Genomic DNA, 55792 nt, shown 5'->3' on the forward strand with positions numbered 1-55792 from the left:
GGCACCTCTGCCTCGCGCGTCCTTGTCCTGGCCCGCACCGGCGGCACCGTGGGTGAGGCGCAGGGCCTGACCCTCTTCGACATCGACGCCGACCGCGCCCGCCTGACCCGCACCGCGAAACGCACCGTGGATGAACGCGACCACGCCCAGCTTGATTTTGACGGGGTCGAGGCCACAGGCGACGACGTGGTCGGGGAAGTCGACGGAGGCATAGCCGCAATCGCCACCGCCCTGAACGCAGGCCGCGCCGCCCTGTCCGCCGAACTGCTCGGCGTCTCGGCAGGCGCCTTCGGCATGACCACCGCCTATCTGAAGGAACGCAAGCAGTTCGGCCGGATCATCGGCACCTTCCAGGCGCTCCAGCACCGCGCGGCGCACCTGTTTGCAGAGATCGAGATCACCGCGTCGGCCATCGCCAATGCGGGCCGCATGATGGACGAAGACCCGGAAAACGCTGACCTCGCCACCTCCATCGCCAAGGCCCGCGCCACGAAGACCGCCAAGCTGGCCGTGTCCGAAGGCGTTCAGATGCACGGCGGCATCGGCATGACCGACGAATTCGACATGGGTTTCTTCATGAAGCGTGCCCGCGTTGGCGCGGAATGGCTGGGCGACTACGGCTACCACGCCAATCGCGTCGCCAAGGCACGGGGCTTCTGATGTCGGACCTCCTCGTCGCGAAACTGTTCGACCTGACGGGCAAAACCGCGCTTGTCACCGGCGGCGCGTCCGGCATCGGCTACATGGCCGCCGAGGCACTGATGGGCGCGGGCTGCAACGTCATGATCGCCTCGCGCAAGGCCCACGCCTGCGAAGGCGCGGCGGATCAGCTGAACGCCATGGGCCTGAAAGGCAGGGCCGAGGGGTTCGCGGGCGATGTCGGAACCGAACAGGGCGTGCTCGACCTTGTGGCTGAGGTCGAGAAGCGCACCGATACCCTGCCCATCCTGCTCAACAACGCTGGCAAGACCTGGGGCGCGCCCACGATCGAGGAATTCCCCTATGAGGCCTGGTCCCGCGTGCTCGATGTCAACGTGACAGGCATGTTCTACCTCACGCAGAAGCTGCTGCCCCTGCTCCGCAAGGCCGGCACGGCAGAGGATCCGGCGCGCGTGGTCAACACCGGCTCCATCGTCGGAATGCAGCCGCGCGGCGGCACGGCCTACAGCTACGGCGTGTCCAAGGGGGCGGTGCATCACATGACGACGCTGCTGTCCTCGGAACTTGCCCCGCAGCACATCACCGTCAACGCAATCGCGCCCGGCCCCTTCCTCTCCAAGATGATGGCCTTTGCCATCGGCACCGAGGAACAGCGCGAACAGGCGGGAAAACGCATTCCCCTTGGCCGCGTCGGATCGCCCGAGGACATCGCGGGCGCGGTGCTTTATCTCTGCTCCCGTGCGGGAGCGTATGTTTCGGGACACACGATCCCGATCGCTGGCGGCCTGAACGCCGCCGTCGCGGTGAAAGCCGCATCCGTAACGGAGGACTGAGGATGGCCAAGACCGTCACGAGGGAAGAGTACGAGGCCATGGTCGGCCAGGAGATCGGAGTCTCCGACTGGTTCGAAATCACGCAGGAGCGGATCAACACCTTCGCCGACTGCACCGAGGACTGGCAGTACATTCACGTCGACCCCGAAGCTGCCGCCAAGACCCCCTTCGGCACCACCATCGCGCACGGCTTCCTGACCATGTCGATGCTCTCGGCCATGGTCTACCAGATGCCCTCGGTAGAGGGCGTCGTGATGGGCGTGAACTACGGCATGAACAAGATGCGCTTCGTCTCGCCGGTCCCGGTCGGATCGAAGATCCGCGGCCGCTTCGTTCTCGACAAGGTCGAGGAGATCCGGCCCGGCGAAATCCAGACGACCACGACCGTCACTGTCGAAATCGACGGCAAGGAAAAACCCGCCCTCGTGGCCGAGTGGCTGGGACGCAGATATTTCGGAGAACAGGCATGAGCATTCGATTTGACGGCCGCGTGGCCATCGTCACCGGCGCGGGCGTCGGGCTGGGACGGTCCCACGCCCTCGGGCTGGCGAAGCTGGGCGCGAAAGTTGTGGTCAACGACCTCGGCGTCGCCACCGACGGCACCGGGTCTTCGACCGCGCAGGCCGATGCCGTGGTGAAAGAGATCGAAGCCATGGGCGGAGAGGCCATGGCCCACGGCGCGAACGTCACCGACGCCGCGCAGGTCAAGGATATGGTCGATCAGGCCATCGCCAAGTGGGGCAAGGTCGACATCCTCGTCTGCAACGCCGGCATCCTGCGCGACAAGACCTTCGCCAAGATGGAACTGGACGACTTCCGCAAGGTCGTCGATGTGCATCTCATGGGCTCGGTCGTGCCGACCAAGGCGCTCTGGGATCATTTCCGGGAAAACGAATACGGGCGGATCGTCTACACCACCTCCGCCTCCGGGCTCTACGGCAACTTCGGCCAGTCGAACTACGGCGCCGCCAAGGCTGCCATGGTCGGGCTGATGAACGTGCTGGTGCAGGAAGGTCAGAAATACAACATCAAGGCGAATATCCTCGCTCCGACCGCGGCTACCCGCATGACCGAAGGGTTACTTCCGGAACAGGTGCTCGACCTCCTGAAGCCCGAGACGATCACGCCGGGCATGCTGACCCTCGTCGCCGAGGATGCGCCGAACCGCATGATCCTTGGCGCGGGCGGCGGCTGTTTCGCCGAATGCCGCATCTACGAAACCGAGGGCGTCGCCTTCGGCGACGATGAACTCGACCCCGACACGATCATGTCCCGCATGGCCGACATCCGTGACGAAGGCAAACAGCAGATCATGCCCGGCGCCTTCGCCCAGACCCGCAAATACGCCCAGATGGCCGCAGAAAAACGCGGCATCGAACTACCCAAATCGTAACCCAGGGAGGAAACCCCAATGCGTGACGCAGTCATCGTCTCCACCGCCCGCACCCCGATCGGCAAGGCCTTTCGCGGTGCCTTCAACAACACCCAGGCCCAGGAGCTGATCGGCCACGCCGTGAAGAACGCGGTCGAACGCGCCGGGCTTGACGGGTCCGAAATCCAGGACTGCGTGATCGGCACCGCGATCCAGCAGGGCTCCACCGGCGGCAACATCGGCCGCCAGGCGGTGATCCGCGCCGGTCTTCCGGTCTCGGTCGCCGGCATGTCGATGGACCGCCAGTGTGCCTCCGGCATGATGGCCATCGCCACCGCGGCCAAGCAGGTCATCCATGACGGTATGCAGGTCGCCATCGGCGGCGGCGTGGAATCCATCTCTCTCGTCCAGAACCAGAACATGCGCACCGACCGCGCACGTGACCCGTGGATCCAGGAACATACCCCCGAACTCTACATGACCATGCTGGAAACGGCGGAGATCGTGGCCGAGCGCTACAATGTCTCCCGCGATGACCAGGACGAATATGCCCTGAAATCGCAGCAGCGCACCGCCGCCGCACAGCAGGCCGGCAAGTTCGATGACGAGATCGTTCCGCTGACCTCGACCATGGGCGTCATGAACAAGGAGACCAAAGAAGTCACCTTCAAGGAAGTGACGCTGGAAAAGGACGAAGGCAACCGCCCCTCGACCCAGCTTGACGACCTCAAGGGCCTTGCCCCGGTGTTCAAGGACGGCCAGCAGATCAAGGAAGGCAAGTACATCACCGCCGGCAACGCCTCCCAGCTCTCCGACGGCGCCTCCGCTTCGGTCATCATGGAGGCCAAGGAGGCCGAGAAGCGCGGTCTCAACCCGCTTGGCCGCTACGTCGGTGTCATGGCCGCAGGGCTCGGGCCGGAGGAAATGGGCATCGGTCCGATCTACGCCGTGCCGAAACTGCTCGAGGCGCACGGCCTCAAGATGGACGACATCGGCCTCTGGGAACTGAACGAGGCGTTTGCCTCCCAGGTGCTCCAGTCGCAGCGCGTTCTCGGCATCCCGGATGAACTGCTGAACGTGAACGGCGGCGCGATCTCCATCGGCCACCCCTACGGCATGTCGGGCGCCCGCATGGTCGGCCACGCCCTGATCGAGGGCAAGCGCCGCGGTGCGAAATATGTCGTCTGCACCATGTGCGTTGGCGGCGGCATGGGCGCTGCGGGCCTTTTCGAAGTCCTCTGAACGACTGAACGACACCGGCCCCCGCCGTCCCGCGGGGGCCACACCATACGGAACCGAATGCCCACCCTCTACCTCATCCGCCACGGTCAGGCCTCCTTCGGGGCCGACAACTACGACAAGCTCTCCGCCATCGGACATGAACAGTCCGAGGTGCTGGGCGCTTGGTTCGCCGCCGAGGGGATCATTCCCGACCTTGTCGCCCATGGCTCCCTGACCCGGCAGAAGGAAACTCTCGCCGGTATTCTCAAGGGCATGGCACACGAGATGATGGCAGAGGAACACCCCGGTCTCGACGAATTCGACTTCGGCAAGCTGCTCAAGGCGAAATATGCTGCGGGCGGTGAGCCGGACGGCATGATGACCGACCACAAGAGCCACTTCCGCACCCTGCGCACCACCGTTGCCGAATGGCAGCGCGACGAAATCCCGAACCCGCCCGAGATGTGGGCCGAATTCACCGGCCGCGTGGATACTGCCTGCCGGGCCCTGATGCGCGAGGGCGTTGAGACGGTCTTCGCGGTGTCCTCCGGCGGAGCGATCGCGCAGGCGGTGTCCGCCCTGCTGGAGACGCCGGGCGTTCACCAGACCAAGATGCAGCTGCAGATGAAGAACACCGCCATCACACGGTTCATCTACACGCCCCGCGCCACCTACTTCCACAGCTTCAACGAAACCCCGCACATCACGGCGGCCAATGCCGACCGGCTGCTGACCTATGCATGAGGCCCGAGACATGACCCAACAGGACCCCACCAAGCTGGACGTCGCCGCCGTCGAAAGCTGGCTCACCGCCAACCTGCCGGGCTTCAAGGGGCCCGTGACGGCCGAGAAGTTCAACGTCGGCCAGTCCAACCCGACTTTCCGGCTGATCACGCCCGACCACCGCTACGTGCTGCGTCGCAAGCCCCCCGGCGTGCTGTTGAAATCCGCCCATGCCGTCGACCGGGAATTCCGCGTGCAGAAGGCGCTGTACGAAACCGACGTGCCCGTGACCAAGGTGCATGTCCTGTGCGAGGACGAGGACGTCATCGGCTCCATGTTCTACATCATGGACGAGGTGGACGGCCGCCATTTCAACCTGCCTTCCCTGCCCGAGCTGCCCGTCGCCGACCGCCACGCCATCCATGACGAGATGTCCCGCGTGCTGGCCGCGATCCATGGCGTCGACCTCGACGCGACCGGCCTGTCCGACTACGGCCCCACGGGCAACTACTACGAACGCCAGATCGGTCGCTGGACCAAGCAGTACCGGGCCAGCGAAACCGACACGATCCCGGCGATGGACGAACTGATTGACTGGCTCAATAACAACATCCCCGGCGATGACGGCCTGCGCACGCTGGCCCACGGGGACTATCGCATCGACAACATGCTGTTCGAAAAGGACCGCCCGCGCATCGCCGCCGTGCTGGACTGGGAACTGTCGACCACCGGCCACCCCTATGCCGACGTCGCCGCCGTCATCATGCAGTGGTCCATGCCGGGCGGACCGGACAGCCGGGGCCTTGCCGGGATCGACCGCAAGGCCGAGGGCCTGATGACCGATGAGGAATTCATCGAAAGCTACTGCCGCCGCGCCGGAATCCCCGGCATCGACAGGTTCGGCTTCTACCTCGCCTTCACCTTCTTCCGCATGGCAGGCATCATTCAGGGCGTCTACAAGCGGGCGCTTGACGGCAATGCCTCCAACCCCGAGCGGGCGAAGAAGATGGGCGCGTCCGTCCCCCGCTTTGCCGAAGCCGGCCTGAACGCCGCCAAAACGGTCTGAGGAACGATGAAGGATCACAATCTGGACCCCGCGCTGGTCGAAGACCCCTATCCGCTGCAGAAACACCTCGGCTTTTACCTGACCGACTGGAGCGAAGGGTTCGCCCGCTTTGAACTGCCCGTGACGGGTTTCCTGATGAACCGCTACGGCATCCTGCACGGCGGCATCCACGGTGTCATGGCCGATACGGTCATGGGGTTCTGCGGGTGCTACACCGGAGACCCGGACAATCGCGAACTGGCGATGACGCTGAACCTGTCGGTCAATTACGTCGGCCCGCTCAAGGGCGACCTGCTGATCGCGGAGGGCCGGGTGACCGGCGGCGGGGCCAAGACCTTCTTCGCCGAAGCCAGTGTCAAGGACGAACTCGACAACATCGCCGCCCGCGCCACCGGCGTATTCCGCCGCCGCGGCCGCTGAGGCGCTCTAGAACAGGCCGAGGAACTTCTTCTTCGGCGCCGGCACCTTCTCCATGATCTCGAGGTAACGGGCGAAATCGTGCCGCCCGTTCACCACACCCTCGGCCACGGCACAGAACAGGTCGAAGGACGCCTTCTTGCGGGATTCGAACAGGTGGAAGAACTCCATGTCCCCGAAGAAGGTGCCGATTCCGTACACCCCTTTGTCCCAGAGCGGCCACTTCGGGTCGATGCAGAAGCCCGGGTAGATCAGCCCCACTGATTTTCCCGCCGCGAGTGTCTCATCCGTGAGGCTCTGCGCCACGTCTCCGACGTCCGTGCGCCGCATCGACGGGGACCCGACCGCCTTGTAATGCGACCGGGTCGTGCCAAGGAACATCGGCGCCGCATAAATCTTGCTGGGGTCCTTGTGATTGGCGACCTGCGCCAGCCCCACCACGTCGTATTGCGTGCACATGTCGAGGAAGCGGTCGAACCCCGCACGGCTGAGCGGAAATGCGTCGATATCGGCGACGATCACCTGCTCTCCCAGGCTGTCGTCCCGGAATATCCGGTTCAGCCACTCGTGATGCGAGGCGGAATCGTCCAGCCACTGCTTCAGCGGAATGCCGAGCGTTTCAAAAACCTTCGCCTGCCAGCTCACCAGTTCGGGCGAGATGTTGGACTTGTAGAAGGTGTGGACCGTGGGAAGGGTCATTTCTGTCTCCTGCCTGCCCAGTTCCGGGCGTTTGTCCGGCCGCGCCAGTTGTCGCGGATCAGGCGCCGCAACCGACGCAGCGTATAGAACCGGCGGGCCGCGGTGCTGCGTTTCGCCCCGGCCTGCGACTTGCCGATGTCGCTGTCCGCGCCGGTCGTGGAAAACAGCGGCGGCAACACGGCGATCCCCGCATCCACCCGCGCAAAGACCCTGCGCAGGTAATTGTCATACGGGCAATCTATGCCCCTGAAGGTCGCCAGGAAATGCTCCGCCCCGGCCCGTGTCCACAGAACCGCTGTTGCCAGCATTGCGATGTAGTGGCTGCGGTAGACACTGTGATTGCCGATCTCGCCGACTTGGGTCGCGTATTTGAGCCGCGGGTTGGCGACCTGCGCAATCATCCAGTCGGGCACGCCGCGCCCCGCCTGCCAGGCGATCAGCCTGTCGCAGACCGCCAGCGCATCGGGTGTCGGCGCGGCATCGTCTTCCAGCACCAGCGCATAATCCGCGCCGCTGTCCAGAAACGCCCTGAGCGCGGCCATGTGACTGAGGAAACAGGCGACTTCGCCGCCGTGCAGCTCACGCCCCATTTCGCTCAGCGACGCGGCGCGGTCATACTCGCGAAAGGATTCCGGAGGCCGCTTGCGGCCGTCGACGGCGGCAATGCGGTGAAAATCGGACCGGCCCAGCCCGGCCAGCGCCTCTGACAGGGCGGCCAGACGATCCGGCGAGTCATCGAGATTGATGAGGTAGATCTCGAAAGACGCCATGCCGGTTCACGAAAAGGGTTGTTCAGAAACAAAAATCCCGGCCCGGAGTCATCCGGGCCGGGACGGGCAGACGGGATTACTCCGCGTCCGCCTCTTCCTTGGTCTGCTCTTCGCCAGTCTCCTGGTTGACCATCTTCATGGCCAGCCGGACCTTGCCGCGATCGTCGAAGCCCAGAAGCTTGACCCAGACCTCCTGACCTTCCTTCAGAACGTCGGAAGGATGGTTCAGGCGGCGGTTCTCGATCTGGGACACATGCACCAGACCGTCGCGCTTGCCGAAGAAGTTCACGAAGGCGCCGAAGTCCACGATCTTGACGACCGTGCCCTTGTAGATCTGGCCCTCTTCCGGCTCTGCCACGATCGACCAGATCATGTCATAGGCCTTCTTGATGGCCTCACCGTTCGGCGATGCGATCTTGATGATGCCGTCGTCGTTGATGTCGACCTTGGCACCCGAAACCTCGACGATTTCGCGGATGACCTTGCCGCCGGACCCGATCACTTCACGGATCTTGTCGGTCGGGATCTGCATCGTCTCGATCCGCGGTGCGTGGGCCGAGAATTCGCCGACGCCGGACTGCGCCTTGTTCATCTCGCCGAGGATGTGCAGACGGCCCTCTTTCGCCTGGGCGAGGGCCTTCTCCATGATCTCCGGCGTGATGCCCGCGACCTTGATGTCCATCTGGAGCGAGGTGATCCCCGCTTCGGTCCCGGCCACCTTGAAGTCCATGTCGCCAAGGTGGTCTTCGTCACCCAGGATGTCGGTCAGAACCGCGTAAGACCCGTCGTCCTCAAGAACCAGACCCATGGCCACACCGGCCACGGCCGCCTTCAGCGGAACGCCCGCGTCCATCATGGACAGGGAGCCGCCGCAGACCGACGCCATGGAGGAGGACCCGTTCGACTCGGTGATCTCCGACACGATACGGATCGTGTAGGGGAAATCCGTCGCCGCCGGCAGAACTGCCTGAAGCGCGCGCCATGCGAGTTTCCCGTGACCGATCTCACGACGGCCGGGGGAACCGACACGACCAACCTCGCCGACCGAGTAGGGCGGGAAGTTGTAGTGCAGCATGAAGTTCGATTTGAAGTTGCCGTGCAGCGCGTCGATGAACTGTTCGTCATCGCCGGTGCCAAGTGTGGTCACGACCAGACCCTGCGTCTCACCACGGGTGAACAGGGCCGAACCATGGGTCCGCGGCAGCAGACCGGTTTCCACGGCGATCGGACGCACCTGATCCAGCGCGCGACCGTCGATCCGCTTGCCGTCCTTCACGACCGAACCGCGCAGAACGACCGATTCCAGCTTCTTGAGCGCGGAACCGAGGTTCGCGTCGGCCAGCTGCTCTTCGCTCAGACCCGCCTTGATGGCGTCCTTCGCGGCGGACACGGCGGCAACCCGCTCCTGCTTGTCGGTGATGGCGTAGGCCTTGCGCATCGCGTCTTCGCCAGCAGCCTTCACCACGTCGTAAAGCGCGGAGTAATCCGGCGGAGTGAAGTCGAACGGCTCTTTCGCGGCAGCTTCGGCCAGGTCGATGATCAGATCGATCACCGGCTGGATCTGCTCATGCGCGAAGGTCACGGCGCCCAGCATCTCGGCTTCGGTCAGCTCATAGGCTTCCGATTCCACCATCATCACGGCGTCCTTGGTGCCGGCGACGACGAGGTCCAGACGCTGCTCCGGGTTCGACCGCAGGTTCTGCATGTCGTCGACGCTCGGGTTCAGCACGTACTCGCCATCGACGAAACCGACGCGGCAGCCGGCGATCGGCCCCATGAAGGGCGCGCCGGAGATCGTCAGCGCGGCAGAGGCGGCGATCATCGCCACCACGTCCGGGTCATTGACCAGATCGTGCGACAGCACGGTGCACATCACCAGCACTTCGTTCTTGAAGCCGGGGACAAACAGCGGGCGGATCGGACGGTCGATCAGGCGCGCGGTCAGCGTTTCCTTCTCCGTCGGACGCGCCTCGCGCTTGAAGAAGCCGCCCGGCACTTTACCGGCGGCGTAGTATTTCTCCTGGTAGTGAACCGTCAGCGGGAAGAAATCCTGACCCGGCTTCGGTTCCTTGGCAAAGGTCACGTTCGCCATCACGCTGGTCTCACCAAGCGTCGCGATCACCGTGCCATCTGCCTGACGGGCAACCTTGCCCGTTTCCAGAGTGAGGGTTTCATCGCCCCACTCCATCGTCTTCGTCGTTACGTTGAACATCATCGTATCCTGTGAGGGAGCACTCGCGGCCCCTGCCGCGTCTCCCGTTTGCATGGCGGCCCCATTGCCGCCGACCCCTGTCCTTCGCACAACGCCGGGGTCCATAGCGTTACGTCTCAGATGCGCGGGCTGTACAGGATTTCGTCCCGGTTGCAAAGAGCGCACGGTCCCCCCGCCCGCCGATTTCTTGCCGACCGGACCGCGGTGGCCGTTACGGGGCCGGAGGTGTCAGAGGGAATGGCCCAACCGTGTCGACCAGCCTTCCCGTGCCATATGTGGCAGGTGGCCTGAATGGCGTTTCAGATCGGCGCATTCAGAGCAGAAGGTTCGTCCGTCCCTCGGAAATGCGCTGGAAAGCGGCCGGTTGCCAGTCGCGATCCACTCATCCCCGATCCGGAACGCTGCACAGATCGTGCATCGCGTCCCATTCGCCGTAGCCACTCCCCGCGGCGCGGTATTCAGGCAGGTCACCGGGTGGTGTGCGATGACGCGGTTCGATATGCGCAGGCCGCCGTGCGCTGCGGGACTGACGCACATCCGCATCGTCATATCTGCGACGGGTCCTCTGCAGGAATAGGTCGTTCTGAACGGCAGCCCCTTGCGGATGACGGCGGAAAAGATCGACTCGAGATAATCCATCGTCTCCATGTCCGAGATGAAGGCCCAGAGGGACCGGCCAAGCACCAGATGGCTCTGCGCGGCTTCACCGTTGTTGTTCAGCGCGAAATGATCCCACGGACCGGAGATCCCGGAAATACGCTGTCTGCGATCCAGTTCGTAACAGATGTCCATGGCCCCCCCCCCGAAACCTGACGTTGACGCAAGAGTGTACACAGGTACTCAGATCAGGAAAGAAAAAATTCCCCCTTCGGAGACATTACCTGATCCGCGGGACCGAACGCGACGCGCATCGCGCAAAGAAAATCGCCCGCTCCCAGCCGGGAACGGGCGCTATGATACAAGGCAGGGCTCCACCCCGCCACGTCTTACCGGCGGATCCCGAGCCGCTTGATCAGGTCCTGGTAGCGCGCTTCGTCCTTGCCCTTCAGGTAGTCGAGCAGCTTGCGGCGCTGTGCCACCATTTTCAGGAGACCACGGCGGCCGTGGTTGTCCTTGGTGTGCTCCTTGAAATGCTCGGTCAGCGTGGCGATGCGCGAGGACAGGATGGCAACCTGAACTTCGGGCGACCCGGTGTCGCCGTCCTTGGTTGCGTATTCCTTCATCAGGCGCTGTTTGTCTTCGACAGTGATCGACATCGGTCTCTCCTTTGGTCAAGGGGTGGCGGGCACAAGCCGGGATGTCGTCCAGCAGGGTCCGAAACGAATCTGCCGCCCAGTACCGGACGGCAATCCAGGCCGCTTAAGGCAAACACCGCCGGAAATAAAGCGGAAACTGGCCCGCCACTGCCCGGCCGCCGGCACACCGCCCGGTGTTACCCGTGGGAAACGGGACATTCGGCTCCACACGCCGCGGCATCTCGAGCCCCTTATCCGGGCCTCAGGAAACCGGCTGCCTCTCCTTCGGGCAGCAGGGCGATATCCGACATTCCGATCTGCGTTCCGCCCGGCAATGTCGCCACCACCACGCCGTCCAGCACGATCCGCGTCACCGTCCCGCTGTCGTCGATCGTCACATCGTGGTCCGACCCGGCATCCTTGTTCAGGACAAGGATCAGCTGATCCTCCCCGGTCAGGAAATCGATAAGTTCCGCCGGATCGTCCGCCGACCCGATCCAGTCGCCCGCCACCGCGAAATCCGCACCCGCACCGAGGGTGAGCGTATCGCCTGCCCCCGCCAGCAGCGTGTCGGACCCGTCCCCGCCGTTCAGGAAATCGCGCGCGCCGTCATCCCCTTCGGACCCGTCCAGCCGTGCCGTGAAACCAGTTATCCAGTCGTCGCCGGAGGAGCCGAACAGCGTGTCGTCCCCTGCCCCGCCTGTCAGAACGTCGTTGTCCAGCCCGCCGTGCAACGCATCTTCGCCCGCCCCGCCGGACAGGCTGTCGTCCCCGGCTCCGCCGTGCATGATATCCGCACCCGCGTCGCCCTGCATCAGGTCCCGCCCCATGTGGCCGAACAGCGCATCGTCACCGGAGCTGCCGTAGATCAGGTCATCGCCATCCCCGCCGTGCATCTCGTCATCGCCGGCGTCCCCGGTCATGCGGTCGGCCCCGTCGTCGCCCCGCATCATGTCGTCGCCAGAGGCCCCAGCCATCACGTCGTCGCCGGAATACCCGCCAAGCTGGTCTGCCCCTTCGGTGCCCGTGATCTCGTCCGCATCGCCGGTACCGGCCCGGATCTCCCCCGCGATCAGATCATACAGGTCGGCGGACGGGCGCGGTGCCTCCTCCTCCGGCGCGGCGGCGGTGTCATCTTCGTCCGTCTCGCCCTCGATCCCGATAATGGCGGTCGCGCCGACCAGCATCAAACCCATCATTCCCGCTAGCATCAGCATGTCATAACTCCACTCCGGCACAGCCGATAAGCAGCGCGCCGGGTCCGGTCAAAGACATACCGCAGCAGTAGTTAATCCTTCACGAAGATGCCCCGGCCAATTGCGCCATGGCCTCCGCATCCCAGGGCTCCGGCGCCTGGGCATAGCTCACGTACAGCGGATGACGCGGGTGCCCGTTCCGGCAGAGTCCCAGGTGATGCGGCGACCGACCCCGCAACTGCGCCGCCACCGCCGCCCCCTGATTCAGATGCGCCCCGTGAATACCCCAGGCCGCCAGCACCATGTCCGACCAGTCCGCACCTTCCGCCAGCGCCCGGGCGTTGTCCGCGCCGACCGGCACCTCCGCCGCCCTCAGGTCGCGCGGATCGGTAGCGCGCCAGGCGAACAGGTTCACCACCCGGAACGCGCCGAAGCCAAGCTGCCGCGCCCGCCGCTCGCAACGCTCTACCGTCGGATCGTTGACCCGCTCGCTCGCCCTGGACGGATTGAGCATGATGTAAAGCAACCGCGCCCCCGCCGCGTCCCAGCACCGGGTCAGGGCGTAACGATAGGCCCCGCAGTCCGAATAGAGCGCGGAGGACTCCGCATCGCCCTTCCGGAAGTGCCGTTCGATCACAGGTTGAACACCCGGCTCGGGTGCAGCTCCCCCGCGCGATAGATGCCCACGGCGACGGGGCGGCCCTGATGGCTGGCCCAGCATTCCTCGCCGTATTCGATGTCCTGCGCGATCACCAGCCCCGGGTTGCCGTTGCGCAGCCGGGCCGCCCCCTCGTCGCTGGCGCGCACCTCGGGCAGGCAGTCGAGCGCGACTTCCATGGGGATCAGCAGGTTGTCGATCTCCGGGCTCTTTGCCAGGTCCTCGATCCGCTCCATCCCCACGCCCTCGCTGGCGACGAAGGGCCCGGACCAGACCCGCCGGAGCCGGACGACATGCCCGTGACATCCAAGCGCCGCCCCGAGATCCCGCGCGACGGAGCGCACGTAGCCGCCCTTGCCGCACACCATCTCGAGCACGGCGGTATCCGCATCGGGACGCTCCGCCAGCGACAGGCTTTCGACCCAGAGCGGACGCGCGGCCAGTTCCATCTCCTCCCCCTCGCGCGCCAGTTTGTAGGCGCGCTGCCCGTCGATCTTGACGGCAGAGAACTGCGGGGGGACCTGCATGATCTCTCCGGTGAACTGCGCCAGCGCCTCCCGGATGTCCTCATCCGTCGGGCGCGCGTCGCTTTCCGCGATCACCTCGCCCTCCGCATCGTCGGTGTTGGTCGCCTGCCCGAAGCGCACGGTGAACAGGTAGGCCTTGAGCGCGTCGGTCACGAAGGGCACGGTCTTGGTCGCCTCGCCAAGCGCCACCGCCAGCACGCCGGTTGCCTCCGGGTCCAGCGTCCCCGCATGTCCGGCCTTCTTCGCGTCGAAAGCCCATTTCACCTTGTTCACCAAGGCGTTGGAGGTGATCCCCGCCGGCTTGTCCACCACCAGCCAGCCCGAGATGTCGCGTCCCTTGCGATTGCGTGCCATGCCCTACCCTTCTGTTCCGGCGCGCGGGCCTAGCCCGCTCCGGCCCTGCGGTCAATCCGCCGGTCGCGGCTCCACCACGCCGACGATCGGTCCCATGCGCAGCCCCAGGTCGCTGCGACCGATCTGCGGGGCATAGAGCCGAGAGATGTTGCCGTCGAAATACAGGGCCTGAGGCAGACCCAGCCCGTCCCGGAAAAGCGAGGCGAATTCATAGAACGTCACCGGCAGGTCGGACATCACGAAGAACGCCCGGCTGCCGTCCGCCGTGACCCCGACCCCGTTTCGGATGTAACGCGAGGTACTGTCCGGCAGGAAACGGGGATGCAGCTCTCCGTCGATCACCAGCATTGGCCCCGACTGCGTGGCCGAGGGGCAGTCCGCCGTGTCGCGGGTCTCGTAGGTGAGTGTCTCGATCACCTCGGCCCGGCCCGCACCGATGCAGAAGACCCCGTTCGGAAGCATCCCGAAGTTGCCCGGCCCGGCCGTGTCGATCACGCCCCGCACCTCCGCACCGTTTTCGCGGTAGTGCCCGACCGGGCTGCGGTCCTCATGATACATGCCCGCATTCATCGCGAAGGCCAGCTGCCCGCCCTCGCCCGCCAGCCGCGCGTCCACGGCAGAGAAGCTGCCGTAGGCCGTGCCGCCCGGGTCGGTCAGGAAAAGGCGCAGATCCTCGGTCGTCGCGTCGACCTCGCAGACGGTGTAGGAGCGCCCATCCCAGGGCTCCGTCCGGCAGTCCACCGCTTGCGCGGGCAGGACCCACAGCGCCAGCAGCGCCGGAAGGGACGCCGCGCTAGTCCTCCACATCGCGCCGCACGTCGTCCTGGCCGAACAGCCGACGGGTTTCGTCCATCCGATCGAAGGTCTCGTCGATGCGGAAACGCAGGTCGGGCGTATACTTCAGTTCCAGCTTCTTCCCGATCAGCCGCCGCAGCTCCGCCTTGTTGCGGGCCAGCAGCTCCACCACCTGATCCTGCCCCTGCCCGCCAAGCGGCAGCACATAGGCTGTTGCGATCTTGAGATCGGGGGAGGCCTGGACCTCGCCAACGGTGATCGACATGCGGTTCAGGTCGGGGTCGTGGATGTCCCCGCGCTGCAGGATTTCCGACAGCGCCCGGCGGATCGTCTCCCCGACACGCAGCTGGCGCTGAGAGGGTCCGGCGCCGTCGTGATGATGGTTTCTGCTCATGTCCCGCAGATAGACCCTCCCCGCCCCTTTGCCAAGCGGCGCGCAGGCCAGTAAGCAGGGCGGACAGGAAAAGGAGCGCCGCGAATGACCCAGCCCCCCGGAATTGTCGTCACCGGAGCCTCCGGACGCATGGGCCGCATGCTGATCGAAACCGTGACCGCCAGCGACCGTGCCCGCCTGACCGGTGCGGTGGAGCGTTCGGGCCACGACTGGATCGGCCGCGACCTCGGCACCTGTCTCGGCGGACCCGAAACCGGCGTGATCGTGACCGACGATGCGGCTGCGGCCTTCGCTGGCGCGCAGGCGGCGCTGGACTTCACCGCCCCCTCCGCGACCGTCGCCTTTGCCCGTGCCGCCGCCGAAACCGGCTGCGCCCATGTCATCGGCACCACCGGCTTCGGCAAGGAGGACCTCTCGGCCATTGCCGGCAGCGCGAAGAAGACCGTCATCGTGCGCGCGGGCAACATGTCGCTCGGCGTGAACCTGCTGACCATGCTGACCCGCAAGGTGGCCGAGGCCCTGGACGAGGACTTCGACATCGAGATCGTGGAATCCCACCACAACCGCAAGGTCGACGCTCCCTCCGGCACCGCGCTGATGCTGGGCGAGGCCGCGGCGGCCGGCCGGGGTGTCGCGCTCGACGACGTTGCCGACCGGGGCCGGGACGGCATCACCGGCGCCCGGAAACGCGGCGACATCGGTTTCGCCGCGATCCGGGGCGGCGGCATCGTCGGGGAGCATGACGTGATCTTCGCCGGGCCGGGCGAACGCATCGTCCTGCGTCACATCGCCGACGATCGGGGGCTCTTTGCACGCGGCGCCCTGCGGGCCGCGCTGTGGGCTCATGGCAAGGCACCCGGCGAATACGACATGCTGGACGTGCTCGGTCTGGGCTGACCCGCCCCGTATGCCACGTCATCCTCGGACTTGATCCGAGGTTCTCTCCCGGCACGAGATCCTCTGATCAAGTCCGAGGATGACACGTCCCTATCCATCCGACGCGACCCAATCCCCCCCCCAACAGGGGGGGAGGGCCAGGGAGGGGGGCCATGCGCACCATTCCCACCCGCGCCATGCAATCCCCTCTCCCCTCGGGGAGAGGGTCTGCGTGAGGGGGCGGCCCCCTCAGAAATCGACCGCGATTCCCTTCTTCTCCCAGTCGCCGAAACGCACCGGCTCCGGACCGTCGCGGCCGCCCAGTTCCACCGGCATCGCCTCCGCCTTCGCCGCCTTCCGGCGCGCCTCCGCCTCGGCCAGCGCGCGCTGTGCCGCAGGGGGCAGGTCTGTCCGGAGGGTGTCGTCGGTCATCTCGGGCTTCCTTCTGATCGCACCCATGATATACGCCCGGACCTGACAGGGGCAAGGAAACAGGGCAGGAAACGCAGTATGCCGGACCGCAGAGACAGCAAACCGGGACGCCCCGGCAAGGGTGGCCCCCGTCGCGACGGTCCTGCCCGCGGCCCCCGCACCGGAGCCCCCGACCGTCCCCGCCTTCCCCCCGATCCCCGCCGCGTCGCGCACCAGATGCTGAGCGCCGTGACGGAGGAACAGCGCATCCTCGCCGACCTCCTCGGCCGCTCCGGTCCCGTGGCCCGGCTTGACCCGCCTGTCCGCGCCCGCGCTCAGCGGCTCACGACCGAAACGCTCCGCCACCTCGGTGCGCTCGACGCCCTGCTCGGCCAGCACCTCGCCCATATGCCGCCGCTTCCGGTGCTCAACGTGTTGCGCATAGCCGCCTATGAACTGCTGGCCGGAGAGGCGGCGCATGGCGTGGTCAACTCTGCCGTCACCCAGATCGCCGCGATGCCACGCCACAACCGCGCCAAGGGCATGGCGAACGCCGTCCTGCGCAAGGTCGCCGGCGCCGGCATGTCCTTGGCCGATCTACCCGCCTCCCGTATCCCCGAATGGCTGCGCGATCCGCTCGTCATGGCGTGGGGCGATGAAATCGTCGCCGCCTGCGAAGCCGTCCAGTCCCGCCCCGCACCGCTGGACCTGACCCCGCGCGAACCTTCGACGACGAAGACCCTGGCCGAAACGCTGAACGCCACCGTCCTGCCGACCGGCACGCTCCGGATCGCCGACAACGTGCAGGTCACCGCCCTGCCCGGCTACGAGACCGGCGAATGGTGGGCGCAGGACGCCGCCGCCGCGATCCCCGTCCGGGTGCTGAACCCGCAGCAGGGCGAAAAGGTGCTCGACCTCTGCGCCGCACCGGGCGGCAAGACGATGCAGCTGGCCGCTGCCGGGGCCCGTGTCACTGCGCTCGACATCTCCGCCCCGCGGAGCGAGCGGATCGCCGCCAACCTCGCCCGCACGGGCCTCTCCGCCCGCACCGTGACCGGCGACGCGCTCGAGTTCACCGAAACCGGCTGGGACGCGATCCTGCTCGACGCACCCTGCTCTGCCACCGGCACACTGCGCCGCCATCCCGACCTGCCGCATGCGCGTGACGGCAGCGAGATCGGAGCCCTGATCGCCCTCCAGTCCCGCATGATCGACCACGCGCTGAGCCTGCTGAAACCCGGCGGACGGCTGGTCTACTGCACCTGTTCCCTGATCCCCGACGAGGGCGAGGTGCAGGCGGAGGAGGCCATCGCCCGCCATCCCGGCCTGACCGCCGACCGCGCCGCGCTGGACCTTCCGGGCCTCGACCCTGACTGGATCACCGAAGAGGGCGGGCTGCGCCTGCGCCCCGACCTCTGGTCCGATCTCGGCGGGATGGACGGCTTCTACGTGGTTGCCCTCCGCCGCCCGCGCTGAGACCCAGAATTTTCGGTGACGTTCCCCGGACCCGGCACTATGGTCCCCCGGGAGACGCCCCAGAAAGCGACCGACAGGCAGGATGACCGAAACATCGACCCGCGCCGCATCCGGGCCCCGGTTCCTTGACCGGGTCTATGCCCGCACGACGGCCCGGACCCGTCCGCCGGGCGGGTTCGTGTCGCAGCCCGAACCGCGCAGCGTCGGCAGCTTTGCCAAGGGCCGCCAGTTGCTCGCCGGGAACTTCATGTTCGCCGGCTATCTGGTGGAGGATCAGGGCGGCGACATCTGGTCCCTGACCCCGCCCGCCCCCGCGTTCGAGGCGGAGCTCCACGGCTTTGGCTGGCTCGACGACCTCGCCGCAGTCGCCGACGGACCGACCCGCGACAAGGCGCAGGCCTGGCTCTGGGACTGGATCGCACGCTACGGCGACGGCTCTGGGCCGGGCTGGACGCCGGACCTGACGGGACGCCGCGTGATCCGCTGGATCAACCACGCGTACTTTCTTCTGCGCGGGCAGGAGAAGCCTGAACAGGACGCCTATTTCAAGGCGCTCGGCCATCAGACCCAGTTCCTGCACCGCCGCTGGAAAAGCGCCCGCCCCGGCCTGCCGCGGTTCGAGGCGCTCTGCGGTCTGATATACGCCGGCCTCTCGCTCAACGGCTTCTCCGACCGCGTCGGCCCGGCACAGAAGGCGCTGGAAAGGGAATGTGCGACCGAAATCGACCCGCAGGGCGGAATCGCCACCCGCAACCCCGAGGAGCTGCTGGAGGTCTTCACCCTCCTGACCTGGGCCGAGGCCGCGCTGACCGACAGCGCACGTCCCCTCGCCGATGCCCATCTCGCCGCGATCGGGCGCGTCGCCCCGACCCTGCGGACCCTGCGCCACGCCGACGGCAGCCTCGCCCGGTTCCACGGCGGCGGACGCGGGATCGAAGGGCGGCTGGATCACGCGCTCGCGTCCTCCGGCATCAAGCACCGCCATCCGGCCGGGCTGTCCATGGGGTTCGCGCGCCTTTCCGCCGGACGCACCAGCGTCATCGTCGATGCCGCCGTGCCGCCGAAGGGCGCGGCCTCTACCGCCGCCCATGCCTCCACCCTCGCCTTCGAACTGACCTCGGGCCGCCGCGCGATGATCGTCAACTGCGGATCCGGTGCCAGCTTCGGACCCGACTGGCAGCGCGCGGGACGTGCCACGCCCAGTCACTCCACGCTCAGCCTTCAGGGACAGTCCAGCGCCCGGCTCGGCAAACCCGGCCGCACGGGCGGAGAGCCCCTCGTCGACGGTCCGAAGAACGTCCCCGTCCGCATGACCCAGGCCGCCGACGGGCTGCGGTTCCAGGCCGGGCACGACGGCTACGTGAAATCCCATGGCCTGACCCACGCCCGCACGCTCGAACTCACCGCAGACGGGCGCGGCATGGCCGGAGAGGATCTGCTGATCGCGGTCGAGGATGCGCACAAGCGCCGCTTCGACTCCGCGCTGGATGCCAGCCTTCAGGGCATTCCCTTCCAGATCCGCTTTCACCTGCATCCGGAAGTCGAGGCGCAGCTCGATCTCGGCGGCCTCGCGGTGTCTCTGGCGCTGAAATCCGGAGAACTCTGGGTCTTCCGTCATGACGGCAGCGGCGAATTGCGCCTTGAACCTTCCGTCTTTCTGGAGAAGAACCGCCTCAAGCCGCGTGCGACCACCCAGATCGTGCTGTCCGCCCTGGCCGTGGAACACGCGACCCGCCTGCGCTGGTCGCTGTCCAAGGCCCAGGATACGCCGATCTCTATCCGCGACCTGAACCGCGACGGGTTGGACGAGGCGTTCTGAGACCTAACGACTGCCGATCCGAGGACCCGCCACAGCATGACCGACCTTCACCCTGTCCGCCGCGCGCTGATTTCCGTTTCCGACAAGACCGGGCTGGTCGATCTGGCGAAGGAGCTTGCGGGCATGGGCGTGACCCTGCTCTCCACCGGCGGCAGCGCGGGTATGCTGCGCGACGCGGGCCTGACCGTGACGGATGTGGCCGATGTGACCGGCTTCCCCGAAATGATGGACGGTCGCGTGAAGACCCTGCACCCCAAGGTGCACGGCGGCCTGCTGGCGCTGCGTGACAACGACGGGCACGTCAAGGCCATGACCGATCACGGGATCGACCCGATCGACCTGCTGATCGTCAACCTCTATCCCTTCGAGGAAACCGTCGCGAAGGGTGCCGACTATGACACCTGCATCGAGAACATCGACATCGGCGGCCCCGCCATGATCCGCGCCGCCGCCAAGAACCACGCCTTCGTCAACGTCGTCGTGGATGTCGAGGACTACGGCCCCCTGATCGACGAACTGAAGGCCAACAACGGCCAGACCACGCTCGCCACCCGCAAGCGGCTGGCCCAGGTCGCCTATGCCCACACCGGGGCCTATGACGCCGCCGTCTCCACATGGATGGCGCAGGCGATCGGAGAGGACACCCCCCGCCGCCGCGTCTTTGCCGGCACGCTCGCGCAAGGGCTCCGCTACGGCGAGAACCCGCACCAGTCAGCCGCCTTCTACCGCGACGGATCGGCCCGCCCCGGCGTGTCCACAGCGCAGCAGCATCAGGGCAAGGAACTGTCCTACAACAATATCAACGACACCGACGCGGCCTTCGAACTGGTGTCGGAGTTCCTGCCCGCGAACGGCCCGGCCTGCGCGATCATCAAGCACGCCAACCCCTGCGGCGTCGCCCGCGGCGGGTCCCTGCGCGAAGCCTACCTGCGGGCCTTCGACTGTGACCGCACCTCGGCCTTCGGCGGGATCATCGCGCTGAACCAGATGCTCGACGGCGAAACAGCCGAGGAGATCGCGCAGATCTTCACCGAGGTCGTGATCGCCCCCGGTGCCGACGATGCGGCGAAGGAGATCTTCGCGAAGAAGAAGAACCTCCGCCTGCTGACGACCGATGCGCTGGCCGACCCCAAGACGGCGATCCTGACCTACCGGCAGGTGGCGGGCGGGATGCTGGTGCAGGACCGCGACAATGGCCGCATCGACATGGACGACTTGAAGGTGGTGACGAAACGCGCGCCTTCGGAGAAGGAGATGGCGGACCTGCTCTTTGCCTGGACCGTCGCAAAGCATGTTAAGTCCAACGCCATCGTCTACGCGAAGGACGGGGCCACGGTCGGCATTGGCGCGGGCCAGATGAGCCGGGTCGACAGCTCCACCATCGCCGCACTCAAGGCGCAGCGCATGGCGGAGGAGACGGGGCTGGGCGAAACGCCCGCCAGGGGCTCCGTCGTCGCCTCCGATGCCTTCTTCCCCTTTGCGGACGGCCTGCTGGCGGCGGCGAACGCGGGCGCGACGGCGGTGATCCAGCCCGGCGGCTCCATGCGCGATGACGAGGTCATCAAGGCCGCGGACGAGGCCGGCCTCGCCATGGTCCTCACCGGCATGCGCCACTTCCGGCACTGAACGGATGCGGACCGTCTTCTGGGCCGCGCTCGCGACCTTCCTCCTCGACCAGATCAGCAAATACGCCGTGGTCCACGGGCTCAACCTGATCGAACGGCAGGAAATCGCGGTCGCCCCGCCCCTGCTGACCCTGCGCATGGCCTGGAACACCGGCATCAACTTCGGCCTGTTTTCCGACGGATCCGGGTCCCGCTGGCTGCTCATCTTCGTCGCCCTCGCGGTGTCCGCCGGGGTGCTGATCTGGGTCCGCCGCGAACGCCCCCGCCGCGCCGGGCTGATCGCCGCCGGTCTGCTTGTCGGCGGCGCGCTTGGCAACGTCGTGGACAGGGTGATCTACGGGGCGGTGGCGGACTTTCTCAACATGTCCTGCTGCGGCATCGACAACCCCTACGCCTTCAACGTCGCCGACATCGCGATCTTCATCGGAGCGGTCGCGCTGGTGCTGACCCCGGCCGAGAAAGGCGCGTGACCTCGGTCACAAGATCAGGTAGAGATTCCGACCATGAGACCTAGGGGGACTGCCATGCCGGCGACCGGACGCGTTGCGTTGCCGCTGATTCTGATAGCCTGCACCGCACTTGCGGGCTGCGGCGGCGTGGACCGTGACATCACCCTGCGCAAGATTCGCAACACCTCCGACGGGCCCGAGGAATTTACCATCGTTCCCGGCAAGCCGCTGGAGGCCCCGCCGAACTTCGTCGAACTGCCCGCACCCACGCCCGGCGGCTCCAACCGCACCGATCAGCAGCCGATCGCCGATGCGGTCGCAGCCCTTGGCGGCCGCCCCGGCGCGCTGAACGACAGCGGTATCTCCGCCGCCGACGGGGCGCTGGTGACAGCAGCTGCCCGCCGCGGTGTCGACCCGTCCATCCGCCCGACTCTCGCGGCAGAGGACGAACAGTTCCGCCGCCGCAAGAGCCGCGCCAACCAGTTCCGCATCTTCGGCGGCGACGAATACTACCGCGCCTACCGGAATGAATCGCTCGATCCGCTGGCGACGCAGCGCATCTGGCGCAGCGCCGGGGCCCCGACCCCCTCCGCGCCTCCGGGCGGCAAGGCTCGCTGAGGCGTTTCCAAGGCTGTAATTCCTGCCACCATTGGTCGGATCCCTTCTTCGATCCGGACCATTCAATGGACCCGCCCGACGCTTACGCCGGGCAGCGCCGACCGTTTGACCCGGAATGCCCGCAGGTAGACCGAGCCGACAGCCCCCTCACGCCCCCCTCAAACTCCCGTCATCACAACCGGGCCGAGTTGCGCGCCGGCCGCGTTGGCCTATGGTACACACCAACCCCAGAGCGGCCCCGTGCCGCCGCACCGCGACATGACAAGAGGATCCCGGATGCGCCTCCCCCTCCCGGCCCTGCTGGCCTCGGCCTTCGCCCTGCTGACCACCGCCGCGCAGGCCGCCAGCGACATGGTCACCGACTTCACGCTCGACAACGGGATGGAGGTCGTGGTGATCGAAGACCACCGTGCCCCCGTGGTCGTGCACATGGTCTGGTATCGCGCCGGCGCGGCGGACGAAACACCGGGTGTCTCCGGCGTGGCGCATTTCCTTGAACACCTGCTGTTCAAGGCGACGGACAAGCTGGCCTCGGGCGAACTGTCCAAGACCGTGGCCGAGAACGGCGGCACCGACAACGCCTTCACCTCCCACGACTACACAGCCTATTTCCAGCGTGTCGCCGCCGACCGGCTTGGCCTGATGATGTCGATGGAGGCCGACCGGATGCGCAACATCCGACTCACCGAAAGCGATATCCTGACCGAACGCGAGGTCATCATAGAGGAGCGCAACCAGCGCACCGAGAACTCCCCCCAGGCACTGTTCGGGGAACAGGCAAGCGCGGCGCAGTATCTCAATCACCGCTACGGCACGCCGATCATCGGCTGGCGGCACGAGATGGAGCAGCTCGATCTCGACGACGTCATGGCCTACTACAACCGCTTCTACGCGCCCAACAACGCCATTCTCGTGGTTGCGGGCGACGTGACGCCGGAGGAGGTAAGGACCCTCGCCGAACAGCACTACGGCCCGATCCCCGCCAATCCCGATCTGACCGAACGCGTGCGCCCCGAAGAACCCAGACAGACCGCGGAGCGCCGCCTGATCTTTCGCGACCCCCGCGTCGCGCAGCCCTATGTCAGCCGCTCCTACCTCGCGCCCGAACGCGACCCCGGCGACCAGAAGACCGCCGCGGCCCTTACCATGCTGTCAGAGGTGCTCGGCGGGGGCCAGACCGGCTACCTGACGGAAAAGCTGACCTTCGAACAGAACAAGGCCGTTTACACCTCTGCCTACTACGGCGGCCAGTCGCTCGACGATACCACCTTCGGCATCTACATCGTCCCGGTCGAGGGGGTGTCGCTGGAGGAGGCTGAGAAGGCGCTCGACGATACGCTGGCACAGTTCCTCAGGGACGGCGTGGACGAGGCCAAGCTGGACCGCATCAAGATGCAGATCCGCGCCAGCACGGTCTACGAACGCGACAACGTGCAAAGCCTTGCCCGCCGCTACGGATCGGCCCTGACCGAAGGCCTGACGGTTGAGGACGTGCAGGCCTGGCCCGACATCCTCCAGTCCGTGACGGAGGAAGACATTCTCGTCGCCGCGCGCGACGTTCTGAACCGCGACCGCGCCGTGACCGGCTACCTGATGGCGCCCGAAGGCCAGCCCTCCGCCCCGACCCCCGCTGCCGCCCCGCCGCAGGCAGAGTCCCAGTCCCAGGAGATCAGCCAGTGATCCGTTTCGTCCTTCCCCTGATCCTCGCCCTCGCTGCTGCCCTCCCCGCCCGTGCGGAGGTGAAGATACAGGAGGTCACCACCCCCGGCGGGCTCAAGGCCTGGCTGGTTGAGGAACACTCGATCCCCTTCACCGCGCTGGAAATCTGGTTCCGCGGCGGCACCTCGCTCGACCGGCCCGGCAAGCGGGGCGCTGTCAACCTGATGACCGCCACGCTGGAGGAAGGCGCCGGCGACATGGACGCGCTTGCCTTCACCCGCGCGAAGGAGATGCTGGCGACCGATTTCGACTATGATGTCAGCGACGACACGCTCACCGTATCCGCCAAGTTCCTGACCGAGAACCGCGACAAGGCCGTCGCCCTGCTGCGCGAGTCCCTCGTCAACACCCGTTTCGACCAGGAGGCGATCGACCGCGTGCGGGGGCAGGTGATCTCCATCATCCGCTCGGACGAAAAGGACCCGAACGACATGGCCGGGCGCGCCTTGTCCGAACAGGCCTTCGGCGACCACCCCTATGGCACCGTGTCCAATGGTACGGAAGAAAGCGTAAACGCCCTCACCCGCGACGACATGCTCACCGCCCGCGACGACACCATCGCCCGCGACCGGGTCTACATCGGCGCGGTCGGCGACATCACGCCCGAAGACCTCGCCACACTCCTCGACGACCTGCTCGGCGACCTGCCCGAAACCGGCGCCCCCCTGCCCGAGGACATCGAACCGGCGCTCACCGGCGGAATTACCGTCATTCCCTACAACACCCCACAGTCCGTCGCACTTTTCGGCCATGCCGGCGTGTCCATGGACAGCGACGACTTCTTCCCCGCCTACCTGCTGAACACGATCCTTGGCGGCGGCGGTTTCGAAAGCCGCCTGATGCACGAGGTCCGCGAGAAACGCGGCCTGACCTACGGCATCGGCAGCTATCTGGTAGACAAGGACCACGCCGATCTCTGGCTCGGCCAGGTGCAGTCCGCCAACAACCGCATCGCCGAGGCCATCGAGGTCACCAAGCAGCAATGGGCCGAAGCCGCCGAGAAAGGCGTGACGGAGGAGGAGCTGGCCGCCGCCAAGAAATATCTGACCGGCGCCTACCCCCTGCGTTTCGACGGCAATGGACCGATCGCCAACATCATCACCGGCATGCAGATCCAGGGCATGCCGATCGACTACCCCGCCACCCGCAACGACAAGGTCAATGCGGTCACGCTGGAACAGGTGAACGACGTGGCCCGCCGCTACCTGAAACCGGACAACCTGCGTTTTGTGGTTGTCGGACAACCCGACGGACTGAGCAGCACGAACTGACGCAGCGTTTCACTGGCCGTGGTACTGGGGCAAACTACCTGAACTTTTCGGCGCTTTAAGGTTACTCGCGGTTGCAATTTTTGAAAAATGCAACCACGTGTATACCGGAATGCGATAACCCGGAACGGGCTGTTTCAACCCCTCTGACCGGACAGGTGACGATGACCAAGATCCATAATCTGCAGACACCGCAGAGCGTGATACCGAAGCAATGGCACCGCAGCTACCCGCCCTCCTCCGTCTCCGGAACGGGGTGGATGCTGGACGCCCTCGACGACCTCGCCGCCTTTGCGCGCGACCGCGAACTGCCAGAGATCGCGGACCGCGTGCAGGAAGCCAGGGCCGAGATCGCACCCTACCTCGAATACCAGGACAGCTGAGCCTCAGGCCAGCGCCGACCCCGGCCGGATCCATCCCGTCGTGGTACCCCGGCAGTTGGTGACAGGCGCGTTCCAGTACTTCGTGACGACCGGATGATCGGGCGACAGCACCCCGGCACGGATCAGCAGCGCGGTGATCGCACATTCCGCCCCCCGCGTGGTCCCGTCGATCACCTTCAGCGCGATACCCAGCCCCAGCTCCGGCAGGATGCCGGTGAACACGGCCTCCGCCCCGGTCTTGACCGTGACCCGCCCGTCCATCGCCCGCATCAACCCGGTGCAGGCGCGCCCCTCACCCGCGACCAGCAGCGGATGCCGTGCCATCGCCGTGGTAATCCGCGCCGCCGCTTCTGCCCGAGCCCCGCTCTTGCGATGCGCATTGGCAAAGAACCCCATGGCCCGCGCCAGCCCGGCGAGCGAGGTCGAGAAGTTCGGCGCCGAACACCCGTCGATCCCGTAGCCCGTGCTGACCTCGCCCGTCACATCCTCGAACGCCGCGCGCACCGCCTTCTGCACCGGATGATCCACCTCGACATATTCCGTTCCGCCGCCAAGCTGCCGGTTGAGCATCAGGAACCCGCAATGCTTGCCGGAACAGTTGTTGTGCAGCTGGCAGGGCTCCTCCGACTGGCGGATGAGCCGGTGCTGCTCGGTCTGGTCCTGCGGCATGTGCGACCCGCAGCGCATGTCCCGCTCCGACAGGCCCAGGTCGGACAGCCAGGCCGCCGCCATCTCCGTATGCACGGACGCGCCGGAATGGGACGCGCAGGCAAAGGCGACCTGCGCCTCGCTCAACTCCGCCCCGCTTTCCACCAGCGGCAGCGCCTGGATCATCTTGCAGGACGACCGGGGCAGCATCACGATCTCGGGATCGCCCCAGGCCTCGACGATCTCTCCCTCGCCGTTGCAGATCACCGCATGCCCGGAATGCACGCTTTCCATGACATCCCCGCGCCAGATCTGCGCCAGTTCCACCGCACTCGACATCGCCCGCCCTTCCTTGCAAAATCTTGCCAATCGCTCTTTCGTCATTGGCAGATTTCCGACTATTGTTGCAATGTCGAGTACGATATTGCTCGCAAAACCGGCCATCAGGGCCGCAGGAGCAGACAGAGGCAAGGACAGCTTGGAGGCTGAATTCATGAATTCCCGTAAGATGCCGGGTCTGACCGCGCTTGCCGTGATCGGAGCCATCGGCGCGACCACCGGCACCGTTTCGGCCCAGCAGGTCAGCGAGAACATCGTCAGCGAACAGCAGGACTGGGCCGTCTACGAGGACGCCGACCCAAAGGAATGCTGGGCCGTCGCGGCCCCGAAGGAAACCGTCAACACCAAGGATGGCCGCGTGGTCACCGTGACCCGGTCGCAGATGCTGCTGATGACCTTCTTCCGCCCCGGCGCGGGCGTGGACGCGCAGGTCACATTCACCGGCGGCTACCCCTTCGCGCCGGGCTCCACCGTCAACCTGAACGTGGACGGCAAGGAATTCGAACTCATCACCCAGGGCGAATGGGCCTGGCCGGAGAACAAGTCGGTCGATGCCCAGATCGTCGCCGCCATGAAGGCCGGTTCTTCCGCCATCGCGACGGCCCGCTCGTCGCGTGGCACGCAGACCAAGGACACCTTCTCCCTCACCGGCTTCACCGCCGCCGTGACCGAGGCGCAGAACCGCTGCAAATAGGACGTCACGACGTCATCGACAGGCTGCGTCCCGGCGTGCATCCTCCTCCCGAACCGCTTCGGGAGGAGTTTTCATGTCAACAATCGCCCTGTTCTGCCTGCTATTCGTCATCCTCTTCCACGCCCTCGCCTTCGTCGGCGAGGCCTTCCTGTGGATGCGCCCCGCCCTGCACCGCGGAATGATCCGAAAGGTGAACCCGGGGCTCGACATGGACCCGGCGGATCAGGCCCGAGTCACCCGGATCCTGATGATCAACCAGGGTGTCTACAACCTGATGATCGCCCTCGGCGGCATTGCGGCCCTGATGTCGCCGGGCGCGACAGGCACCGCGCTCGCCACCTATGTCTTCGCCTTCGCCATCGCCGCCGGCGCGACTCTCGCCTTCACCACCGTCGCCTTTGTCGGCGCCGCGCTTCAGGCCACCCCGGCCCTGATCGGGCTCTGGTTCCTGCTGTCGTGACCGGGCCGGAGGGGGGAGTTCCCAATTCCGCCCGAATCCCGTATAAGCCGGGGCTTGCCGCAGGATCCCACACCATGACCGACGCACCAAACGCCCCGATCACTCAGGACCTTATGACGATCCCCCGGAAACTGCCCGAGGGGAAACCGAACATCGTCGGCCTGACCCGCGACGCCCTCCGCGCCGCGCTGATCGACATGGGCACGCCGGAAAAACAGGCAAAGATGCGGGTCAACCAGCTCTGGGCCTGGGTCTATCACTGGGGCAAGCGCGACTTCGCCGAGATGACGAACCTCGCCAAGGACTTCCGCGCCAAACTGGCCGAGACCTTCGTGATCGAAGTGCCCGAGGTCGTGTCGAAACAGGTCTCTGCCGACGGCACCCGCAAATACCTCGTCCGCATCGCCGGCGGGCATGAGGTAGAGGTCGTCTATATCCCCGAATCCGACCGCGGCACGCTCTGCATCTCCTCCCAGGTCGGCTGCACGCTGACCTGTTCTTTCTGCCACACCGGCACGCAGAAACTGGTGCGCAACCTGACCGCAGGGGAAATCGTCGGTCAGATCATGGTGGCCCGCGACGACCTCGGCGAATGGCCCGTCCCCGGTGCACCAAAGGACGAGACGCGGCTTTTGTCGAATATCGTGCTGATGGGCATGGGCGAACCGCTTTACAACTTCGACAACGTGCGCGACGCGATGAAGATCGCCATGGACCCCGAGGGCATCTCCCTCTCCCGCCGCCGCATCACCCTGTCGACCTCCGGCGTCGTCCCCGAAATCGCCAAGACCGCCGAGGAGATCGGCTGCCTTCTCGCCGTGTCCTTCCACGCCACCACGGACGAGGTGCGCGACCGGCTGGTGCCGATCAACAAGCGCTGGAATATCGAAACGCTTCTGACCGCGCTGCGCGAATACCCCCGCCTGTCGAATTCGGAACGGATCACCTTCGAATACGTGATGCTCAAGGATGTGAACGACAGCGACGCTGACGCGCGTCGGCTGGTCAAGCTGATCTCGGGCATCCCGGCCAAGATCAACCTCATCCCCTTCAACGAATGGCCCGGCGCGCCTTACGAACGGTCCGACTGGTCCCGGATCGAATCCTTCGCCGACATCGTGCACAAGGCCGGCTACGCCTCTCCGATCCGCACGCCGCGGGGAGAGGACATCATGGCCGCCTGCGGGCAGCTCAAGTCCGCGACCGAACGCGCCCGCAAGTCCCGCGCCCAGATCGCACAGGAAGCCGGGCTCTCCTGATTTCCCCGGAAAGGGGCTCTGCCCCTTCGGCCCTCACGGGCCTCATCCCCGGGATATTTCGGACAAGATGAAGCATCTTTCATCTTGCCGAAAGTATCCCGGGGGAGTCCGAAGGACGGGGGCAGCGCCCCCGCGTCGTCCATCACGGGACCGGCACTTGCCATTTCCGCCCGGCCCCGGTCACATGCGCCCATGCCGCACGACCACCACCACCATCCCATCCCCGACGCCGGCGACCGGCGTCTCTGGCTCGCCACGGCGATCAACGTGCTCCTCACCGTCGCGCAGATCGTCGCCGGAATCTTCTCCGGCTCGCTCGCCCTGATCGCCGACGCGATCCACAATCTCTCGGACGCGATCACGCTGGTGCTGGCCCTCGTCGCGCGCCGCATCGCCCGCCGCCCCGCCGACGCCGCCATGACATTCGGCTACGGTCGGGCAGAGGTCGTCGCCGCGCTCATCAACTACACCACGCTCATCACCGTCTCCGTCTGGCTGGCCTTCGAGGGCGTCATGCGCCTGTTCAATCCGGCCGAGGTCGAAGGCTGGACCGTTGTCGTCGTCGCCGGCATTGCCCTTGTCATCGACGCCGCCACCGCCCTGCTCACCCTGCGCATGGCGAAAGACAGCATGAACGTCCGCGCCGCCTTCCTGCACAACCTCGCCGATGCCATGGGATCGGTCGCGGTGATCGTCGCCGGCACGCTGATCCTGCTCTACGACTGGCGGCTGGTGGATCCGGTCGTGACCCTGATGATCTCCGCCTACATCCTGTGGCACGCAGCGTCGGAGATCATGCCGGTCATCCGCATCCTGATGATGGGCAGCCCCGGCGATCCGCATGCCGAAGAGGTCCTGCGTGAACTCCGCGCCCTGCCCGGCGTCGTCGATGTCCACCACCTTCACCTCTGGCGCATGCAGGAACACGAGACCGCGCTCGAAGCGCATATCGTGCAGGAAGTGCCGAACGACTCGCTCCGCCGCCGCGCCAAGGCCCTGCTGGCCGAGAAGTTCCACATCCACCATTCGGTGATCGAGATCGAACATGTCGACACCGCCTGTCAGGGCGTGCCGGCCATCGGTCACTGACAGCTTCCGTCCCGCCGGAACCCCCGCGCGGCCTGCATGTCGTAATAGTCCTTCAGCGACCGGCCCCGTTCCTCCCGGAACCGCCCGCCCTCAGCAATGTGTGAAAACCGGTCGACGCGGAAACTGCGGAAATCCTCCCGCAGCTCGCACCAGGCGACGAGCGTCCAGACCTTGCCCCAGAAATAAAGCCCGAGCGGCCGCAGCACGCGGCTGCTCTGACGTCCCTCCTCGTCCTCGTAGTCGGTCTTCAGCAGCACCCGCCCGTTGATCGCCCCCTCGACAAGGTCGAGCCGGGCGCGCACCTCCTCCGACATGCCGGAAAAGTCGATGGCATGCACCTGCACCCGCTCCGCCCGGGCCCGCGCCCCGTCGGGCATCACCGCGTTGATCTTGACCAGCGCCTCCTCCGCCGCAGCCGCCATGGCCATGCCGCCCCAGGCCCGGATCAGCCGCGCCCCCGCGACCAGCGCCACGATCTCGTCCTGCGTGAACATCAGCGGCGGCAGGTCGTACCCGGCCCGCATGACGTAGCCGACCCCGGCCTCCCCCTCCACGGGAACGCCGGAGCCGACGAGATCGGCGATGTCGCGGTAGATCGTCCGTTCGGAGACCTCCAGCCGCTCCGCCAGCTGCGCCGCGGTGGTGAGCCGACCGCCCCTCAGATACTGGACGATCTGGAACAGGCGGTCGGCCCTCCGCATCAGGACGCCGCCATTTCGAACAGCCCGATGGAGTTCCCGTCCGGGTCCTCGCAATAGGTGAAGTTGCCCACGGGGATGGAGATCGGACCCGCCACCACCTTGCCGCCCGCCACCTTCAGCCGGTCGGTCGTCGCGGCCAGCGTGTCGGGCACGGCCAGATGGATCGTCGGCCCCGTCCCCGGCGCGGCGGGACGGCCGGGATAGAGATGGCCGTGCACTCCGGACATGTTGCCGCTGAAATTGGCGACGGGGTTCGGCCCGCTGTCGTCCCTGTTCAGCGTCCAGTCGAATACGGTGCCATAAAAGGCGATGGCCCTGTCGATGTCCGTTACCGGGATTTCGGTCCAGACGGTTGTTGCGCGGTCGGTCATGTCAGTCACTCCGAAGGGGTTGCAGTGACGCCTGTTTCGCATACCCCTCCTGACAGCCTTCTGTCAGGAGGGTTTCGCGGTCAGTGGTGGATAAGAAGCCCACACCGCAGCATCCCCCGTAGGGTGGGCTTTCAGCCCACCTCCCGCAGCCATCCAAGCCCCGCATCCACGTCCCCCGCCGGCACATATTCCGCACTGACCCAGCCCGCGTAGCCTTCCGCATCCAGCCGAGCGAAAAACCCGGCGAGGTCGATCTCTCCGCTCCCCGGTTCATGCCGCCCCGGATGGTCCGCGACCTGCACATGCCGCACCAGCGCGCGGTGCCTGTCCCACGTACCCGCCACGTCGCCGGTGATGCGATGCGCATGATAGGCATCGAACTGCAGCCCGAGGTTGTCTGCCCCGACCGCCCCGATCACCCGCGCGGCAAGGTCGAAATCGTTCAGGAAGTACCCCGGCATGTCATGCGGATTGATCGGTTCGATCGTCAGGCTCTGCTCAGGCGCTTCGGCACAGGCCCAGGCAAGGTTCTCCGAGAAGACCGCCTCCGCTTCGGCTCCGTCCGCCACGCCGGCCATGATGTGCAGGTGATCCGCCTTCAGCACCTGCGCCTGCCGCAGTGCCCGACGGAAGTCGCTGCGGAACCTGTCGCGCGACTCCGGCACCGCCGCAAAACCGCGCGCCCCGCCGGTGTAGTTCGGAGGAGGGCAGTTGATGAGCGCCAGCGGCAGCCCGGTCCGCGACAGCGCATCGCGAATCTCCGGCGCGGGCGTGTCGTAGGGAAACAGGATCTCCACCGCTCCGAACCCCGCCGCGGCCGCCGCCACGATCCGGTTCGGGAGGCTCAAGTCCTTCCAGAGAAAAGAGATATTGGCGGCGAATTTCGGCATGGCGGTCTCCGGTCGGGGCGTGCCGACTAGAGAGACCGGTCCATTAAGACCCTGTCAACTCTTCCGAGGGGATGATCGGAAAGAACCTGCCCCCCGACCAGATCCCGAACCATTGCCGCCCCTCATGCTCATGATGTTCCCCGATCTCCACCAGCCGGTAGAAGCTCTTGCGGTCGATCAGCGCCTCAAGCCGGTCGCGCACCAGCACGTATGGCGAAGGTTCGCCGGTTTCCGGATCGCGGGCCACGCGGATCGGCTTGTCCGGACCCGCCTCGGTTGCATCGCCGACGTTGGTCAGGAATCGCAGCAGCTGCGACTCACCCGTGCCCTCCACCTCGAAATCCACCGCGACGAAAGGCGCGTCCTCCACCGTGATCGTGACCTTTTCGACAGGCGTGACAAGCACATAGCTGTCCCCGTCCTTGCGCAGGATGGTCGAGAAAAGCCGCACCAGCTCGGGCCGGTTGATCGGAGATCCCTGATAATGCCAGGACCCGTCACGCGCGATCCGCATGTCCAGCGCGCCGCAGTCCGGCGGGTCCCATTTGTGCACCGGAGGCAGGCCGCGCCCCTTGCTCGCTGCCTTGGCAGAGGCAGCAATCCCCTCTGCGCTGGCTTTCACGGTATTTTGTGAACTCATTGCTTTTGTCATTCCCATGCGCCGCGATACAGTTGTCCAAGACTATAGTCCCTGACGGAGCCTTTGCCATGACCACCCCCCAAGACGACGACCTCGTAGCCCGGATCGAGGCGGTGGAAGAAAAGCTCGCCGAGGCCCGGAAATCCATCGAACGCCGCTTCATTGGTCAGGAAAAGGTCGTGGAACTGACCCTCTCCGCCCTGCTCTGCGGCGGTCACGGGCTGCTGATCGGCCTGCCCGGCCTCGGCAAGACGCGGCTGGTCGAGGCGCTGTCGACCGTCATGGGCCTGCACGGCAACCGCATCCAGTTCACGCCCGACCTCATGCCCGCCGACATCCTCGGGTCCGAGGTTCTGGAAACCGCCGCCGACGGCTCCCGCGCCTTCCGCTTCCTGCAGGGCCCTGTGTTCTGCCAGCTGCTCATGGCCGACGAAATCAACCGCGCCTCGCCCCGGACCCAGTCCGCGCTGCTGCAGGCGATGCAGGAAAAGCAGGTGACCGTCGCGGGCGAAGACCGCCCCCTCGGCCAGCCCTTCCACGTCCTCGCCACCCAGAACCCGATCGAGCAGGAGGGCACCTATCCCCTGCCCGAAGCGCAGCTTGACCGGTTCCTCGTGCAGATCGACGTCGAATACCCCGACCGCGAGACGGAGAAGGCGATCCTTGTCGCCACCACCGGCGCAGAGGAGGACGAGGCGCATCAGGTCTTCACCACCGAGGAACTGATCGACGCGCAGCAGCTCCTCCGCCGCATGCCGGTTGGTGAATCGGTTGTGGAACAGATTCTCGATCTCGTCCGCGCCTGCCGCCCGGACGATCCCTCCGCCTCTGCCCGCGTGCGCGATACGGTGAACTGGGGCCCCGGACCACGCGCCGCGCAGGCACTGATGATGACCGTGCGGGCCCGCGCCATGCTGAACGGCCGCCTCGCCCCGTCGACCGACGACGTGCTGGCCATGGCCCGACCCGTCCTGTCGCACCGCATGGGCCTCAACTTCGCCGCCCGTGCCCGCGGCGACAGCCTGCCCGCCCTGATCGAGGAAACCGCCGCCACCATCACGCGGACCGAGGCCGCCGCGTGAGCGAACCCCTCCCCCAGCTTCAGGACCCGCGCGAACTTCGCGAACGGGCTGAAACGCAGGCCTCCAGCCTGCCGCCTCTGCTGGCGCGGGCCGAACACCTTGCGGGCACCGTCCTGCTTGGCGATCACGGCCGCCGCCGCTCGGGTCTGGGGGATGACTTCTGGCAATACCGCCCCGCACAGCAGGGCGACCCGACCCGCTGGATCGACTGGCGACGCTCGGCCCGGTCCGACGACCGTTACGTGCGCGAACGGGAATGGCAGATCGCGCAGTCGGTCATGCTCTGGGTCGATCAGGCTGCGTCCATGCGCTTTACCTCGGACAAGAAGCTGCCCGAGAAATGCGAACGCGCCCGCCTGCTCGCCCTCGCCACCGCCATCCTGCTGATCCGGGGCGGGGAGCGGGTCGGCCTGACCGGCACACTCCTGCCGCCCCGCCGCGCCCGCAACCAGATCCTGCGGCTGGCCGAATTCTTCTCTGTCTCCAACCCCGGCGACTACGGCGTACCGGAACACCGCGCCATGATCCCGAACGCCCGCGCGCTGTTTGTCTCCGACTACATGGGCGACATGGCAGAGGTCGAACTGGCGCTCACCAAGGCGGCCGACCGCGGCATCCGGGGCGTGATCCTGCAAATTCTCGACCCGTCGGAGGAGGCGTTTCCCTTCCACGGACGCACGATTTTCCAGTCCGTCGGCGGCACGCTGCAACACGAAACGCTCAAGGCCAACGACCTGCGCGACCGCTACCTGACCCGGCTGGCGGAACGGAAGGAGCGGCTGCAATCGCTCTGCCGCGTCACCGGCTGGCAGTACCAGCTGCACCACACCGACAATTCCGCCCAGTCGGCCCTGCTGACGATCTACCAGGCGCTTGACCGGGGGACCGCCTGATGATGCTTGGCCCCATAGGCTTCGCCGCCCCCTGGCTGCTGGTTGCGCTCGCCGCCCTGCCGATCCTGTGGATCCTGCTGCGGGCCGTGCCCCCCGCCCCGATCCGCCGCCGTTTTCCCGGCGTCGCGCTGCTGCTTGGCCTGAAGGATGACGAAAGCGTCTCCGACCGGACGCCGTGGTGGCTGCTGCTGCTGCGGATGCTGGCGGTCGCGGCGGTCATCATCGGCCTCGCCGGCCCGATCCTCAATCCGCAGGACGAGGCCGAGACCGGCAATGGCCCCCTCCTCATCGTGCTCGACGGCTCCTGGGCCTCCGCCCGCGACTGGGACACATCCGCCGAACTGATCGACGGCATCCTGGCCGAGGCCGGGCGGCAGGGGCGCACCGCCGCCGTCCTGCGCCTCACCACGCCGGAGGAGCCCGTCTTCCGCGCCGCCGAAACCTGGCGCACCCGCATCCCCGGCTTCGCCCCGAAGGCGTGGGAACCCGGCGCGCCGGACACCGCCGCCACCATCGCCGCCCTGCCCGACAACCGGTTCGACACCTACTGGATGTCCGACGGGCTGGCGCGCGAGGGCCGGACCGATCTGCTCACCGCGCTGGAATCCCGTGGCACCGTCACGATCTACGAAAGCCCCCGCCCGCCGCTTGGCCTGAAACCCGTCCGGATCGAGGACGGCGCGCTTCAGGTCACCGCCGCGCGTCCGCTCGGCCTCGGCCCGCAGGACATCACCGTGCAGGCCATGGGCCGCGATCCCTCCGGCACCATGCGCACGCTCGCCAACCTGCCCATGACCTTCGGCGACGGCGCGCTCGAGACGACAGAGGCGCTTTCCCTTCCCGCCGAACTGCGCGCCCGCGTCACCCACCTGACCATCGCCGGATCGCGCACCGCCGGGGCGACCACGCTCTCCGACGACAGCTTCCGCCGCCGCGAGGTCGCGCTGATCGGCACCCGGGCGGAGGGTGAGGCGCTCGATCTCCTTTCGCCCATGCACTACCTGCACAAGGCGCTGGAACCTTCCGTCGATCTTCTGGAAGGCGGGCTGAACGACGTGATCCCGGCCAACCCCGATGTCATCGTCCTGTCCGACGTCGCGACCCTCTCGGACCTCGAAAAGGACGAACTGATCGAATGGACCGAGAACGGCGGCCTGCTGCTGCGTTTCGCCGGTCCGCGCCTCGCCGCCAGCGACGTCAGCCGTGAGGCCGAAGACCCGCTCCTCCCCGTCCGCCTGCGCGCCGGGGGCCGAAATGTCGGCGGCGCGATGAGCTGGGGGGAACCCAAGACGCTCGCCCCCTTCGAAGCGACCAGCCCCTTCAGCGGTCTCGCGATCCCGTCGGACGTCACCATTTCCTCTCAGGTGGTCGCGCAGCCCGACCCCTCCCTGTCGCAGCGGGTCATCGCCCGGCTGACCGACGGCACCCCGCTTGTCACCCGCAAGGAACTGGGGCAGGGGCAGGTCATCCTGTTCCACGTCACCGCCAGCGCGGACTGGTCGACGCTGCCGCTCTCCGGTCTCTTCGTTCAGATGCTTGAGCGTCTTTCCATCTCTTCCTCCACTTCCCGCCCCGCGGCAGAGGACCTGGCCGGCACCACCTGGCAGCCCATGCAGATCATGACCGCCACGGGCCGCATCGAACCCGCCGGAACCCTGCCCGGCGTGCCCGGCGAACGGCTGATCGACGCGCCGCTGGCAGCCGACCTGCAGCCCGGCCTTTATCAGGGGCCGGACCGGACGCTGGCGCGCAACGTACTGTCCGCCGACACGGTCCTGCGGCCCGCCCAGTGGCCCGCAAGACTGCGTGTCGAAGGCCTTGCCCGGGCCGCCGAACAGCCGCTTGGCGGCTGGCTGCTTGGCCTTGCCCTGGCACTGCTGACCGCCGACATCCTCGCCACGCTCGCCCTCTCAGGCCGGCTGCGCGGCGGGGCTGCGGGAACCGCCGCCACCCTGCTCGCCGCGCTGATCCTTGCCGCCCCGGCCCCCGGCCACGCGCAGGACGACACCGCCCGCGCGATCGAGGCCACGGCAGAGGTCGTGCTGGCCCATGTCGTCACCGGCAACCCGCAGGTCGACGATCTGGCCGAGGCGGGGCTGCGCGGTCTGGGACAGGTGCTGAACTTCCGCACTTCCGTCGAACCGGCCGACCCGATGGCGGTGAACCTGGAAACCGACGAACTGGCCTTCTTCCCCTTCCTCTACTGGCCGATCACCCCCGACCAGCCAATCCCGAGCGGGGAGGCCTATGAAAAGCTCAACCGCTATCTCCGCTCCGGCGGCATGATCCTGTTCGACACGCGCGACGCCGATGTCGCCCGCTTCGGGGCCGCCTCTCCGAACGGTCGCAAGCTGCAGGCGCTGGCCGCCCCGCTCGACATTCCGGCGCTGGAACCGGTGCCCGAAGATCACGTCCTGACCCGCACCTTCTACCTGCTGCGCGATTTCCCCGGCCGTCACCCCGGCCGCGACGTCTGGGTCGAAGCCGCCCCCGCCGATGCCGAGAAGATCGAGGGCATGCCCTTCCGCAACCTCAACGACGGCGTGACCCCGGTGGTCATCGGCGGCAACGACTGGGCCGCGGCCTGGGCCGTGGACGAACGCGGCGGACCCGTGGTGCCGATCGGGCGCGGCTATTCCGGCGAGCGCCAGCGCGAAATCGCCTACCGCTTCGGCGTCAACCTCATCATGCATGTGCTGACCGGCAACTATAAGTCCGACCAGGTCCACGTGCCCGCCCTTCTCGACAGGCTTGGCCAATGACCGGCACCGTGATCTTTTCCCCGCTGCTGCCCTGGCCCCTGCTGGCCGGGATCGCCGCCCTCGCGCTGATCGGGGTCGTGCTGGCCCTGTGGCGCGGGCTGGCGGGCTGGGCCTTCCGCGGGCTCGCCGCGCTGGTGGTCATCGCCGCGCTCACCGGTCCCTCCTGGCGGCAGGAGGATCGCTCCCCCCTGACCGACATCGTGCTGCTGGTCGAAGACCGCACCGCCTCGCAACGCCTCTCCGACCGCGCCGAACAGACCGAACAGGCGGCCGAGACCCTCGCCGCCCGCATCGCCGCCCGGCCCAACACCGAACTCCGCCGCGTCACCCTTGGCGACGGGGAGGGCGACACCGGCACCCGCCTGATGACCGCCCTCTCGGATGCCCTGGCCGAGGAACCGAGCGCCCGCATCGCCGGGATGATCCTGCTGTCGGACGGTCGCCTGCATGACCTCGACCAGGCCCCCGATCTGCCCGCGCCCCTGCACCTGCTCCTGACCGGAGAGCCGGAGGACTGGGACCGCCGTCTCATCGTCCAGAACGCCCCCGCCTTCGCCATCCTGGGTGAGGAAGTCACCCTGACGCTCAGGATCGAAGATACCGGCGCCGCGCCCGAAGATGACGCCGAAGTCCCGCTCAACATCTCCGTCGACGGGGGCGAGCCGCAGACCTTCATGGTCGCCACCAACCGCGACCACGAACTGCCCCTGACCCTGCCCCATGGCGGGCGCAACGTGATCCAGTTCACCACGCCCGAGGCGGAGGGAGAACTGACCGCACGCAACAATTCCGCCATCGTGCAAATGAACGGCGTTCGCGACCGCCTGCGCGTGCTGCTGGTGTCGGGCGAACCCCATGCCGGCGGACGCACCTGGCGCAACCTGCTGAAATCCGACAGTTCCGTCGACCTCGTCCACTTCACCATCCTGCGTCCCCCGGCCAAGCAGGACGGCGTGCCGGTGTCCGAACTCTCCCTGATCGCCTTCCCCACGAGGGAGCTGTTCATGGACAAGGTCGACGACTTCGACCTCATCATCTTCGACCGGTACAAGCGGCGCGGGATCCTGCCCTCGCTCTACCTCCAGAACGTGGCCGACTACGTGCAGCGGGGCGGCGCGCTGCTGATCGCGGCGGGTCCGGACTTCGCCTCTGCCGACAGCCTCTATCGCTCTCCGCTGAGCGTGGTGCTGCCCGCCCGCCCGACCTCGGCCCGTGTGATCGAAGAACCCTACAGCCCGCAGGTCACCGACCTCGGCCGCCGCCACCCGGTCACCGCCGGGCTGGAACAGGAATGGGACGGGGACTGGGGCCGCTGGCTGCGGCAGATCGACGTCGACGCCGCCGATTCCACCGGAGAGGTGCTGATGTCCGGGGTCGAAGACCGCCCGCTCCTGATCCTCGACCGGGTCGGAGAAGGGCGCGTCGCGCTGCTGGCATCGGACCACGCCTGGCTCTGGTCGCGCGGCTACGAGGGCGGCGGGCCGCAGCTGGAACTGCTGCGCCGCCTCGCCCACTGGATGATGAAGGAGCCGGAACTCGAGGAGGAGGCGCTGACCGCCACCGCCACCGGCCAGACCATGCAGATCACCCGCCGCACGCTGGAAGACGGCATCGGCCCCGTCACCGTCACCCCCCCGAACGGAGAGGCGGAGGAGCTCACGCTCACCGAAACCTCTCCCGGCCTCTGGACCGGCGAATACACCGGGCCGGAGATCGGGCTTTACCGGCTCGCTGAGGGAGACCTGGAGACCGTCATAGGCCTCGGCCCCGCCGCCCCGCGCGAATTCGTCGAAACCATCGCCGACGGCACCGCGCTGTCGCCACTGGTCGAGGGCACGCGCGGCGGCGTGCGCAACCTGTCGGACGGCGTGCCCTCCCTGCGGGATGTGCGCGCCGGCCGCCCGGCCGCCGGGCGCGGCTGGATCGGCCTGACCCCGCGCGACGCCTACGAAACGCGGGACGTGACGCAGGTGCCGCTCCTGCCCGGCTGGCTGGTCCTCCTGATCGCCTCCGCCCTGATCCTCGGCGGATGGCTGCGGGAGGGACGGCGGTAGGGCTGCGGGGTGGACGCCCGTTCACCGGGCGCGGGTGCCGGAGGTGTTCATCCCCTTGCGGGCACATATACCCCCTCGCCCCGGCCCTCTCCCCCATGGGGGAGAGGGTGTCACGTCGCGCTGATGGTCAGCGTTGCGAAGCTACGGTGCGGTGGTCCGTCCGCGTCTGACGAAGTGCCAACGCACATCGCGCGGCTCAGGGAAATCGCCCGGCTCCCGCACGCTGCGCGGCTCACGCTGACAGGCCCCGGAACCGGACCGGACCTCACCCGCCCCGCAGACTGTCAATCCTCCGGCTTGACCGGAGGTTCTCCGCGACCAGATTCATCATCGAACCCCCGATCCGGGAAGTCGAAAGCCCATGCCGCCAGCCAGCCACCGAACACCGAATACGCCGCCGAAGCGGCCATGGCAGGCCCGGCATATTCTCCGAACCATCCTCTGCCTGATCGCCACGACCGCCATCGCAGCCACTCCGGAGTTCGATCCCGAAGGGCCGTTCCGGCAGGGCGAAGGCTTTGGCACGCCCGCCACCTGTGCCACGCTGCCCGGCTGGATCGACCGGGTTCCGGACTACGACGGACGCATTTCCATGACCGTCACCGGCCGGATCGTCCAGTCGCACTGGGACGGAACGCTGGCCTATGCGATCATGTGCGCCCCTGACGAGGTGCAGGTGATGTGCGTGACCTACGCCCCGGCCGATGTGGACGGGAAAGAGGTGATGTTCGCCGGCGGCTTCCTTCGCGCCGGGGAACGCCGCATCATGCTGGACCCCTGCCTGATCTACCCGGCGGACTGAGCCTGCCCGCAGACCTCGGCAATCGCCCGCGCGAGGCGGGGGATATCCTCCTTGGCCAGACCGGCGATGTTCATCCGCCCGTCCCCGACCATGTAGATCGCATGATCCTCCCGCAGCCGCCGCACCTCATCCGGCGTGGCGCCGAGGCGCGAGAACATGCCGCGCTGCGATCCGAAATGGGCGAACCGGTCGGACCCGGCGGCGTCCCGCAGGGCCTCCGCCAGATCGCGGCGCAGGGCGTTGATCCGGTTGCGCATCTCGCTCAGTTCCTCGGTCCACTCCGCACGCAGGGCGGCATCGGCGAGGATCATCTCGACCAGTCGGGCGCCGTGGTCGGCCGGGAAGGAATAGGACAGCCGGTTCAGCGTCGCGAGGTTCGCGCGCACCAATGCCGCCTGCGCCGCCGACTGGCCCGACACCAGCACCACCCCGGCCCGGTCCCGATAGAGCCCGAAGTTCTTGGAGCAGGACACCGCGACAATCACCTCCGGCAGCCCCGCCAGAAGCATCCGGGTCGCCGCCGCGTCCGCCTCGATCCCGTCGCCGAGGCCGAGATAGGCGAGATCCACCAGCACCACTGCCCCCGTGCCCGACAGCGCCGCAACAATGTCGGCCCACTGCGCGGGGGTCGGATCGGACCCGGTCGGGTTGTGGCAGCAGCCGTGCAGGATCACCACGTCCCCCGCCGCCACCGCGCCGAGGTCCGCGATCATGCCCGGCATGTCGAGCGCATTTTCGTCCGCGTCGAAATAGCGGAATGTCTTCATCGGCATGCCGATGGCCGCGACGATCGCACGGTGGTTCGGCCAGCTCGGGTCCGGGATATGCACCGTCGCCTGCGGCGCGGCCAGCCGCGCGAGGTCCAGCCCGAGCCGGATCGCGCCGGTCCCGCCGACCGAGGCCGCACCGGCCAGCCGCGCGGGATCGACCGCATCTCCGATCACCAGATCGCGCATCGCATCGACAAAGGCCGGATCCCCGATGAGCGACGTGTAACCCTTGGTCGTCTGCGATTCCCACAGCTGCCGTTCGGCGGATTTCACCGCCCCCATCACCGGGGTCACCCCCTGGCTGTTGCGGTAGACCCCGACGCCGAGGTCGATCTTGTCAGCCCGCGTGTCGGCGCGGAACTGGTCCATGAGCATGAGGATCTGATCCTCGGGCTGCGGCTTGAGCGCTTCGAGCACGATCAGGCACCCACCTTTCCGGTGGCCACCGGCAGCGTGGGGAAGGCCCCCCATTCCGCCCATGATCCGTCGTAAAGCGCGTGGTTCCGGTGACCCGTGCGTTCCAGCGCGAGGCTGAGGATCGCCGCCGTCACCCCGGACCCGCAGGTGGTGATGACCGGCCGCTTGCCGTCGATGCCGACGCCTTCGAAGATCGCCGTCAGCGCCTCCGGGTCCTTCATCGTGCCGTCTTCGTTCAGCACCTCGGGGAACGGCAGGTTGGCCGAGCCGGGGATATGCCCCTTGCGCAGACCGGCGCGCGGTTCGTCCGCCTCACCCGCAAAACGCGCGGCGGAGCGCGCGTCGAGGATCGTCGTGTCCGCCAGCTTCGACGCCGCCGACACCTGCGTGACGTCTTTCACCAGATGGTTCTGACGCCGCACCGTCATGTGACGGTCGCGCACGATCGGAGGCATGTCCTCCACCGGGCGCCCCTCGGCCTGCCACTTCGGGAGACCGCCGTCCAGCACCGCCACGTCCATCTGCCCCATGAGCCGGAACAGCCACCACACCCGCGGGGCCGAGAAGATGCCCGCGCCGTCATAGACGACCACCTGATGCCCGTCGCCCACGCCCATGGCCCGCATCCGGGACATGAACTTTTCGACCGGCGGGACCATGTGCGGCAGGTCAGAGCGCAGGTCCGAGATTTCGTCGATGTCGAAGAACCGCGCGCCGGGGATATGCGCCGCGTCGTATTCCGCCTTGGCGTCGCGGTTCATCGCCGGAAGGTAATAGCTGGCGTCGAGCACGCGCAGATCCGGGTCTTCCAGATGGGCGGCCAGCCATTCCGTTGAAACCAGTGTCTTCGGGTCGTCCTGCATCGGCCTTCCTCCTCGCGGTCCTGTCGGAATTCCCTACAGAGAAGGGCGCGGGCAGGCAAGGCCGCCGCACGGGAAGGCGGCGATGTCAGCCGTTCTGCTTGAGCAGCCGCGCCTTCTGCCGGTTCCAGTCGCGCTTGGCCGAGGTGTCGCGCTTGTCGACGTTCTTCTTGCCCTTGGCGACGCCGATCTTCAGCTTGGCGATCCCGCGATGGTTGAAATACATCACCAGCGGCACCAGCGTCATCCCCTTGCGCGAGGTCGCCTGCCAGAGCTTGGACAGTTCCTTCCGGCTGACCAGCAGCTTGCGCCGCCGCCGTTCCTCGTGCCCGAAGGTCTTGGCCTGGGCGTAGGGCGCGACATAGCTGTTCACCAGCCAGAGTTCCCCGTCATCGACGGTCGCGTAGCTTTCCGCGATGTTCGACCCGCCCTGCCGCATCGACTTCACCTCGGACCCTTCGAGCATGATGCCGCATTCGATGTCTTCCTCGATGGCATAGTCGAACCGCGCCCGCCGGTTTTCGGCGATCACCTTGTAGTTCGGGTCTGATTTCGTCTGTGCCATGATCAAGCGGTCTTAGTCGGTTGCGCCTTTGCTGTCCATGTCCGCCGAATGCCCCTTGGCACTGCGGACAGGGCCTATAACCTGTGGTGCGAACAGGAGGAAATCAACATGACCGACACAATGAAACGCATCGTTCTGGCCGAACGGCCCAAGGGCTCTCCCACGGATGCGAACTTCCGGTTGGAGGAGTCCGCCGTCCCGACTCCCGGCGAGGGCGAGGTCGTCGTCGCGGTGAAATACATGTCGCTCGACCCGTACATGCGGGGTCGCATGGACGACGGGCCGAGCTATGCCGCCCCCGTCCCCGTCGGCGGCACGATGGAGGCCGGCGCGGTTGGCGAGGTCATCGCGTCCAATGACCCCAAATTCAAGCCGGGCGACCATGCCTTCGGAATGTTCGGCTGGGCCACCCACGGGGTCGCCGCCGCCAAGGGTCTGCGCAAGGTGAACCCCGACGACGCGCCGATCCAGACATCGCTTGGCGTGCTCGGCATGCCGGGTTTCACCGCCTGGGCGGGGATGACCGCCTATTCGAAGATGAAGGCAGGCGAAACGCTGGTCGTCGGCGCCGCCACCGGCCCCGTGGGATCGATGGTCGGGCAACTTGCGAAACAGGCCGGGCTGCGCGTGATCGGCGTCGCAGGCGGGGCAGAGAAGTGCAGGATGGCGGTCGAAACCTTCGGCTTCGACGCCTGCATCGACCACCGCGGCAAGGACGCGAAGGCCATGCGCGAGGCGCTGGCGGCCGAATGCCCCGACGGGATCGACATCTATTTCGAAAACGTCGGCGGCCCGACCCTCGGCGGGGTCATTCCCCTTCTCAACCTTCATGCGCGTGTCATCATCTGCGGCATGATCGCCTGGTATTCGGGCGAATCCGATGAAACCGGCTCCATGCCGCTGCAGAAGCTCTGGCGTTATGCGCTGGTGAAACGGATCACCATCCAGGGGCTGCTGCAGACCGACCACGTCTCGCGTTTCGGGGATTTCCTGCGCGAGGTCGGTCCCAAGGTCGCCTCCGGTGAAATCAAGTACGCCGAGGACGTGGCCGAAGGGCTGGAGAACGCCCCTCAGGCCTTCATGGGTCTGCTGAAGGGTAAGAACCTTGGCAAGCTGGTCGTGAAGGTCGGCTGACACCAACAGAGAGGACCGGGCCATGACCGCGGAGTTCATGTTCATCACCTTCACGCTGTTCATCGCGGGGGTGGTGGCCGTGCCGATTGCGTCGAAGATGGGTCTCGGCTCGGTCCTCGGTTACCTGATCGCGGGGATTGTCGTCAGCCCGGTGCTCTACTGGGCGGGCGTCGATGTGGTCGCGCTTCAGCACTTCGCCGAATTCGGCGTGGTCATGATGCTGTTCCTGATCGGGCTCGAGATGCAGCCCAGGGCGCTCTGGGACATGCGGGCGCGCATTTTCGTCATGGGTGGGGCGCAGGTCGTTCTGACCGCCGCTGCCGTGATGGGCGTGGCGATGCTGTTCGGTCAGGGCTGGACCGTCGCGCTTGCCATCGGTCTGGTCTTTGCCCTGTCCTCCACCGCCATCGTGAACCAGACACTGAACGAAAAGGGCCTGATGAGGAGCGACGGCGGGCAGGCCTCCTTCTCTGTCCTCCTGCTTCAGGACATCGCCGTCATCCCCATGCTGGCCTTCATCCCCCTGCTCGCCCTGCCCGAACTGATGCAGGCCGCGCATCACGGAGATGACCACGGCGGCGGGCACGGCGAAGAAGGCCTGAATCTGAGCCTGGTCGAGGGCCTGCCCGGCTGGCAGACCGCGCTCATCACCGTTGCCGCCATCGGTGTCGTGATCCTTGCGGGCATGTACCTGACCGGCCCGATCTTCCGCTTCGTCGCGCGCGCCCGTCTGCGCGAACTGTTCGTGTCGGCTGCGCTGATGATGGTGATCGGCATCGCGCTGCTGATGACCATGGTCGGCCTGTCCCCCGCGCTTGGCACCTTCCTTGCAGGGGTGGTCATGGCCAACAGCGAATACCGGCATGAGCTTGAATCCGACATCGAACCGTTCAAAGGCATTTTCCTCGGCGTCTTCTTCATCACCGTCGGCGCCAGCATCGACTTCGCCCTGCTGCGCGACAACCTCCTGCTGATCCTTGGCCTGACGCTCGGGCTGATCGTGCTGAAGACCGCCGTGCTGCTGCTGATCGGCCGGGCCTTCCGCCTGTCGGGCGGGGACAAATGGCTGTTCGGCCTCGGCCTTGCGCAGGCGGGGGAGTTTGGCTTTGTGCTCGTCTCCTTCACCGTCGCCTCTGCCGTCATCCCGCGCGAGGTCGCTGACCTGATGCTGCTGGTGGTCGCGCTCTCCATGCTGCTGACGCCGGGACTGTTCATCCTCTACGACCGGGTCATCGCGCCGCGATACTCCCGCGAACAGGAACAGCCCGAGGGCGAGGTCGCGCCCGAGGGCAAGATCATCATCGCCGGACATGGTCGCTTCGGAGGCATCGTCAACCGGACGCTTCAGGCGGCGGGCATTCCGACGACGGTGGTGGACTATTCCAACGAACAGCTCGCCATGCTGCGCCGCTACGGTCTGCGTGTCTATTTCGGCGATGCCACCCGCCCCGACCTGCTGCACGCGGCGGGGATCGAGGACGCGAAGATCCTCGTCATCGCGATGGACCGCGCCGAACCGATCACCGAACTGACGAAACACGTCCGCGAACATTACCCCCACGTCCATATCGTTGCCCGCGCCATCGACCGCTGGCATGTCTACGATCTCTGGCACGCCGGTTGCCGCGACATCATCCGGGAAACCTACGACAGTTCTCTCCGCGCCACCCGGTCGGTCTTCGAGGCGCTCGGCTATCCCCGCGACAAGGCGGAGCGGATCGTCGGAGAGTTCGAAACCTTCGACCGCGCGATGATGCTGGAACTGGCGGACCTCTACGATCCGGTGCAGACGCGCAGCGACGACAGCGCGTATTCGCGCCACGTCCGGGAGCACATGCCGGCATGGGAGGCAGACCTCAACGCACGGATGAAGGCGGTGATGGAGGGCTAGGGGCTCTGCCCCAGGCGCTTTGCGCCTTCCCCGGGATATTTCAGGCAAGATGAAAGGCTTGGCGAGGGCGGCCTAGCCGAACAGCGCCACCAACTGCTGTGCGGATGCGACCAGGCGGCCATCCGCATCGCGGATTTCCATGTCCTGCACCGAATATCCCTCCGCCGCGTGCTTGCTGGTCGTGCGGGTCAGCAGCCAGTCCGCATGGTCCGGGATATGCGCGAAATCAACCGCCCAGGTCACGGTGGACAGCGGTGCGCGTTCGGTGAAGGTCGTCATCGCGGCGGGCGGCAGGTTGTCGGCGTTGCAGACAAGCGCGATTTCCGGGCTGACCCCGTCGCGATCGATCAGACGGGTCCAGACCACCACCTCGGGCCGGTCCGATCCGCTGACCAGCTGGTCCCCGTCGGCCAGCCGCGCCTCGAAATTCTTGAAGAAGCTGGGGCCGGAGGACCGGCGGATCAGCTCCGGGCAGTCCATGGGCGGCCGCGCGCTGAGGCCGGGGCCGTAGTCATGCACGATCCGCGTCTCCCGCGCGCCGCCGAAGACGAAGGTGCAGCGCGCGCCGAGTGCATCGGCGCTGACGCAGTCCACCTGCACAAAGGACGAAGACCGCCCGGCCCGGATCAGCGTGACCTCGAAGGTCACCTCCTCCGTGATCGGGCGCAGGAAACTGACCTGCATCGACCGCAGCCGGGGCAGGTCGGGCAGGCTGTGCCGCGTCGCCGCCAAAGCCAGCGCCGCCGTGATCCCGCCGAAGGCCGTCCGACCCTGCATCCAGTGCGGTGAGATGCGCGCCGCGATATGCCCCTCCCGCCCGGACAGGTCGTCGACCATTTCGGCGAGGGAGGGGATCCGGTCTTCGGTCATGCCCGCAGGATCACGCAGCCGCCGCTACGCGGCTCAGGTGATAGTCCGTATCGCCAAGCTGCGCGTCGATCATGATGATCCGCTTGGCGTAGTGGGAGCCGGGATATTCCCAGGTCATCGCGATGCCGCCGTGCATCTGGATCGCCTCTTCGGCCACCAGACGTCCGGCGCGGCCGATCAGGTTCTTGGCCATGGAGCAGTAGCGCGACGCATCCGGCCCGCCCAGTTCCGCCGCCGCCTTGATGACGATGGACCGGCTCTGTTCGATCTCCGTCAGCATGTCGACCGCGCGGTGCTGGAGAACCTGGAAGGTGCCGATCGGACGCCCGAACTGCTTGCGCTGGCCAAGGTATTCGACCGTCATCTTGTGCAGCACGTCCATCGCGCCGACAGCTTCGGAACACAGCGCCACGATCCCGGCATTCACCGCATCCTCGATGGCCGCGCCCGCATCCGCCAGCAGCAGCTTGCCCGGCGCATCCTCGAGCACGACTTCCGCCGCACCGGCGCCGTCCATCAGGCCGTAGCCGGTGACGGAGACGTCGGAGGCCTGAACCTCGTAAACCGCCAGCGCGTCGCCGTCCTTCGCCGCGATCAGGAAGACGTCCGCCGCCTGCCCGCCATACACCAGCGACTTGCGGCCCGACAGCTTGCCGTCCCTGGCCACCGTCGCGATCCCGTCCAGATCGTAGGGCGCGTCGAGCTCACCCAGCCCGACCGCATATTTCGTAGCGCCGGACAGCAGCGCCTCCTGATCCGCGCCGGCCGCCGTCATCAGCCGTGACGCCATGAGCGCACCAAGCACCGGCTCCGGGCAGATCACCCGGCCCAGTTCCTCGAACACCACGGAGATGTCGAAGCCTTCGCCACCCATGCCGCCCGCATCCTCGGGTGCCAGGGCGAACAGGGCCCCCAGTTCGGTCAGTTCGCCCCATTTCGCGTCATCGTGGAAGGGTTCGGCATAGGCGACCTTGTTGCGATGCTCCACCGGGTACTTGTCGGCCAGGTAACGGCGGAGCGAGTCCTGAAGCATCTGGCGGTCGTCTGTCAGATCGAAGTTCATGAGTTACAGCCCCAGCATGGTCTTGGTCAGGATGTTCCGCTGGATCTCGTTCGAGCCACCGAAAATCGAGGTCTTGCGGTTGTTGAAATAGCGCGCCGCATTGTTGGCATGGCCTTCCGGCGCGACATCGAGGTTCGAGCCCGACAGCGAACCGGGGAAAGGCGCGGCGGAGGGGCCGAGCGCGCGGCGGCGCAGGTCCTTGAGCTCCTGGTTGATGACCGTCCCCTTGATCTTGAGGATCGAGGTTTCGGGTCCCGGCGCCCCCTGTTTCTGCGCGGTGAACAGCATCCTGAGGTTGGTCAGCTTCATCGCCTCGAGGTCGATCTCCGCCTGCGCGACACGGGCGGCAAACAGCGGATCCTCGGAGAGCGGCTTGCCGTTGCGGGTGATCTTCTTGGCCAGCGCCTTGACCTCTTCCAGCTCCAGCATGGAGAAGCCGACGCCGGCGATCCCCGTGCGTTCGTGGGTCAGCAGGTACTTGGCGATGGTCCAGCCCTTGTTCTCCTCGCCCACGAGGTTCTTGTAGGGCACGCGGACGTCGGTGAAGAACACTTCGTTCACCTCGTGACCGCCTTCGATCAGCTTGATCGGACGGACTTCGACACCCGGCGTCTTCATGTCGACGAGGATGAAGGAGATGCCCTCCTGCTGCTTCACGTCAGGGTCGGTCCGCACGAGGCAGAAGATCCAGTCGGCATGCTGGCCAAGAGTGGTCCAGGTCTTCTGCCCGTTGATGACCCACTCGTCCCCGTCGCGGACCGCGCGGGTCTTGAGAGAGGCGAGGTCGGACCCGGCACCGGGTTCCGAATAGCCCTGGCACCACCAGTCGTCGCCGTTCAGGATGCGCGGCAGGTAGTAGTCCTGCTGTTCCTTGGATCCGAACTTCTGCAGCACCGGGCCCAGCATCGACAGGCCGAAGGGAACGATGCGCGGGGCATAGGCGGCGCAGGATTCCTCGTCGAAGATATGCCGTTCCACCGGGCCCCAGCCCGGACCGCCGAATTCCTTCGGCCAGGTGGTGCCGAGCCAGCCCTTCTTGTTCAGGATCGCATGATAGCGCTCCATGATCTCCTTGGTGAGCTCGCCGCCGTTCTTCACGGCGTCGCGGATGTCGTCCGGCAGGTTCTCGGCAAAGAAATCGCGGACTTCCTGGCGGAAGGCCTCTTCCTCGGGGGTGAAGTTCAGATCCATGATGTGCTCCTCACGAATTCAGGTCGGCGAAGGTCGTGCCGTCTTCGGCCATCTTGCGCAGCAGCGGCGGAACCTTCCAGTAATTTGCGTCTTCCTGTGCGTAAGCCTCGATCCGGCGCACCAGCTCTTTCGCGCCGATGGTGTCGGCATAGTGCAGCGGGCCGCCGCGATGACGCGGGAAGCCGTAGCCGAACAGGAAGACCATATCGACGTCCACGGGGCGCTTGGCGGTTCCGTCCTCGACCACACGCGCGGCTTCGGCAATGAAGGCGGTCATGTAGCGATCGATGATGTCCTGTTCGGTGAAGTCCTTGGGCGTGATGCCCTTTTCGGCGCGCACCTCGTCGATGATGTCCGCCACGGCGGGGTTCGGGACGGGCGAGCCGGTTTCGTACAGGTAGTACCCCTTGCCGGTCTTGCGCCCGTGCCCTTCGCGTTCGCTGATCCGGTCGGCAATGTCGCCGCCGTAACGTTCGCCCGGCGGCAGGCCCTCTTCCTTGCGGCGCTGACGGGTCATGTAGCCGATGTCGAGCCCGGCGAGGTCCCCGACCTTGTGCGGCCCCATGGCCATGCCGAACGATTCGAGCGCGTCGTCCACCTGCTGCGGCGACGCCCCGTCGAGCACGAGGTAGGAGATCACCTTGCCGTAATGCCCGAGGATCCGGTTCCCGATGAACCCGTCGCAGACCTGCGCCAGCACCCCGACCTTGCCGAGGTTCTTGGCCAGGTGGAACCCGGTTGCCAGAACGTCCGGTGCGGTCTTTTCGCCCTGCACGATTTCCAGCAGCCGCATCACGTGGGCCGGAGAGAAGAAGTGCAGCCCAAGCACATCCTGCGGCCGGTCGGTGCAGGCGGCAATCGCGTTGATGTCGAGGTACGAGGTATTCGACGCAAGGATCGCCCCCGGCTTGCAGATGGTGTTCAGCTTGCCGAAGATGTCCTTCTTGATTTCCATCTTCTCGAACACCGCCTCGATGACGAGGTCCACGTCGGCCAGCGCCTCCATCTCGAGCGCGGGGGACAGTTTCGCCAGCGCCGCGTCCCGCTTGTCGGCCTTCATCTTGCCACGCGACACCGCTCCGTCGAGGTTCTTGGTGATCGTCGCGACACCCCGGTCAAGCGCGTCCTGCTTCACCTCGACCAGCGTCACGTCGTAACCCGCCATCAGGCAGGAGGTCGCGATGCCGGACCCCATGGTGCCGCCGCCGATCACGCCGATCTTCTGGAGGTTGCGCGTCTCGCCCTTCGCCTCGGGGATGTTCGACACCGCCCGCTCGCCGAAGAAGGCGTGGATCAGCCCGGCGCGCTGAGGAGAGTTCATGCAGACCATGAAATGCTCCCGCTCCTTCTTCAGGCCCTCGGCCAGCGGAAGGGTCGACGCGCCGATGGCCTTCACGCATTCGGCGAGGTTGATGAGATGCGGGTTCTTCTTCGTCACCATGTCGAGCGTCGCGGCGACCGCCGCATCGTCCGCCTTGGCCTGAATGTCCGCGGTGCGCCGGGTCGGCAGGGTGCCGGCGATGATCTCTTTCCCCATGGCGACGGCGATGTCGCGCGGCTCGCCCGGTTCGACGACGCGGTCGATGGCGCCTTTTTCCAGCCCCTCCTCGACCTTCGCATGACGGCCCGATACGGCAATGTCCAAAGCGAAGGGGATGCCGGACAGGCGCGGCAGGCGCTGCGTACCGCCCGCGCCGGGAATGATGCCGAGCAGAACCTCGGGCAGGCCGAACTTGGCCCCCTTCATCGCAACACGAGCATGGGTCGCCAGCGCGGTTTCATAGCCGCCGCCAAGCGTCGTGCCGTGCATGATCGAAACGGTCGGGATCGCGCTGGCTTCCAGCACGTCCAGCACCTCGGTCAGGGAGGGCGCCTTGGGCGGCTTGCCGAATTCGCGGATGTCCGCCCCGGCGATGAAGGTCCGGCCCGCGCAATAGAGCGCGATGGCCTTGGCTTTGGCATCGGCATTGATCGCCTCAACGGCCTTCACCAGCCCTTCGCGCACGGCGATGCCGGTGGCGTTGACCGGCGGATTGTCGATGCAGATCAGGGCGACGTCGCCCTCGTATCCATAGCTGACAGCTTCGCTCGTGGAATTGGATTCGGCCATGGCGCCCTCTCTCACCCTTGTTTTCGTCAACGGAAGAAGGCCCCCCGGTCCAGACCGGCGGTCGCGTCTCCTCCCTCTCGCGCGGAAACCTAGACCGTGGGAGCGGAAGGGTCAATCAATGGAATTCAATTTTGCAATGCAGAATTTATAGGGACGTCGCCACTGTCCGCCCCGACCGGAGAATCTCCCGGTCGCCCGTCCCTCCAGGCAGGAGATCCTCGGATCACGTCCGAGGATGACGGTGCGCCGGGTGGTGGCCCGCCGGACAGCGATCTCTCAGCCCGGAATGATCTCGAACTTCACCACATCCACCATCCCCCGGTCCGTGATCTTGAGCGCGGGGATCACCGGCAGTGCAAGGAAGGCAAGCTGCAGGAAGGGCTCGTCCAGCGATACGCCCAGCCCCTTCGCTGCGGCGCGCAGGGCGACGAGCGCATCGTGCACCTCCTCGAAGGGACGGTCGCTCATCAGCCCCGCGACCGGCAGCGCGAGCTCCGCCAGCACCTCGCCGTCGCGCACCACCACGAACCCGCCCTGGATTTCGGCCAGCCGGGTCGCCGCCAGCGCCATGTCGCGGTAGTCTCCACCCACTACTGCGATATTGTGGTGATCGTGGCAGACGGTAGAGCCAATGGCCCCGCCCTTCAGACCGAACCCCCTGACGAACCCCGTCGCGATATTGCCGTTCACCCCGTGCCGTTCGATCACCGCGATCTTGACGAGGTCGCGCGCAAGGTCGGGACGCTTGTCGCCGTCGGTGATGACGATGTCTTCCTTCAGATGTTCGGTGATGATCTTGCCGGGCAGGATGCCGATCACATCCGTCTTCTCCCGGTTGCCGCCGGTGCGGAAGTGATCCGCCCGGATCGTCCCCGTCTTCACCGACCCCCGCCCGACAGGGGCCGTCACGCGACGCGCCGCAAACGCCTCCGCCCCCATAACGACACCACCCGACAGCACCAGCTTCGCCCGGCAGTCGGCCACATCCGGCAATGCGACGATATCCGCCCGCTTGCCCGGCGCGATCTGCCCGCGATCCTTCAGCCCGAAAGCCTCCGCCGCCGAGAGCGACGCCGCGCGGTAGACCGCGAGCGGCGGACAGCCCAGACGGATCAGTTCCCGGATCATGTGGTCGAGATGCCCGTGCTCTGCGATGTCCAGCGGGTTCCGGTCGTCGGTGCACAGGCACATGTAAGCCGATGTCACGTCGTTCAGAAGCGGCTGAAGCGCATTAAGGTCCTTGCTGACCGACCCTTCGCGGATCAGCACGCGCATGCCCTTCTGCAGCTTCTCCCGCGCTTCTTCCGCCGTCGTCGCCTCATGCTCCGTCCGAATACCGGCGCTGACATAGGCGTTCAGATCCCGCCCCGACAGCTGCGGCGCATGGCCATCGATATGCCGCCCCCGGAACGCCTCCAGCTTGGCCATGCAGCCGGAGTCCTGATGGATCACGCCGGGATAGTTCATGAATTCCGCCAGCCCGATCACCTGCGGGTGATCCATCAGCGGCACCAGGTCCCCCGCCTCGATCCGCGACCCGGCAGTTTCCATGTGCGAAGACGGCACGCAGGAAGACAGGTTCACCCGGATGTCCATCACCGTCTCGGTCGCGGAGTCCAGAAAGTACTGAATTCCGGAAACTCCGATCACGTTGGCAATCTCGTGCGGGTCGCAGATCGCGGTCGTCACCCCGCGTGGTCCGACACAGCGGTCGAATTCGTGCGGCGTGACAAGAGAACTTTCGATATGCAGATGCGTGTCGATGAAGCCGGGCACCAGCGTCAGGCCGGTCACGTCGATCACCCGGTCCGCCTCATAGTCGGCCCCGATCCCGACGATGGTGTCGCCACAGATCGCCACCTCCCCCGGAATGCGGTCGCCGGTCACCATGTCCCACACCTCGCCGCCCCGCAGGACGAGATCGGCGGGCACATTGCCCCGCCCCTGCGAGATCAGTCGGGACAGCGGTTCGGTCATCTGGGGCCTCTCGGATTGCGCCCCCTGATCCGACCCCAGCCTGCGCCCGGAGTCCAGAGCAAGCCGCGCGAAGCGCCCTTTACCCCGCGCAACACTCGCCGCATAACCGCAGTCAAAGGAGCCCGCGCCCATGTCCCTCTTCCCCGTTCCCGCCTTCCCCTCCGTCCCCGTCGCCGGCGAAACCGACAGCTACCCGGTGCGCCGTATCTTCTGCGTCGGGCGCAACTACGCCGACCACGCGAAGGAGATGGGCCACGAGCCGGACCTCGAAGCGCCGTTCTATTTCACCAAAACCCCCTCCGCGATCTGCATGGACCCGGCGATCCCCTACCCCCCCGGCACCCAGGACTGCCATTACGAGATGGAGCTTGTCGTCGCCCTGGGCGCGCCCGTCTTCCGCGCCAGCCGTGAGGAGGCCGCGGCCGCCGTCTATGCCTATGCCTGCGGGCTGGACATGACCCGGCGCGACCGCCAGCAGGACGGCAAGGACAAGCGCCGCCCCTGGGATCTCGGCAAGGATTTCGAGAAGTCCGCCATCATCGCGCCGCTGACGAGGGCCGCCGACTTCGGCGCGGTCGCGAAACAGCGCATCACCCTCACGGTCAACGGAACGGTGAAACAGGACGCGACGCTGGACCAGCTGCTGCACGACATTCCCGCCGTGATCGCGCATCTGTCTGGCTACTACCACCTCGGCCCCGGCGACCTGATCTACACCGGCACGCCTGCTGGCGTCGGCCCGGTGGCCCCCGGCGACACCCTGCGCGGAGAGATCGAGGGCCTCGCCCCGCTCGACCTGACGATACAACCGGCGGAGTAGCGGGCCGCCAAAAAAGTATACTCTGTCAATCACGTTATTTTGCAGGTGCAGAAAAAGCGCTGCGCAGCAGCGCTTTTGCGGTATGATAGGGGCATGAGTCGCAGACAACGCCTTTCCGCCGACGACTGGCTGAATGCCGGTCTTCAGGCCCTCGCCGCCTCGGGTCCCGAGGCGTTGAAGGCCGAACCGCTGGCGCGTGCGCTCGACACCACCAAGGGCTCTTTCTACTGGCATTTCGAGGATGTGCCGCGTTACCGGCAGGCCCTGCTCCAGTTCTGGCGCGACCTCACCGGCAAGATGCCCGCCGCCCCCGCCGAAAAGGCAGAGGCCGTGGCGCGGCTGCACGCGGTCATGCACGACGGGTTTGGCGGCGACATGGCCACGGAATCCGCGATCCGGAGCTGGGCGACGGTGGACGACGCGGTGGCAGAGGCACTGGCAGAGCTTGACCGCACCCGGCTGGCACATCTGGAAACGCTCCTGCGCAAGCTCGGCATCACCAATCCGGACATCGCCTGCGCGCTCTATGCCTCCAAGGTCGGCATGGCGACCCTGCCCGGGGATGTCGCCGATCCGGACGCCCTCACCACCCTCGTCGATATCGTTCTCGCCCTGCGCTAGAGACCGCGCGCGAACAGGTCGACAAATCGCTGCCGCGCCTCGGGCAGCGGCTTTTTCCCAAGGTCCGGCGCAAGATGTTCCGTCAGGAAATGCCCGGTAACGCGCAGCCCCTGCGCGATCTCTGCATCCGGCGCATCGCCCTGCCGCAGCAGCACCGGCGGCAGCGACAACAGCCTGTCCGCATAGCCCCCCGCCCCCGCCGCCGTCACTGCCCGCCCGGTGCGGGGAGAGACATAGACCAGCCCCTCCGTCGCCCCCGTGACCGCGCAGGCGGACAGGTCCAGCCCGAAGCCCAGATCGTCCAGCAGCGCCAGTTCCCAGTGCAGGTAGGCCAGCGGCCATAGGTCCGCGCGATCCAGCAGGTCCAGCAGCGACTCCGTCCGTGCATAAAGCGCGCGGTGCGGTTCGCGTTCGGGCAGGGCAAAGCACAGCAGCGCCGTGACCGCGTTCAGCCCTGCCAGCGCCATCCGGTCCGACATCGCCTGAGCCGACCGCGACCGCAGCGGTTCGACCGTGAAACCGCCCAGATGGTCCTGCAACCGGGCCTTCCACGCCACGTCCAGCTGCGCGCCGGGCTGCAACAGCGGCGCCATCCGGCGCGAGGCCCCGCCCCGCACAACCCCGGCATGACGGCCATGATCTGGGGTGAAGACCTCGGCGATCACCGCATCTTCCCCGTGCCGCCGGACAGCCAGCAATATCCCCTGATCACGCCACTCCATACCGCCCTTATCCGCCCCCTTGCGCGGCCCGGCAAGATCGCGCAACCCTGCGGCCATGACGACACCCCTGTCCCGGACCCTGGCGCTCGCCATCGCGCTGATGACCCTCGCGGCGCTTGTCGCGCAGTACCTCACCGATCAGCGCGCCAATCCGGAGCTTGCGGGCTATGAAACGCTCTGGCGGCTGGCCCGCTACTTCACCATCCTGACCAATACGCTGGTTGTCGTGACATATGCCGCCATCGCCTTCGGGGCCCGCCTGACCGCGCCGGTCTGGCTTGGCGGCGTGACGCTCTGGATCGCGATCACCGGGGTGGTCTA

56 protein-coding genes (2 of these 56 cut by a window edge) are annotated in these 55792 nt (G+C 66.7%); 31 read left to right on the plus strand and 25 right to left on the minus strand.

Translation table 11 applies throughout. From position 1 onward, the window contains the following. The 8 genes in view from IEV87_RS16730 to IEV87_RS16765 are tightly spaced (at most 57 nt apart) and all read left to right on the plus strand, a layout consistent with a single transcriptional unit that may run on beyond the window. Positions 1-660, plus strand: partial view of an acyl-CoA dehydrogenase family protein gene (locus IEV87_RS16730; protein WP_188478954.1) — the 3' portion only. The gene continues 465 nt to the left of window position 1, outside the view; the window shows 660 of its 1125 coding nt (coding positions 466-1125); its start codon lies off the left edge, out of view; the stop codon is at positions 658-660. Further along, a complete protein-coding gene (locus IEV87_RS16735) occupies positions 660-1493 on the plus strand; it encodes an SDR family oxidoreductase (RefSeq protein WP_188478955.1) in 834 nt (277 codons plus the stop codon). The genes IEV87_RS16730 and IEV87_RS16735 overlap by 1 nt, the downstream gene beginning before the upstream one ends. A gap of 2 nt (positions 1494-1495) precedes the next feature. Further along, a complete protein-coding gene (locus IEV87_RS16740) occupies positions 1496-1963 on the plus strand; it encodes a MaoC family dehydratase (RefSeq protein WP_188478956.1) in 468 nt (155 codons plus the stop codon). Next, entirely contained in the window at positions 1960-2886 is a 927-nt protein-coding gene (locus tag IEV87_RS16745; RefSeq protein ID WP_188478957.1) for an SDR family NAD(P)-dependent oxidoreductase, read from the plus strand. Before IEV87_RS16740 ends, IEV87_RS16745 begins: the two co-directional genes overlap by 4 nt. Positions 2887-2904: 18 nt before the next feature. Further along, positions 2905-4107, plus strand: a complete 1203-nt coding sequence (locus IEV87_RS16750) for an acetyl-CoA C-acyltransferase (protein WP_188478958.1) — start codon at positions 2905-2907, stop codon at positions 4105-4107. Between the two features lie 57 nt (positions 4108-4164). Beyond that, positions 4165-4830, plus strand: a complete 666-nt coding sequence (locus tag IEV87_RS16755) for a histidine phosphatase family protein (RefSeq protein ID WP_188478959.1) — start codon at positions 4165-4167, stop codon at positions 4828-4830. Between the two features lie 10 nt (positions 4831-4840). Further along, the gene (locus IEV87_RS16760) at positions 4841-5875 is read left to right on the plus strand and encodes a phosphotransferase family protein (protein ID WP_188478960.1); all 1035 of its coding nucleotides are present in this window, start codon (positions 4841-4843) and stop codon (positions 5873-5875) included. 6 nt (positions 5876-5881) lie between these two features. Next, entirely contained in the window at positions 5882-6295 is a 414-nt protein-coding gene (locus IEV87_RS16765; RefSeq protein ID WP_188478961.1) for a PaaI family thioesterase, read from the plus strand. Between the two features lie 6 nt (positions 6296-6301). Here IEV87_RS16765 and IEV87_RS16770 read toward each other — a convergent pair whose 3' ends face one another. The 10 genes from IEV87_RS16770 to rbfA all read right to left on the minus strand — a co-directional run bounded on the left by IEV87_RS16770 (position 6302) and on the right by rbfA (position 15132). Beyond that, positions 6302-6991, minus strand: a complete 690-nt coding sequence (locus IEV87_RS16770; RefSeq protein ID WP_188478962.1) for a hypothetical protein — start codon at positions 6989-6991, stop codon at positions 6302-6304. Beyond that, on the minus strand, positions 6988-7761 hold the full coding sequence (locus IEV87_RS16775; protein WP_188478963.1) for a glycosyltransferase family 25 protein: 774 nt from the start codon (positions 7759-7761) through the stop codon (positions 6988-6990). Before IEV87_RS16775 ends, IEV87_RS16770 begins: the two co-directional genes overlap by 4 nt. 76 nt (positions 7762-7837) lie before the next feature. Further along, positions 7838-9973 carry a polyribonucleotide nucleotidyltransferase gene (gene pnp, locus IEV87_RS16780; RefSeq protein ID WP_188478964.1) on the minus strand — a complete coding sequence of 712 codons (2136 nt, stop codon included), beginning with the start codon at positions 9971-9973 and terminating at the stop codon, positions 7838-7840. A 228-nt stretch (positions 9974-10201) separates the two neighbouring features. Further along, positions 10202-10765 (minus strand): hypothetical protein, encoded by a 564-nt coding sequence (locus IEV87_RS16785; RefSeq protein ID WP_188478965.1) that lies wholly within the window; start codon positions 10763-10765, stop codon positions 10202-10204. Positions 10766-10959: 194 nt separating this feature from the next. Beyond that, positions 10960-11229, minus strand: a complete 270-nt coding sequence (gene rpsO, locus IEV87_RS16790; protein WP_188478966.1) for a 30S ribosomal protein S15 — start codon at positions 11227-11229, stop codon at positions 10960-10962. A gap of 230 nt (positions 11230-11459) precedes the next feature. Next, positions 11460-12425: a calcium-binding protein gene (locus IEV87_RS16795; RefSeq protein WP_188478967.1), complete on the minus strand. Its 966-nt coding sequence runs from the start codon at positions 12423-12425 to the stop codon at positions 11460-11462. A 79-nt stretch (positions 12426-12504) separates the two neighbouring features. Continuing rightward, positions 12505-13041, minus strand: coding sequence for a DUF1643 domain-containing protein (locus IEV87_RS16800; protein ID WP_229737679.1), 537 nt, complete (start codon positions 13039-13041; stop codon positions 12505-12507). After that, positions 13038-13943 carry a tRNA pseudouridine(55) synthase TruB gene (gene truB / locus IEV87_RS16805; protein ID WP_188478969.1) on the minus strand — a complete coding sequence of 302 codons (906 nt, stop codon included), beginning with the start codon at positions 13941-13943 and terminating at the stop codon, positions 13038-13040. Before truB ends, IEV87_RS16800 begins: the two co-directional genes overlap by 4 nt. 51 nt (positions 13944-13994) lie before the next feature. Next, the gene (locus IEV87_RS16810) at positions 13995-14750 is read right to left on the minus strand and encodes a phosphodiester glycosidase family protein (RefSeq protein ID WP_188478970.1); all 756 of its coding nucleotides are present in this window, start codon (positions 14748-14750) and stop codon (positions 13995-13997) included. Continuing rightward, on the minus strand, positions 14737-15132 hold the full coding sequence (rbfA, locus tag IEV87_RS16815; protein ID WP_188478971.1) for a 30S ribosome-binding factor RbfA: 396 nt from the start codon (positions 15130-15132) through the stop codon (positions 14737-14739). The genes IEV87_RS16810 and rbfA overlap by 14 nt, the downstream gene beginning before the upstream one ends. A gap of 84 nt (positions 15133-15216) precedes the next feature. Between rbfA and dapB the strand changes: the two genes are divergently transcribed. Further along, complete coding sequence (gene dapB, locus IEV87_RS16820; RefSeq protein ID WP_188478972.1) at positions 15217-16029, plus strand: 4-hydroxy-tetrahydrodipicolinate reductase; 813 nt, start codon at positions 15217-15219, stop codon at positions 16027-16029. Between the two features lie 228 nt (positions 16030-16257). Here the strand turns inward: dapB and IEV87_RS16825 are convergent, their stop codons facing one another. Then, complete coding sequence (locus tag IEV87_RS16825) at positions 16258-16440, minus strand: DUF1674 domain-containing protein (RefSeq protein ID WP_188478973.1); 183 nt, start codon at positions 16438-16440, stop codon at positions 16258-16260. Positions 16441-16518: 78 nt separating this feature from the next. On the opposite strand from IEV87_RS16825, the gene IEV87_RS16830 reads away from it, so the two are divergent. The 8 genes from IEV87_RS16830 to IEV87_RS16865 all read left to right on the plus strand — a co-directional run bounded on the left by IEV87_RS16830 (position 16519) and on the right by IEV87_RS16865 (position 25776). After that, positions 16519-17895, plus strand: a complete 1377-nt coding sequence (locus IEV87_RS16830; RefSeq protein ID WP_188478974.1) for an RsmB/NOP family class I SAM-dependent RNA methyltransferase — start codon at positions 16519-16521, stop codon at positions 17893-17895. A gap of 82 nt (positions 17896-17977) precedes the next feature. Continuing rightward, positions 17978-19714 (plus strand): heparinase II/III family protein, encoded by a 1737-nt coding sequence (locus IEV87_RS16835; RefSeq protein ID WP_188478975.1) that lies wholly within the window; start codon positions 17978-17980, stop codon positions 19712-19714. A gap of 36 nt (positions 19715-19750) precedes the next feature. Continuing rightward, on the plus strand, positions 19751-21340 hold the full coding sequence (gene purH / locus IEV87_RS16840) for a bifunctional phosphoribosylaminoimidazolecarboxamide formyltransferase/IMP cyclohydrolase (protein ID WP_188478976.1): 1590 nt from the start codon (positions 19751-19753) through the stop codon (positions 21338-21340). A 4-nt stretch (positions 21341-21344) separates the two neighbouring features. After that, complete coding sequence (gene lspA, locus IEV87_RS16845) at positions 21345-21809, plus strand: signal peptidase II (RefSeq protein WP_188478977.1); 465 nt, start codon at positions 21345-21347, stop codon at positions 21807-21809. Positions 21810-21887: 78 nt separating this feature from the next. After that, positions 21888-22406 carry a DUF3035 domain-containing protein gene (locus tag IEV87_RS16850; RefSeq protein ID WP_188478978.1) on the plus strand — a complete coding sequence of 173 codons (519 nt, stop codon included), beginning with the start codon at positions 21888-21890 and terminating at the stop codon, positions 22404-22406. 276 nt (positions 22407-22682) lie between these two features. Next, positions 22683-24086, plus strand: coding sequence for a M16 family metallopeptidase (locus IEV87_RS16855; protein ID WP_188478979.1), 1404 nt, complete (start codon positions 22683-22685; stop codon positions 24084-24086). After that, positions 24083-25396 (plus strand): M16 family metallopeptidase, encoded by a 1314-nt coding sequence (locus IEV87_RS16860; protein WP_188478980.1) that lies wholly within the window; start codon positions 24083-24085, stop codon positions 25394-25396. Before IEV87_RS16855 ends, IEV87_RS16860 begins: the two co-directional genes overlap by 4 nt. Before the next feature lie 161 nt (positions 25397-25557). Next, positions 25558-25776: a hypothetical protein gene (locus IEV87_RS16865; protein ID WP_188478981.1), complete on the plus strand. Its 219-nt coding sequence runs from the start codon at positions 25558-25560 to the stop codon at positions 25774-25776. A 3-nt stretch (positions 25777-25779) separates the two neighbouring features. Here IEV87_RS16865 and IEV87_RS16870 read toward each other — a convergent pair whose 3' ends face one another. Further along, positions 25780-26763, minus strand: coding sequence for an asparaginase (locus tag IEV87_RS16870; RefSeq protein WP_188478982.1), 984 nt, complete (start codon positions 26761-26763; stop codon positions 25780-25782). A 154-nt stretch (positions 26764-26917) separates the two neighbouring features. Between IEV87_RS16870 and IEV87_RS16875 the strand changes: the two genes are divergently transcribed. The 4 genes from IEV87_RS16875 to IEV87_RS16890 all read left to right on the plus strand — a co-directional run bounded on the left by IEV87_RS16875 (position 26918) and on the right by IEV87_RS16890 (position 30265). After that, on the plus strand, positions 26918-27457 hold the full coding sequence (locus tag IEV87_RS16875; RefSeq protein ID WP_188478983.1) for an invasion associated locus B family protein: 540 nt from the start codon (positions 26918-26920) through the stop codon (positions 27455-27457). A gap of 73 nt (positions 27458-27530) precedes the next feature. Beyond that, the gene (locus IEV87_RS16880; RefSeq protein ID WP_188478984.1) at positions 27531-27917 is read left to right on the plus strand and encodes a DUF1304 family protein; all 387 of its coding nucleotides are present in this window, start codon (positions 27531-27533) and stop codon (positions 27915-27917) included. Positions 27918-27991: 74 nt separating this feature from the next. After that, on the plus strand, positions 27992-29176 hold the full coding sequence (rlmN, locus tag IEV87_RS16885) for a 23S rRNA (adenine(2503)-C(2))-methyltransferase RlmN (RefSeq protein ID WP_188478985.1): 1185 nt from the start codon (positions 27992-27994) through the stop codon (positions 29174-29176). Positions 29177-29368: 192 nt separating this feature from the next. Beyond that, positions 29369-30265: a cation diffusion facilitator family transporter gene (locus IEV87_RS16890; protein ID WP_188478986.1), complete on the plus strand. Its 897-nt coding sequence runs from the start codon at positions 29369-29371 to the stop codon at positions 30263-30265. Here the strand turns inward: IEV87_RS16890 and IEV87_RS16895 are convergent. The 4 genes from IEV87_RS16895 to IEV87_RS16910 form a co-directional block, all read right to left on the minus strand. Beyond that, the gene (locus IEV87_RS16895) at positions 30259-30966 is read right to left on the minus strand and encodes a helix-turn-helix transcriptional regulator (protein ID WP_188478987.1); all 708 of its coding nucleotides are present in this window, start codon (positions 30964-30966) and stop codon (positions 30259-30261) included. The genes IEV87_RS16890 and IEV87_RS16895 overlap by 7 nt on opposite strands. Beyond that, positions 30966-31337: a VOC family protein gene (locus IEV87_RS16900; RefSeq protein WP_188478988.1), complete on the minus strand. Its 372-nt coding sequence runs from the start codon at positions 31335-31337 to the stop codon at positions 30966-30968. The genes IEV87_RS16895 and IEV87_RS16900 overlap by 1 nt, the downstream gene beginning before the upstream one ends. A 131-nt stretch (positions 31338-31468) precedes the next feature. After that, positions 31469-32227: a hydroxypyruvate isomerase family protein gene (locus tag IEV87_RS16905; protein ID WP_188478989.1), complete on the minus strand. Its 759-nt coding sequence runs from the start codon at positions 32225-32227 to the stop codon at positions 31469-31471. A 43-nt stretch (positions 32228-32270) separates the two neighbouring features. Next, a complete protein-coding gene (locus IEV87_RS16910; RefSeq protein ID WP_188478990.1) occupies positions 32271-32867 on the minus strand; it encodes a DUF1285 domain-containing protein in 597 nt (198 codons plus the stop codon). Between the two features lie 68 nt (positions 32868-32935). Between IEV87_RS16910 and IEV87_RS16915 the strand changes: the two genes are divergently transcribed. The 5 genes from IEV87_RS16915 to IEV87_RS16935 all read left to right on the plus strand — a co-directional run bounded on the left by IEV87_RS16915 (position 32936) and on the right by IEV87_RS16935 (position 40460). After that, positions 32936-33949: an AAA family ATPase gene (locus IEV87_RS16915; RefSeq protein ID WP_188478991.1), complete on the plus strand. Its 1014-nt coding sequence runs from the start codon at positions 32936-32938 to the stop codon at positions 33947-33949. Continuing rightward, positions 33946-34842 (plus strand): DUF58 domain-containing protein, encoded by an 897-nt coding sequence (locus tag IEV87_RS16920; protein ID WP_188478992.1) that lies wholly within the window; start codon positions 33946-33948, stop codon positions 34840-34842. The genes IEV87_RS16915 and IEV87_RS16920 overlap by 4 nt, the downstream gene beginning before the upstream one ends. Continuing rightward, positions 34842-37604 (plus strand): DUF4159 domain-containing protein, encoded by a 2763-nt coding sequence (locus IEV87_RS16925; RefSeq protein ID WP_188478993.1) that lies wholly within the window; start codon positions 34842-34844, stop codon positions 37602-37604. The genes IEV87_RS16920 and IEV87_RS16925 overlap by 1 nt, the downstream gene beginning before the upstream one ends. Beyond that, a complete protein-coding gene (locus IEV87_RS16930; RefSeq protein ID WP_188478994.1) occupies positions 37601-39658 on the plus strand; it encodes a glutamine amidotransferase in 2058 nt (685 codons plus the stop codon). The genes IEV87_RS16925 and IEV87_RS16930 overlap by 4 nt, the downstream gene beginning before the upstream one ends. A 361-nt stretch (positions 39659-40019) precedes the next feature. Continuing rightward, positions 40020-40460, plus strand: a complete 441-nt coding sequence (locus IEV87_RS16935) for a hypothetical protein (RefSeq protein WP_188478995.1) — start codon at positions 40020-40022, stop codon at positions 40458-40460. Here the strand turns inward: IEV87_RS16935 and IEV87_RS16940 are convergent. The 3 genes from IEV87_RS16940 to smpB form a co-directional block, all read right to left on the minus strand. Beyond that, positions 40445-41647 carry an amino acid aminotransferase gene (locus IEV87_RS16940; RefSeq protein WP_188478996.1) on the minus strand — a complete coding sequence of 401 codons (1203 nt, stop codon included), beginning with the start codon at positions 41645-41647 and terminating at the stop codon, positions 40445-40447. The genes IEV87_RS16935 and IEV87_RS16940 overlap by 16 nt on opposite strands. 2 nt (positions 41648-41649) lie before the next feature. Next, entirely contained in the window at positions 41650-42510 is an 861-nt protein-coding gene (sseA, locus tag IEV87_RS16945) for a 3-mercaptopyruvate sulfurtransferase (RefSeq protein ID WP_188478997.1), read from the minus strand. An 85-nt stretch (positions 42511-42595) separates the two neighbouring features. Then, positions 42596-43072, minus strand: coding sequence for an SsrA-binding protein SmpB (gene smpB / locus IEV87_RS16950; RefSeq protein WP_188478998.1), 477 nt, complete (start codon positions 43070-43072; stop codon positions 42596-42598). Between the two features lie 108 nt (positions 43073-43180). Between smpB and IEV87_RS16955 the strand changes: the two genes are divergently transcribed. Together IEV87_RS16955 and IEV87_RS16960 are read left to right on the plus strand one after the other, a co-directional pair. Next, entirely contained in the window at positions 43181-44206 is a 1026-nt protein-coding gene (locus IEV87_RS16955) for an NADP-dependent oxidoreductase (protein WP_188478999.1), read from the plus strand. Positions 44207-44228: 22 nt separating this feature from the next. Next, positions 44229-46097 carry a cation:proton antiporter domain-containing protein gene (locus tag IEV87_RS16960; protein WP_188479000.1) on the plus strand — a complete coding sequence of 623 codons (1869 nt, stop codon included), beginning with the start codon at positions 44229-44231 and terminating at the stop codon, positions 46095-46097. A gap of 72 nt (positions 46098-46169) precedes the next feature. Here IEV87_RS16960 and IEV87_RS16965 read toward each other — a convergent pair whose 3' ends face one another. The 5 genes from IEV87_RS16965 to ade all read right to left on the minus strand — a co-directional run bounded on the left by IEV87_RS16965 (position 46170) and on the right by ade (position 53308). Beyond that, positions 46170-46967 (minus strand): thioesterase family protein, encoded by a 798-nt coding sequence (locus IEV87_RS16965; RefSeq protein ID WP_188479001.1) that lies wholly within the window; start codon positions 46965-46967, stop codon positions 46170-46172. 10 nt (positions 46968-46977) lie between these two features. Next, on the minus strand, positions 46978-48030 hold the full coding sequence (locus IEV87_RS16970; RefSeq protein ID WP_188479002.1) for an acyl-CoA dehydrogenase family protein: 1053 nt from the start codon (positions 48028-48030) through the stop codon (positions 46978-46980). A gap of 3 nt (positions 48031-48033) precedes the next feature. Further along, a complete protein-coding gene (locus IEV87_RS16975; protein WP_188479003.1) occupies positions 48034-49221 on the minus strand; it encodes an acyl-CoA dehydrogenase family protein in 1188 nt (395 codons plus the stop codon). A gap of 10 nt (positions 49222-49231) precedes the next feature. Then, on the minus strand, positions 49232-51331 hold the full coding sequence (locus IEV87_RS16980; RefSeq protein ID WP_188479004.1) for a 3-hydroxyacyl-CoA dehydrogenase NAD-binding domain-containing protein: 2100 nt from the start codon (positions 51329-51331) through the stop codon (positions 49232-49234). Between the two features lie 276 nt (positions 51332-51607). Beyond that, positions 51608-53308: an adenine deaminase gene (gene ade, locus IEV87_RS16985; protein ID WP_188479005.1), complete on the minus strand. Its 1701-nt coding sequence runs from the start codon at positions 53306-53308 to the stop codon at positions 51608-51610. A 130-nt stretch (positions 53309-53438) separates the two neighbouring features. Between ade and IEV87_RS16990 the strand changes: the two genes are divergently transcribed. Together IEV87_RS16990 and IEV87_RS16995 are read left to right on the plus strand one after the other, a co-directional pair. Then, on the plus strand, positions 53439-54128 hold the full coding sequence (locus IEV87_RS16990; protein ID WP_188479006.1) for a fumarylacetoacetate hydrolase family protein: 690 nt from the start codon (positions 53439-53441) through the stop codon (positions 54126-54128). Positions 54129-54221: 93 nt separating this feature from the next. Beyond that, the gene (locus tag IEV87_RS16995; RefSeq protein WP_188479007.1) at positions 54222-54749 is read left to right on the plus strand and encodes a TetR/AcrR family transcriptional regulator; all 528 of its coding nucleotides are present in this window, start codon (positions 54222-54224) and stop codon (positions 54747-54749) included. On the opposite strand, the gene recO is transcribed toward IEV87_RS16995, so the two are convergent. Continuing rightward, a complete protein-coding gene (recO, locus tag IEV87_RS17000) occupies positions 54746-55471 on the minus strand; it encodes a DNA repair protein RecO (protein ID WP_188479506.1) in 726 nt (241 codons plus the stop codon). The two genes, IEV87_RS16995 and recO, sit on opposite strands and share 4 nt — an antisense overlap. A gap of 55 nt (positions 55472-55526) precedes the next feature. On the opposite strand from recO, the gene IEV87_RS17005 reads away from it, so the two are divergent. After that, on the plus strand, positions 55527-55792 hold the 5' portion of the coding sequence (locus IEV87_RS17005) for a Pr6Pr family membrane protein (RefSeq protein WP_188479008.1). Its footprint extends 349 nt past the window's final position; 266 of the gene's 615 nt are visible here — the first part of the coding sequence; the start codon lies at positions 55527-55529; its stop codon lies off the right edge, out of view.

This window comes from Primorskyibacter flagellatus (assembly GCF_014638275.1).
GTDB classification, from domain to species: domain Bacteria; phylum Pseudomonadota; class Alphaproteobacteria; order Rhodobacterales; family Rhodobacteraceae; genus Pseudooceanicola; species Pseudooceanicola flagellatus_A.

Excerpts from the sequence above, each read along its gene's own strand:
- IEV87_RS16910 (WP_188478990.1), bottom strand. The coding sequence starts at position 32,867 with ATGAGTTCACAAAATACCGTGAAAGCCAGCGCAGAGGGGATTGCTGCC.
- purH (WP_188478976.1), top strand. The coding sequence starts at position 19,751 with ATGACCGACCTTCACCCTGTCCGCCGCGCGCTGATTTCCGTTTCCGAC.
- IEV87_RS16760 (WP_188478960.1), top strand. The coding sequence starts at position 4,841 with ATGACCCAACAGGACCCCACCAAGCTGGACGTCGCCGCCGTCGAAAGC.
- IEV87_RS16965 (WP_188479001.1), bottom strand. The coding sequence starts at position 46,967 with ATGACCGAAGACCGGATCCCCTCCCTCGCCGAAATGGTCGACGACCTG.
- IEV87_RS16955 (WP_188478999.1), top strand. The coding sequence starts at position 43,181 with ATGACCGACACAATGAAACGCATCGTTCTGGCCGAACGGCCCAAGGGC.
- IEV87_RS16740 (WP_188478956.1), top strand. The coding sequence starts at position 1,496 with ATGGCCAAGACCGTCACGAGGGAAGAGTACGAGGCCATGGTCGGCCAG.
- IEV87_RS16785 (WP_188478965.1), bottom strand. The coding sequence starts at position 10,765 with ATGGACATCTGTTACGAACTGGATCGCAGACAGCGTATTTCCGGGATC.
- IEV87_RS16930 (WP_188478994.1), top strand. The coding sequence starts at position 37,601 with ATGACCGGCACCGTGATCTTTTCCCCGCTGCTGCCCTGGCCCCTGCTG.
- IEV87_RS16835 (WP_188478975.1), top strand. The coding sequence starts at position 17,978 with ATGACCGAAACATCGACCCGCGCCGCATCCGGGCCCCGGTTCCTTGAC.
- rpsO (WP_188478966.1), bottom strand. The coding sequence starts at position 11,229 with ATGTCGATCACTGTCGAAGACAAACAGCGCCTGATGAAGGAATACGCA.
- IEV87_RS16900 (WP_188478988.1), bottom strand. The coding sequence starts at position 31,337 with ATGACCGACCGCGCAACAACCGTCTGGACCGAAATCCCGGTAACGGAC.
- IEV87_RS16795 (WP_188478967.1), bottom strand. The coding sequence starts at position 12,425 with ATGCTGATGCTAGCGGGAATGATGGGTTTGATGCTGGTCGGCGCGACC.
- smpB (WP_188478998.1), bottom strand. The coding sequence starts at position 43,072 with ATGGCACAGACGAAATCAGACCCGAACTACAAGGTGATCGCCGAAAAC.
- IEV87_RS16880 (WP_188478984.1), top strand. The coding sequence starts at position 27,531 with ATGTCAACAATCGCCCTGTTCTGCCTGCTATTCGTCATCCTCTTCCAC.
- recO (WP_188479506.1), bottom strand. The coding sequence starts at position 55,471 with ATGGAGTGGCGTGATCAGGGGATATTGCTGGCTGTCCGGCGGCACGGG.
- IEV87_RS16975 (WP_188479003.1), bottom strand. The coding sequence starts at position 49,221 with ATGGATCTGAACTTCACCCCCGAGGAAGAGGCCTTCCGCCAGGAAGTC.
- IEV87_RS16895 (WP_188478987.1), bottom strand. The coding sequence starts at position 30,966 with ATGCGGAGGGCCGACCGCCTGTTCCAGATCGTCCAGTATCTGAGGGGC.
- lspA (WP_188478977.1), top strand. The coding sequence starts at position 21,345 with ATGCGGACCGTCTTCTGGGCCGCGCTCGCGACCTTCCTCCTCGACCAG.
- rlmN (WP_188478985.1), top strand. The coding sequence starts at position 27,992 with ATGACCGACGCACCAAACGCCCCGATCACTCAGGACCTTATGACGATC.
- sseA (WP_188478997.1), bottom strand. The coding sequence starts at position 42,510 with ATGCAGGACGACCCGAAGACACTGGTTTCAACGGAATGGCTGGCCGCC.
- rbfA (WP_188478971.1), bottom strand. The coding sequence starts at position 15,132 with ATGAGCAGAAACCATCATCACGACGGCGCCGGACCCTCTCAGCGCCAG.
- IEV87_RS16865 (WP_188478981.1), top strand. The coding sequence starts at position 25,558 with ATGACCAAGATCCATAATCTGCAGACACCGCAGAGCGTGATACCGAAG.
- IEV87_RS16765 (WP_188478961.1), top strand. The coding sequence starts at position 5,882 with ATGAAGGATCACAATCTGGACCCCGCGCTGGTCGAAGACCCCTATCCG.
- IEV87_RS16995 (WP_188479007.1), top strand. The coding sequence starts at position 54,222 with ATGAGTCGCAGACAACGCCTTTCCGCCGACGACTGGCTGAATGCCGGT.
- dapB (WP_188478972.1), top strand. The coding sequence starts at position 15,217 with ATGACCCAGCCCCCCGGAATTGTCGTCACCGGAGCCTCCGGACGCATG.
- IEV87_RS16915 (WP_188478991.1), top strand. The coding sequence starts at position 32,936 with ATGACCACCCCCCAAGACGACGACCTCGTAGCCCGGATCGAGGCGGTG.
- IEV87_RS16750 (WP_188478958.1), top strand. The coding sequence starts at position 2,905 with ATGCGTGACGCAGTCATCGTCTCCACCGCCCGCACCCCGATCGGCAAG.
- IEV87_RS16890 (WP_188478986.1), top strand. The coding sequence starts at position 29,369 with ATGCCGCACGACCACCACCACCATCCCATCCCCGACGCCGGCGACCGG.
- IEV87_RS16925 (WP_188478993.1), top strand. The coding sequence starts at position 34,842 with ATGATGCTTGGCCCCATAGGCTTCGCCGCCCCCTGGCTGCTGGTTGCG.
- IEV87_RS16905 (WP_188478989.1), bottom strand. The coding sequence starts at position 32,227 with ATGCCGAAATTCGCCGCCAATATCTCTTTTCTCTGGAAGGACTTGAGC.
- IEV87_RS16775 (WP_188478963.1), bottom strand. The coding sequence starts at position 7,761 with ATGGCGTCTTTCGAGATCTACCTCATCAATCTCGATGACTCGCCGGAT.
- IEV87_RS16990 (WP_188479006.1), top strand. The coding sequence starts at position 53,439 with ATGTCCCTCTTCCCCGTTCCCGCCTTCCCCTCCGTCCCCGTCGCCGGC.
- IEV87_RS16875 (WP_188478983.1), top strand. The coding sequence starts at position 26,918 with ATGAATTCCCGTAAGATGCCGGGTCTGACCGCGCTTGCCGTGATCGGA.
- IEV87_RS16870 (WP_188478982.1), bottom strand. The coding sequence starts at position 26,763 with ATGTCGAGTGCGGTGGAACTGGCGCAGATCTGGCGCGGGGATGTCATG.
- truB (WP_188478969.1), bottom strand. The coding sequence starts at position 13,943 with ATGGCACGCAATCGCAAGGGACGCGACATCTCGGGCTGGCTGGTGGTG.
- pnp (WP_188478964.1), bottom strand. The coding sequence starts at position 9,973 with ATGTTCAACGTAACGACGAAGACGATGGAGTGGGGCGATGAAACCCTC.
- IEV87_RS16960 (WP_188479000.1), top strand. The coding sequence starts at position 44,229 with ATGACCGCGGAGTTCATGTTCATCACCTTCACGCTGTTCATCGCGGGG.
- IEV87_RS16770 (WP_188478962.1), bottom strand. The coding sequence starts at position 6,991 with ATGACCCTTCCCACGGTCCACACCTTCTACAAGTCCAACATCTCGCCC.
- IEV87_RS16830 (WP_188478974.1), top strand. The coding sequence starts at position 16,519 with ATGCCGGACCGCAGAGACAGCAAACCGGGACGCCCCGGCAAGGGTGGC.
- IEV87_RS16825 (WP_188478973.1), bottom strand. The coding sequence starts at position 16,440 with ATGACCGACGACACCCTCCGGACAGACCTGCCCCCTGCGGCACAGCGC.
- IEV87_RS16745 (WP_188478957.1), top strand. The coding sequence starts at position 1,960 with ATGAGCATTCGATTTGACGGCCGCGTGGCCATCGTCACCGGCGCGGGC.
- IEV87_RS16980 (WP_188479004.1), bottom strand. The coding sequence starts at position 51,331 with ATGGCCGAATCCAATTCCACGAGCGAAGCTGTCAGCTATGGATACGAG.
- IEV87_RS16855 (WP_188478979.1), top strand. The coding sequence starts at position 22,683 with ATGCGCCTCCCCCTCCCGGCCCTGCTGGCCTCGGCCTTCGCCCTGCTG.
- IEV87_RS16735 (WP_188478955.1), top strand. The coding sequence starts at position 660 with ATGTCGGACCTCCTCGTCGCGAAACTGTTCGACCTGACGGGCAAAACC.
- IEV87_RS16810 (WP_188478970.1), bottom strand. The coding sequence starts at position 14,750 with ATGTGGAGGACTAGCGCGGCGTCCCTTCCGGCGCTGCTGGCGCTGTGG.
- ade (WP_188479005.1), bottom strand. The coding sequence starts at position 53,308 with ATGACCGAACCGCTGTCCCGACTGATCTCGCAGGGGCGGGGCAATGTG.
- IEV87_RS16935 (WP_188478995.1), top strand. The coding sequence starts at position 40,020 with ATGCCGCCAGCCAGCCACCGAACACCGAATACGCCGCCGAAGCGGCCA.
- IEV87_RS16970 (WP_188479002.1), bottom strand. The coding sequence starts at position 48,030 with ATGAACTTCGATCTGACAGACGACCGCCAGATGCTTCAGGACTCGCTC.
- IEV87_RS16755 (WP_188478959.1), top strand. The coding sequence starts at position 4,165 with ATGCCCACCCTCTACCTCATCCGCCACGGTCAGGCCTCCTTCGGGGCC.